The organism is Streptomyces sp. T12 (genome assembly GCF_028736035.1).
Classification (GTDB): Bacteria; Actinomycetota; Actinomycetes; order Streptomycetales; family Streptomycetaceae; genus Streptomyces.
In genome coordinates, this window is record NZ_CP117867.1 from 1 (window position 1) to 57506 (window position 57506).

The 57506-nt window shown below is 69.7% G+C and carries 57 protein-coding genes and 1 tRNA gene (1 of these 58 running past the window's edge); 50 read left to right on the top strand and 8 right to left on the bottom strand.

What is annotated here, in order from left to right; genetic code table 11:
• Positions 1–628: 628 nt before the first annotated feature.
• The gene (locus PBV52_RS50825; protein ID WP_274250036.1) at positions 629–6469 is read left to right on the top strand and encodes a DUF3560 domain-containing protein; all 5841 of its coding nucleotides are present in this window, start codon (positions 629–631) and stop codon (positions 6467–6469) included.
• Between the two features lie 726 nt (positions 6470–7195).
• Here PBV52_RS50825 and PBV52_RS50830 read toward each other — a convergent pair.
• Positions 7196–7351 (bottom strand): hypothetical protein, encoded by a 156-nt coding sequence (locus tag PBV52_RS50830; RefSeq protein WP_274250037.1) that lies wholly within the window; start codon positions 7349–7351, stop codon positions 7196–7198.
• 267 nt (positions 7352–7618) lie between these two features.
• Between PBV52_RS50830 and PBV52_RS50835 the strand changes: the two genes are divergently transcribed.
• The 3 genes from PBV52_RS50835 to PBV52_RS50845 all read left to right on the top strand — a co-directional run bounded on the left by PBV52_RS50835 (position 7619) and on the right by PBV52_RS50845 (position 9350).
• A complete protein-coding gene (locus PBV52_RS50835; protein WP_274250038.1) occupies positions 7619–8254 on the top strand; it encodes a hypothetical protein in 636 nt (211 codons plus the stop codon).
• A gap of 150 nt (positions 8255–8404) precedes the next feature.
• On the top strand, positions 8405–8680 hold the full coding sequence (locus PBV52_RS50840; protein WP_274250039.1) for a hypothetical protein: 276 nt from the start codon (positions 8405–8407) through the stop codon (positions 8678–8680).
• Positions 8681–8987: 307 nt separating this feature from the next.
• Entirely contained in the window at positions 8988–9350 is a 363-nt protein-coding gene (locus tag PBV52_RS50845; RefSeq protein WP_274250040.1) for a hypothetical protein, read from the top strand.
• A gap of 166 nt (positions 9351–9516) precedes the next feature.
• On the opposite strand, the gene PBV52_RS50850 is transcribed toward PBV52_RS50845, so the two are convergent.
• The 3 genes from PBV52_RS50850 to PBV52_RS50860 form a co-directional block, all read right to left on the bottom strand.
• A complete protein-coding gene (locus PBV52_RS50850) occupies positions 9517–10176 on the bottom strand; it encodes a hypothetical protein (RefSeq protein WP_274250041.1) in 660 nt (219 codons plus the stop codon).
• Positions 10177–10187: 11 nt separating this feature from the next.
• A complete protein-coding gene (locus tag PBV52_RS50855; RefSeq protein ID WP_274250042.1) occupies positions 10188–10901 on the bottom strand; it encodes a hypothetical protein in 714 nt (237 codons plus the stop codon).
• Between the two features lie 814 nt (positions 10902–11715).
• Positions 11716–11907: a hypothetical protein gene (locus tag PBV52_RS50860; protein WP_274250043.1), complete on the bottom strand. Its 192-nt coding sequence runs from the start codon at positions 11905–11907 to the stop codon at positions 11716–11718.
• 320 nt (positions 11908–12227) lie between these two features.
• Between PBV52_RS50860 and PBV52_RS50865 the strand changes: the two genes are divergently transcribed.
• The 42 genes from PBV52_RS50865 (at position 12228) to PBV52_RS51070 (ending at position 50652) form a co-directional block, all read left to right on the top strand.
• A complete protein-coding gene (locus PBV52_RS50865; RefSeq protein ID WP_274250044.1) occupies positions 12228–12401 on the top strand; it encodes a hypothetical protein in 174 nt (57 codons plus the stop codon).
• Positions 12401–12553, top strand: a complete 153-nt coding sequence (locus PBV52_RS50870; protein WP_274250045.1) for a hypothetical protein — start codon at positions 12401–12403, stop codon at positions 12551–12553. The genes PBV52_RS50865 and PBV52_RS50870 overlap by 1 nt, the downstream gene beginning before the upstream one ends.
• Positions 12553–12735: a hypothetical protein gene (locus PBV52_RS50875; RefSeq protein WP_274250046.1), complete on the top strand. Its 183-nt coding sequence runs from the start codon at positions 12553–12555 to the stop codon at positions 12733–12735. The genes PBV52_RS50870 and PBV52_RS50875 overlap by 1 nt, the downstream gene beginning before the upstream one ends.
• A gap of 144 nt (positions 12736–12879) precedes the next feature.
• Complete coding sequence (locus PBV52_RS50880; protein WP_274250047.1) at positions 12880–13365, top strand: hypothetical protein; 486 nt, start codon at positions 12880–12882, stop codon at positions 13363–13365.
• Positions 13366–13412: 47 nt separating this feature from the next.
• Positions 13413–13489, top strand: a tRNA-Thr gene (locus PBV52_RS50885).
• Between the two features lie 36 nt (positions 13490–13525).
• The gene (locus PBV52_RS50890; protein WP_274250048.1) at positions 13526–13999 is read left to right on the top strand and encodes a GntR family transcriptional regulator; all 474 of its coding nucleotides are present in this window, start codon (positions 13526–13528) and stop codon (positions 13997–13999) included.
• 25 nt (positions 14000–14024) lie between these two features.
• Positions 14025–15185, top strand: coding sequence for a DUF2637 domain-containing protein (locus PBV52_RS50895; RefSeq protein WP_274250049.1), 1161 nt, complete (start codon positions 14025–14027; stop codon positions 15183–15185).
• Positions 15186–15278: 93 nt separating this feature from the next.
• Entirely contained in the window at positions 15279–15596 is a 318-nt protein-coding gene (locus PBV52_RS50900) for a hypothetical protein (RefSeq protein WP_274250050.1), read from the top strand.
• Positions 15593–16366, top strand: coding sequence for a hypothetical protein (locus PBV52_RS50905; RefSeq protein WP_274250051.1), 774 nt, complete (start codon positions 15593–15595; stop codon positions 16364–16366). The genes PBV52_RS50900 and PBV52_RS50905 overlap by 4 nt, the downstream gene beginning before the upstream one ends.
• Before the next feature lie 12 nt (positions 16367–16378).
• Entirely contained in the window at positions 16379–16891 is a 513-nt protein-coding gene (locus PBV52_RS50910; protein ID WP_274250052.1) for a hypothetical protein, read from the top strand.
• Positions 16891–17877 carry a hypothetical protein gene (locus PBV52_RS50915; RefSeq protein WP_274250053.1) on the top strand — a complete coding sequence of 329 codons (987 nt, stop codon included), beginning with the start codon at positions 16891–16893 and terminating at the stop codon, positions 17875–17877. The genes PBV52_RS50910 and PBV52_RS50915 overlap by 1 nt, the downstream gene beginning before the upstream one ends.
• 278 nt (positions 17878–18155) lie before the next feature.
• Positions 18156–18398: a hypothetical protein gene (locus PBV52_RS50920; RefSeq protein ID WP_274250054.1), complete on the top strand. Its 243-nt coding sequence runs from the start codon at positions 18156–18158 to the stop codon at positions 18396–18398.
• 16 nt (positions 18399–18414) lie between these two features.
• Positions 18415–18657 (top strand): hypothetical protein, encoded by a 243-nt coding sequence (locus tag PBV52_RS50925; protein ID WP_274250055.1) that lies wholly within the window; start codon positions 18415–18417, stop codon positions 18655–18657.
• Positions 18658–18719: 62 nt separating this feature from the next.
• Positions 18720–20003: a ParA family protein gene (locus PBV52_RS50930; protein WP_274250056.1), complete on the top strand. Its 1284-nt coding sequence runs from the start codon at positions 18720–18722 to the stop codon at positions 20001–20003.
• Positions 20000–21214 carry a ParB/RepB/Spo0J family partition protein gene (locus PBV52_RS50935; RefSeq protein WP_274250057.1) on the top strand — a complete coding sequence of 405 codons (1215 nt, stop codon included), beginning with the start codon at positions 20000–20002 and terminating at the stop codon, positions 21212–21214. Before PBV52_RS50930 ends, PBV52_RS50935 begins: the two co-directional genes overlap by 4 nt.
• A gap of 535 nt (positions 21215–21749) precedes the next feature.
• Positions 21750–24005, top strand: a complete 2256-nt coding sequence (locus PBV52_RS50940; RefSeq protein WP_274250058.1) for a type IV secretory system conjugative DNA transfer family protein — start codon at positions 21750–21752, stop codon at positions 24003–24005.
• Between the two features lie 131 nt (positions 24006–24136).
• Positions 24137–25807 (top strand): DUF2637 domain-containing protein, encoded by a 1671-nt coding sequence (locus tag PBV52_RS50945; RefSeq protein ID WP_274250059.1) that lies wholly within the window; start codon positions 24137–24139, stop codon positions 25805–25807.
• Positions 25808–26760: 953 nt separating this feature from the next.
• Positions 26761–27897: a conjugal transfer protein gene (locus PBV52_RS50950; RefSeq protein ID WP_274250060.1), complete on the top strand. Its 1137-nt coding sequence runs from the start codon at positions 26761–26763 to the stop codon at positions 27895–27897.
• The gene (locus PBV52_RS50955; RefSeq protein WP_274250061.1) at positions 27894–28226 is read left to right on the top strand and encodes a hypothetical protein; all 333 of its coding nucleotides are present in this window, start codon (positions 27894–27896) and stop codon (positions 28224–28226) included. Before PBV52_RS50950 ends, PBV52_RS50955 begins: the two co-directional genes overlap by 4 nt.
• A complete protein-coding gene (locus PBV52_RS50960) occupies positions 28223–28828 on the top strand; it encodes a hypothetical protein (protein ID WP_274250062.1) in 606 nt (201 codons plus the stop codon). The genes PBV52_RS50955 and PBV52_RS50960 overlap by 4 nt, the downstream gene beginning before the upstream one ends.
• Positions 28825–31500 carry an ATP-binding protein gene (locus tag PBV52_RS50965; RefSeq protein ID WP_274250063.1) on the top strand — a complete coding sequence of 892 codons (2676 nt, stop codon included), beginning with the start codon at positions 28825–28827 and terminating at the stop codon, positions 31498–31500. The genes PBV52_RS50960 and PBV52_RS50965 overlap by 4 nt, the downstream gene beginning before the upstream one ends.
• A gap of 2 nt (positions 31501–31502) precedes the next feature.
• Positions 31503–31817 carry a hypothetical protein gene (locus PBV52_RS50970; protein ID WP_274250064.1) on the top strand — a complete coding sequence of 105 codons (315 nt, stop codon included), beginning with the start codon at positions 31503–31505 and terminating at the stop codon, positions 31815–31817.
• Between the two features lie 336 nt (positions 31818–32153).
• On the top strand, positions 32154–32645 hold the full coding sequence (locus tag PBV52_RS50975; RefSeq protein WP_274250065.1) for a hypothetical protein: 492 nt from the start codon (positions 32154–32156) through the stop codon (positions 32643–32645).
• Positions 32642–34981 (top strand): hypothetical protein, encoded by a 2340-nt coding sequence (locus PBV52_RS50980; protein ID WP_274250067.1) that lies wholly within the window; start codon positions 32642–32644, stop codon positions 34979–34981. Before PBV52_RS50975 ends, PBV52_RS50980 begins: the two co-directional genes overlap by 4 nt.
• Entirely contained in the window at positions 34978–36087 is a 1110-nt protein-coding gene (locus PBV52_RS50985) for a bifunctional lytic transglycosylase/C40 family peptidase (protein ID WP_274250068.1), read from the top strand. Before PBV52_RS50980 ends, PBV52_RS50985 begins: the two co-directional genes overlap by 4 nt.
• A complete protein-coding gene (locus PBV52_RS50990) occupies positions 36084–36722 on the top strand; it encodes a hypothetical protein (protein ID WP_274250069.1) in 639 nt (212 codons plus the stop codon). Before PBV52_RS50985 ends, PBV52_RS50990 begins: the two co-directional genes overlap by 4 nt.
• Entirely contained in the window at positions 36719–37009 is a 291-nt protein-coding gene (locus PBV52_RS50995) for a hypothetical protein (RefSeq protein WP_274250071.1), read from the top strand. The genes PBV52_RS50990 and PBV52_RS50995 overlap by 4 nt, the downstream gene beginning before the upstream one ends.
• A gap of 452 nt (positions 37010–37461) precedes the next feature.
• Entirely contained in the window at positions 37462–38076 is a 615-nt protein-coding gene (locus PBV52_RS51000; RefSeq protein WP_274250072.1) for a hypothetical protein, read from the top strand.
• Between the two features lie 98 nt (positions 38077–38174).
• Complete coding sequence (locus tag PBV52_RS51005) at positions 38175–38966, top strand: ATP/GTP-binding protein (protein WP_274250073.1); 792 nt, start codon at positions 38175–38177, stop codon at positions 38964–38966.
• 38 nt (positions 38967–39004) lie between these two features.
• Entirely contained in the window at positions 39005–39718 is a 714-nt protein-coding gene (locus tag PBV52_RS51010) for an SAF domain-containing protein (RefSeq protein WP_274250074.1), read from the top strand.
• Positions 39718–40578 (top strand): hypothetical protein, encoded by an 861-nt coding sequence (locus tag PBV52_RS51015; protein ID WP_274250076.1) that lies wholly within the window; start codon positions 39718–39720, stop codon positions 40576–40578. The genes PBV52_RS51010 and PBV52_RS51015 overlap by 1 nt, the downstream gene beginning before the upstream one ends.
• Positions 40568–42049, top strand: a complete 1482-nt coding sequence (locus tag PBV52_RS51020) for a CpaF family protein (RefSeq protein WP_274250078.1) — start codon at positions 40568–40570, stop codon at positions 42047–42049. Before PBV52_RS51015 ends, PBV52_RS51020 begins: the two co-directional genes overlap by 11 nt.
• Positions 42046–42963: a type II secretion system F family protein gene (locus PBV52_RS51025; protein WP_274250080.1), complete on the top strand. Its 918-nt coding sequence runs from the start codon at positions 42046–42048 to the stop codon at positions 42961–42963. The genes PBV52_RS51020 and PBV52_RS51025 overlap by 4 nt, the downstream gene beginning before the upstream one ends.
• Entirely contained in the window at positions 42960–43838 is an 879-nt protein-coding gene (locus tag PBV52_RS51030; protein ID WP_274250082.1) for a type II secretion system F family protein, read from the top strand. Before PBV52_RS51025 ends, PBV52_RS51030 begins: the two co-directional genes overlap by 4 nt.
• A gap of 46 nt (positions 43839–43884) precedes the next feature.
• The gene (locus tag PBV52_RS51035) at positions 43885–44121 is read left to right on the top strand and encodes a hypothetical protein (RefSeq protein WP_274250084.1); all 237 of its coding nucleotides are present in this window, start codon (positions 43885–43887) and stop codon (positions 44119–44121) included.
• Between the two features lie 19 nt (positions 44122–44140).
• A complete protein-coding gene (locus PBV52_RS51040; protein WP_274250085.1) occupies positions 44141–44542 on the top strand; it encodes a TadE family protein in 402 nt (133 codons plus the stop codon).
• Positions 44539–44985 carry a TadE/TadG family type IV pilus assembly protein gene (locus PBV52_RS51045; protein ID WP_274250086.1) on the top strand — a complete coding sequence of 149 codons (447 nt, stop codon included), beginning with the start codon at positions 44539–44541 and terminating at the stop codon, positions 44983–44985. Before PBV52_RS51040 ends, PBV52_RS51045 begins: the two co-directional genes overlap by 4 nt.
• Complete coding sequence (locus PBV52_RS51050; protein WP_274250087.1) at positions 44982–45425, top strand: pilus assembly protein TadG-related protein; 444 nt, start codon at positions 44982–44984, stop codon at positions 45423–45425. Before PBV52_RS51045 ends, PBV52_RS51050 begins: the two co-directional genes overlap by 4 nt.
• 4 nt (positions 45426–45429) lie before the next feature.
• On the top strand, positions 45430–48813 hold the full coding sequence (locus PBV52_RS51055) for a LysM peptidoglycan-binding domain-containing protein (protein ID WP_274250089.1): 3384 nt from the start codon (positions 45430–45432) through the stop codon (positions 48811–48813).
• A 19-nt stretch (positions 48814–48832) separates the two neighbouring features.
• Entirely contained in the window at positions 48833–49138 is a 306-nt protein-coding gene (locus tag PBV52_RS51060) for a hypothetical protein (RefSeq protein WP_274250090.1), read from the top strand.
• Positions 49139–49266: 128 nt separating this feature from the next.
• Positions 49267–49593: a hypothetical protein gene (locus tag PBV52_RS51065; RefSeq protein WP_274250091.1), complete on the top strand. Its 327-nt coding sequence runs from the start codon at positions 49267–49269 to the stop codon at positions 49591–49593.
• A gap of 330 nt (positions 49594–49923) precedes the next feature.
• On the top strand, positions 49924–50652 hold the full coding sequence (locus PBV52_RS51070; protein WP_274250093.1) for an A24 family peptidase: 729 nt from the start codon (positions 49924–49926) through the stop codon (positions 50650–50652).
• Positions 50653–50672: 20 nt separating this feature from the next.
• On the opposite strand, the gene PBV52_RS51075 is transcribed toward PBV52_RS51070, so the two are convergent.
• The 4 genes from PBV52_RS51075 to PBV52_RS51090 form a co-directional block, all read right to left on the bottom strand.
• Entirely contained in the window at positions 50673–51245 is a 573-nt protein-coding gene (locus PBV52_RS51075) for a hypothetical protein (RefSeq protein WP_274250095.1), read from the bottom strand.
• A 172-nt stretch (positions 51246–51417) separates the two neighbouring features.
• Positions 51418–52722 carry a hypothetical protein gene (locus tag PBV52_RS51080; RefSeq protein ID WP_274250096.1) on the bottom strand — a complete coding sequence of 435 codons (1305 nt, stop codon included), beginning with the start codon at positions 52720–52722 and terminating at the stop codon, positions 51418–51420.
• A gap of 351 nt (positions 52723–53073) precedes the next feature.
• Entirely contained in the window at positions 53074–53319 is a 246-nt protein-coding gene (locus PBV52_RS51085) for a DUF397 domain-containing protein (RefSeq protein WP_274250097.1), read from the bottom strand.
• Positions 53316–54182 carry a helix-turn-helix transcriptional regulator gene (locus tag PBV52_RS51090; protein ID WP_274250100.1) on the bottom strand — a complete coding sequence of 289 codons (867 nt, stop codon included), beginning with the start codon at positions 54180–54182 and terminating at the stop codon, positions 53316–53318. Before PBV52_RS51090 ends, PBV52_RS51085 begins: the two co-directional genes overlap by 4 nt.
• Before the next feature lie 538 nt (positions 54183–54720).
• Here PBV52_RS51090 and PBV52_RS51095 point away from each other — a divergent pair.
• The 4 genes in view from PBV52_RS51095 to PBV52_RS51110 are tightly spaced (at most 56 nt apart) and all read left to right on the top strand, a layout consistent with a single transcriptional unit that may run on beyond the window.
• Positions 54721–55557 (top strand): ATP-binding protein, encoded by an 837-nt coding sequence (locus PBV52_RS51095; protein WP_274250102.1) that lies wholly within the window; start codon positions 54721–54723, stop codon positions 55555–55557.
• The gene (locus tag PBV52_RS51100) at positions 55554–56423 is read left to right on the top strand and encodes a DUF6415 family natural product biosynthesis protein (RefSeq protein WP_274250104.1); all 870 of its coding nucleotides are present in this window, start codon (positions 55554–55556) and stop codon (positions 56421–56423) included. Before PBV52_RS51095 ends, PBV52_RS51100 begins: the two co-directional genes overlap by 4 nt.
• Positions 56420–56848, top strand: coding sequence for a DUF6415 family natural product biosynthesis protein (locus tag PBV52_RS51105; protein ID WP_274250106.1), 429 nt, complete (start codon positions 56420–56422; stop codon positions 56846–56848). Before PBV52_RS51100 ends, PBV52_RS51105 begins: the two co-directional genes overlap by 4 nt.
• A gap of 56 nt (positions 56849–56904) precedes the next feature.
• Positions 56905–57506, top strand: the 5' portion of a protein-coding gene (locus tag PBV52_RS51110; protein WP_274250108.1) for a hypothetical protein. It continues 85 nt past the right edge of the window; only the first 602 of its 687 coding nucleotides appear in the window; its start codon is at positions 56905–56907; the stop codon falls past the right edge of the window.

A 57506-nucleotide genomic window follows, 5' to 3' on the forward strand; every position in this document is an offset into this window, starting at 1 on the left:
CCGCGAAGACGACGCGCCGGCGCTACGCCGCCGGTTCGGAGCGCGGAGCGCTCCGAACGATCGTTCGCTCCGCGAACGATGTGCGAGCCCTCCGGGCTCGCCGTCCGCGCGCGGCAGGCCTACCGGTGGTGACTGTATAGGGGAAAGCGTGGAAAACGGTGCGCCCTCTCGTGCGCAGCTGCGTTGACCTGCGGAAATACTTTGGCGTCGAGATTGTGGAAAACGGTGCGCCCCCCTCTTGACCTGCGTAGATGCTGGCACAGGAAAGCGTGGACTGCGGTGCGCAGTAACTCTCTGTGATGGGTTTCGCGTGGAGATTGTGGACTATGGTGCGCCCTTTTTCCACAGGTTAAATCGAACGGATGTTGGGGCGCACGGTACTCCACGAAACCGAGACATGGCGATATCCGGCCGTTACCTGATGAAGCGTCAGAAACCTTTGGTCGCACGAGGTCTGAGGGTTCCTCAATCCACCCCTGCAGTCACGTCCCGAGGGGTGTCTCGGTATGAGTCTTCTGACGGTGCGTCAGAAAGTCAAACCCCCGCTGCGGTTGTCGCGGACTTGCGTGACCCCGAAAAAATTTAGTAGTCTTCTGGTGTTGAGACACTCCCAGGAAGGACCCCCCTCATGACCGACCGTCAGATGATCACCACTCCCGCCCTCAACGCGATGTCCGGGCACGGTCTGACGGATGCCCATGTGATCGTGATGTCTGACGCTGAGCTGTACCCGGAGCGTCAGGGGCAGAGCGTCACGGGGCGTGCGGTCGCCTACAGCGTGTTCTGTCCGGCCACGGAACGGTTCTCCCTGATCACCCTTGACGGCCGTTGGATCATCCCGGGGCGGGAGGGTTACAAGACTCGGGGGCCGGTTAAGTCGTTCGCGCGGAAGAACATCACGGACGTGCGCCCGGACGGCATGGTCATTCTGGAGCCGGTACGCCACAACGGCCGGTACGCGGTGTCTCGGTTCGGGGGCCGGAAGTCGGGCATCTGCCGGGGGACGGTGTCTATCAGCCGGTACGGCTACTCGTGCGGGTGTGGCGCTGAACTGTCGTTCAACGACATTCACCTTCCGGGGTGGACGATCGTGACGGACGGCCGTAGGGGTACGCACACTCAGTCGTACGCGATTCGCTCCGAGCATGCCGTTGAGTGGTCGAGTGATGTGGCCATGAGCTACGACGCGCCGGTTGCGGTCGGTGCGCCCGAGTCGGCCCCCGTGGAGGCTCCGGAGGAGACTGCCGCGCCCGTGGAGGAGTCGGCCCCGGTAGAGGCTCCGGCGCCCGTGGAGCCGGTTACGGGGGACGGTACGGCTCTGCCGTTCGGGACGTACCGGCTGAACGTTCCGGGCGCCCGTACGGTCCGTGAGGCTCGCCCCCTGGTCATCGGGGGCCGTACGGTCACGGCCGTTGTCGAGTCGTCCGGCTGGACCCTGTTTGCTGGGGGCGAGATTCTCGCGGAGGGCGGCACGTGGGAAATCGAGGGCGACGCGTGCGAGTGGTTCGCCGCGCGCGCCATGGACGCTACGGCGGACACCGTGACCCCGGGGATCGTGTGGAAGCGCGACGGGAACGGCGCGTACGGCAGCAAGCGGCACGTCGTCACGGTGGACGGCCGTTGGTCGTTCCGTGTGGACGTCACGGGGTCGAAGGATGTGGAGTCGTACAGCGCTCCCCTGCTGCTCCAAGAGGGGCGAGACAAGGGCGTCAAGGTCCCGACGATTCAGGTTGCGGACTACTCGACGTACACGCGTGAGGCGTGCGAGCGGGACATTCAGGCGTGGCTGAACACGGAGGTTCGGGCGCGCGAGTCTCGCCACGCTGAGCTGTACGCGGCCGGTAAGACTCCCCGTCCGGCGGAGTACCGGGGGGTGTGTGTGGAGTGCCGTATCAAGGCTCCGCACAAGACCCGTTGTGACTGCGCGGGTTGGAAGTCGTGGGCGAGCGCGGAGCGGGACCGTGCCGACATGGCGCGGCTGTTCAAGGCATGCCGCAAGGCCAGTGACGCGCGCGTGGCGGGTGTGGAGGCTCCGGCCGGCTACCTGGGCTGGTCGGCTCCGACCCGTACGAGTGAGTGGGCACCGGTCGACTACGCCCCGGGAACCATGCTGGCTTGGGAGATTGAGGGCGTGGCCTACACGGGTCAGGTGTGGGCGACCGATTGCAGCTCTGGCGCGTGGTCGGGAGACTCGTACGCTGATTCTGCGGATGTGGTGATCATCGCGACGGTGGACGGCCGTAGGGCGACGCGAGCGGAAGCTGTCGCGGTTCCGTTCTTCCATGGGTCGCGTAGGGGCACCCCGTACGCGCTCGTGTCCGTCCCGTACGGGGTGGCGGACAACGGGGCAGTTCAGCGCTACCGGGCGGACGTGACCGTGATCGCTGCTGAGTGCGCGGCTGACGGGCTATTTGATGTGGCGGACGTCCAGGACGTCACGGAGGACGTGAACGACGCTCACGCGGACGTACAGGGCGACGCTCCGGCGCGTGAACTCACCCCCGAAGAGGAGCGGTTCGGATACGTCAAGGGCAGTGACACCCCGGCGGATGGTCACGGGTACCGGCCGGAGTGCGCGCGTGGCGAGCACGTGTGGACGCGCCCCGGTTGGGAGAACGGCTACGAGGGGCGCGCGGCTGTGCTAGCTCCGCACGTCCGGCCGAAGGATGCACGTAAGGCTATGGAGCTGTTCCCGGCCATGGCGCGCATGATCGGGGGCGAACAGGCGACCGACGCGGACGGGAACGCGTTCGTGTCCATGGTCGGCGTGCGCTGCGCGTTCGCGCGGACCGGTGAGCAGATGTACGACTTCCGCTCTGACGTGATGGCGCGTGTCGGCGACCCGTACCGGATCACGTTCCCGGACGGCCAGGAGCACAAGGGGTCTTGGTCGGAGATCGAGCGGGTTCTGTTCGAGTGGGTGGTCATCAACCGGCCGGACATGGTGTGTGCGCACGCTGAGGCGCACGCCGATGGTGAGAACACGAAGCGCTGCATCGCTGAGGACATGGCAGCCGAGAAGGCCGAGCAGGAGCGCGCGGCGGCTGCCGCTCACGCAGAGGTGGAGTTCCAGGCGGAGCGGTTGGAACTGGCCTGGGGCTTCTGGTCGAACGATGTGCACGGCATGTCCCGTGAGGACGAGGACAAGGTGTACGACGTGTACGAGGCCGGTTACCGCGCGGTCCGTACGGCCCGTGACGCGCGCGCCCGTAACTCCGAGTGGAGTGTTCAGGGTGAGGAGGACACGGCGAAGCGTGCGGCTGACTGGCTGTACGAGAACGCGCGCCGGATCGGCGGGGAGATCCCGGAGCCTGCCCCCGTCCAGGCTCCGGCGCCGGTTGCTCCGGCCGTGCGCGCCCTTCCGGACGTCGACAGCACCCCGGACGCGATCGAGGCATGGGAGGGCGAGGGCGGCGCCGTTCCGGGCGTGGCCATCCCCTCCCCGGCCCCCGAGGGTGAGCCGTCCGACGGTGACGCCACGGCGGACGCTGCGGAGTCTGAGGCGTACGCGGCGGAGACCGCTCCGGAGCCGGCGGCTTCCACAGGATTTGACGCGAACACTTCAAGCGAGGATCGCACTCCCGGCGGGGAAGGGGGGTTTTCCCGGGAACTTGACGCGTACGCGTCAGAAAAGGGGGTGGAGACGTGTGAGGCGTGCGGGCGTGAGCGGCACCCGGACACGGCGCTGTATGTGGGGGCGTGCCGCCCGCAGTTCTGGACGTATTGCAGCCGCGCCAACACGGGTCAGGGAGCGATCATCCCGACTGGTGTGCAGGAGGAGGAGGCCGCCGCGGCTGACCCCGGCGCCGTCGAGGCGGCGGCCGATGGTGAGGGCCAGGACGTGAGCGAAGAGAGCGCCGACATCGTCATCCGGCACACCCCCGCCGACGGTACGACCGTTGAGGGCACCAGCAAGGGCGACAAGGCCGGGGCGATCCTGCGCCGTAAGGAGTACGGGCGCCGGGGCGGTATGGCGTTCCGCTGGGGCTACGACATTCAGGCGTGGTACCTGCGTAACTCGCGTGACGGGGATGCGGACATGTGGACCGTGCGCAAGCTGCGCGGCTACCTGGAAGAGGCCGGGTACACGGTGGCCGTGGTCATCGACAACGACGCCGAGCGCGCTTACGCCGATGCGGTGCAGGAGCAGTACGACCGGGCCGAGGACCGGGCCGAGCGCTACAGCGGATACGCGGCGAACGCGTCGGCTCGTAGCGAGGGGGCGTGGAAGGCGTCGCACGCCATCGCCGATCACATGACGGGTGAGCCGATCAAGGTGGGGCACCACTCCGAGCGGCGCCACCGTCGGGACATCGAGCGCATGGATAACCACATGCGGCGCTCGATCCAGGAGGAGAAGAAGGCCGCCTATCACGCGTCGCGGGCGATCTCTGCGGAGCACTTCGAGGAGTTCAAGAAGAACCCCGCGCGCACCCTGCGCCGCCTGGACGGCCCGGAGGGTCTGCGTAAGCAGCTCCGCGACGTCGACAAGTGGGCGGCGGGCAACTCGGCCTGTGGCTACACGCGGTCGACCACTGCGGAGGGGCTGGAGACGCTGGCCCGTGAGCGGCGCCGCATCGTGGAAAAGATCGCGTATTGGGAAGAGGTCATTGCCGAGGCTGAGCGGCAGGGCTTCAAGGTGTGGGGTAAGGCCGATTTTGAGCGCGGTGACTTCGTTCACACGGGCGGCACGTGGCGTGAGGTGCTGCGGGTGAACGCCAAGAGCGTGACCGTGCCGCACATCCTCACCCGTACCGGGGTGCCGGTGGTGCGTTCGGAGGACCGCACCTGCACGGCCGGAACCGTGTACTACGGCCGTCCGTCGCCGTGCAAGGGCGGCAAGCGGTGCACCTGCGACACTTCGACGATCACCTATGACACGGTGCAGGGTTGGGCGAGTGCCGCTGACATTGCGCGGATGGAGGCGGCGGAGGCGGAGCCCGAGGCTGAGCGCACGGTGTGTCCGCACTGCAAGCGCGTCGCGAACGGTGAGAAGCGGTTCAGCATGGCGCGCGGCATGTGCACCGTGTGCGGGTACGCCCGTCCGCAGAACTTCAAGCCCAAGCCGGTACCGGTCGTGGTCGAGGGCCAGGCCGAGGAGGAGCCCGCGCCCACGGAGGTTGCCGGCACGGTGGAAATCTCCGGTGAGGGCTCGCCGGCCGAGGGTGGCCAGGGTTTCGAGGCGGCCGACGATCCGGCACCGACTGACGAGCTGCCGGAGCCTGCCCCTGAGCGGCCGGCGCGTCCGGCCGCCCCGGCCCCGGTGGCCGTGCCGGAGCTGGAGCCCGCCGGCGATCCGGCGCAGGTCGCCGATGACATGCCCGACCCCGCCCCTGGGCGCGGCCCGCGTGCGTTCGGGGACATGGTGGCTGTGTTCATGGCGTCGCAGGGTGGCAGCCCGGCCCGTCAGCGGGTGCTGTGGTGGATGCCCCGGCGGGATGCTCAGGCGGTGTGCTCCGATGCGCGTACGTCGGGCGCGCGGTTCATGTTGTGCTGGACGGCTGAGCCGGGCGAGCACGGTACGGACTGGGATTTCGTCACGGACGACGGCCGGTTCGGTGAGGTGCTGCGGGATGCGTACGCGCGGCCGGTGACGGCTGAGGGGTACGCGGAGCGGCGGCCGGGCACGTGCCACCCCGAGCGGTGGTGTGGTCATGCGTGGCCGTGCGGGCGCGACGTCGAGGCGTGGCGGGTCAAGCAGCCCAAGAGCAAGCGGGAGTTGCAGCGCGAGCGGCAAGCTGAGGCGCGAGCGCGTAAGGCTGAGTCGGCGTGCGCGGGCAGGGTCGCCGGCGTCACGGTGGACGAGGTCAAGGCGACGGTTTCGGCGGTTGCTCGCTGCGCTGACGTCGTGTCCGACCCGTCCGGCGTCGAGGTGTTCGACGGGGAGAGCGGGGCACCGGTCGAGGTGACACAGTGCCAGGCGCTCCCCGCTTCCCCGGTGCGCAAGGCCATCGAGGCGGGCGTGCGCAAGCCGATCGTCACGCCGTACGCTCCCGCCCCACGCGACACGCCGGTGGAGTCGCCCGAGGTGCGCCAGGTGCGGGCGCTGGTGGCGCGGCTGCGTGAGGCCGATGATGTCGAGGTTCTCCAGGAGCAGGCCGCGCGCAATTGGTTCGAGGCCTCTGTAGAGCCGGTGGCCGTCGTCGAAGGCCAGGAGGAGCACCAGGACCAGGACACGCCCGTACTCTCCTGGGATGAAATCGCCGAGGAGCTGCGGGAGCTGCGGGCAGAACTGCAGGGCGACGGCCAGGAGTCGGAGGACGGGCCGTCGCTGACCTGGGACGAGGTCAGGCGCGGACTGGTGGCGCTGAGGCGGGAGGTCTCTCCGGCGCGGCCGGTGCCCCCGCCGGTGCGGCCGGTCCGGATTCCCCGACGGCTACAGCGAGAAGCCCTGACGATCGCGGCGAGTGCGGCGCTGGTCACCGTGGCAGCCGGGCAGGTGGCCGAGATGATGCCGTACAGGTGGTGAAGTCCGGGGCCGGAGCCGGGTGACGTGCGGTCTCCCTCCGGCGTCGGCGCCGCGCACGCCACATCCACCCACGGGTGCGGCGCCCCCGACCGGGACTCTTGTCGCGTAGAGACCACACGGGGGGGCGGGGATGTTCTCGCCGGTCACCAGCACGCGACAGGGGACGCTACAGCTGTCCAGTCCCGGGCGGCCATGCTCGCCCTACTCCGGCCCGCCGCGGGCTGGTTGGGACGACTGACAGCATCTTTCCCCAGAACTTGACAGGCACGCGCCAAACTGGGCCGGGGGGGGTGGGGGGGACGCCAAACGCGGGGCGCGGCGCGGTGTGGCACGGTGTCGACGTAGCCCCGCTGATCCCCGTGAACTCCCGATCAGCGCCCTGTGATCTCGTCGCCCTCGCCGGTCCCGGCCTCGAACGGTCCGAGCAAACCCCGCGCCGCACCGGGAGGAGGTCCTCCTCCACCTCGTCGGGCTCGCCGCCCTGGTCGACCGCGATCACAGGCAACTTCCCCCACTTCCTCGCCGGTGTTGAGGGTTTTCCGCAGGACTTGACACGTACAAGTCAAAAGCGGGCGGGCATGGTTAACGGCTGGGAGGGCGAGGCGGCTCCTGCCTGGAGGTTTCCTGTACGGCAAGCGAGCCGCAGAGCTCCCGGAGCCGGTGAACGGGCCGCCAGCGCGGCCGGTCGCGGATGGCCTCCCCCGCCGAGCGGTGCGCGTCAGTCGCTCAACGCCACTCTCCAGTCGGGGTGTTGGCGCGGCTGTACGGTGCGGCGCTCCGCTCGGCCTGGTCCTGCTGGTGCTCGGCGTCCTGGTTGCGCCGCGGCGGCGCGGTACGGCTCGCCGTGCGTGTCCTGTGCCGGAAGTTGAGCGCGGTGACCACGGCGGCGAGAGGCCCGACGGGGGATGGGTAGGTCCCGGTTGCGCACTCTGCTGGCGGGGCGCGGTCGTGGGGCGAGTGGCGGCGCCGCGCCAGCGAGATCTGCACCCGCGGAACTCGGGGTAGTGGGACCCCTCTTGATACCGCGAAAATTTTTAGTAGTCTTCTCTTTCGGGAGACCGTCCGCCGCCCGCGCGGCACGCCGGGGCACCCCATCCTGGGGCGCCCGGCCCCGCACCCCGTTCCCGAACCCACCAGAGGAACCCGAATATGGACAACTACCGCACCGTCATGGACATGGACCGCGACGAATGGGCCGCTGAGGCCGAGCACTACGTTCGTACCCAGTGCCACACCCAGGACCGTGTGAGCAACGACCCCGCCGACTGGCTGACCCGCGCCGAACTGGAGGAAGCTGGCGCGATCGCCGGCCAGCTGGTCAAGGCGTCCCGGCGAGCCCTGAACGCCGCCGCCCGCGGCTACGGCGGGCGGACGCTGCCCACCTGGCTGCGGCACGCCCGGTTCAACGTGTCCGGCGCCGTACGGGAGTTGACCGAGGCCGAGCGTGAGCGCGACATGAACGGGCAGGCGTACGCGTGGCACCGGCTCCAGCGGTACGCCGAGGAGCACGCCGGCGACGTCACCGCGGCTGGCCGCGCGCGACTCGCCGAGCTGGTCGCGAAGATGCGCGATGCCCGCGACGCAGCCGCCGAGGACGCTCTTCGGGTGGATGTCGCACGCGAGGTTGCCCGCCGCAACTCGGATGAGGGGTGGGCGCAGGAGCTGAAGCGGCGGGAGCGTGTCCGCCGCGGCCCGACCATCACGACCATCACGGTGCACGCGGACGGATCGTCGACGGTGAGCGAGCCGCGCCCGTTCCGTATGCCCGGCTACGGCGTCCGCTGAGCCGTACTCGCTGCCCGTGCGGCACGCCGCATTGAGGGGCACCCCTCTTGCGAGACGCCGAAAATCTTTAGCTGTCTCTGAGCCAGGAACCGCGCGGCACTCGCCCGCATCCTCGACTGACATCTCAACTCACCGAAAGGACATCCCGACATGGCCACCACTTTTGAGGGCGGGCGCGTGCAGCTCGACACGTTGGCCGACGTCGCCGGCTACATCGTCGGCACCGCTGCCGGGGCGATAGCGACGCTCGGCATCGAGGGACACGATGTCGAGACGGTGCTGTCGAGGCTGACCGAGCCGAGGTTCGCGGACACCGTGACCGGCCTGTACGCGCGGGCGGTCGACGAAGGCAAGGACAAGGTCGCCACGATCGGCGCGATTGGGGGCGCCCTGGTCCGCTCCTACCGCAGGCACTACGGCATCTGACCCGAGCACGTGTGGTCTCGGGGATTCGCCCTCCCCGAGACCACACCCGGCTGCTCGGCGTCCAACTTCCGCCTTGCGGGCCGGCGCCTAGCTGCGCCGGCCCCGGCGCGCCTGCGTGTCCAGAACCGACCACCAGACGCCATGACTTGACAAGAACACCTCAGTCGGCGAGTGCAGACAGGCACTCTGCGCGCGGCCCCTTGGGGAGCACTGAGTTCCCAACCATCCGAAGGCTTTTAGTAGCCTCCCAGTGCTCCGCCGGGCTGACCGGCGCAGCCCCGACCGGACAGAGGAGCACGAAGCCGCTATGGGCAGCCACCGCAAACAGGACCTGTGGGTGTTGGACACCGTCTGGGAGACCGCGAAGGCCCGCGCCAAGGACGTCGACCACATGCCCCTGGGCACCGTCCTGGACCACCTCCTGCGCGAGTACGCCGCCGGCCGGATCCCCCTGGACCTTCCCCAGGACGCCGACCGGGGCCCCGGCCGCAGCGCCAAGGGCGCCGGCGTCGACCCCGACAACTGGAAGGCCGCCACCGAGCGAGCCGAGGCCGACGGCCTGTCCGGCTCGCGCGTAGCCGAGCTCCTCCTCACCGCCTACGCTGCCGGCCACCTCGAGCTGGCCGTGTCCGTACGGGTCAAGAAGCGCCCCCGCCGTATGGCTTCCTGACAGACCAGGCCGGCCCAGCTCGGCGCCGCTGCACCTCTGCCTCACCCAGCCAACTCCGTTGATACTGGGTTCAGTTGACATGGACAAGGAGTGGGGCCGCACCGTTGGTGCGGCCCCACTCCTGCTTCCGAACGACCCACCGATGGCATCGCCGCCGGGTTCGGCATCAGCGGCGGCTCCGTGACACGAGGGTTCGTCGTTTGATGTGGGCGCGGGGCGCGCCGTCCACGTGCGTGTACGGCGCGCGTGAGGCGAGCTTGGTATCGATGCAGGGCTGCCCGGCCGGTGCATGGCAGACCGGGCAGGCGACGGTGAAGGCGCGGCACTCCCGTTGGTTGCGCTCGAGGATGGCCTGCTCCGGCGTGCGGATGGGCTGCTGGTCGGAGCAGAACCGCGCGTGCAGCTCGGCGGCCTCCTCCACCGCGGTGCGCTTGCGCTTGCGGCAGCTCCAGGAGCAGTTGCGGCAGCGCGCGACGTAGAAGGCGCGGCCGGGACAGCGCGGGTCGCGCTCGGGGAGCTGGCGGTGCCGGCCCTTGCCGGTGCGCGGGCAGCGGGATCCGTCCTCGTGCTCCGCGGTCAGCCGCCACTGGGACTGCTTCAGGCTCACGAGCGTGCCGGGAACGGCGCGGGTGTCGGAGTAGTGCAGGCCGCCGCCATGATGATGGTGATCGTCGTGCGGGTCGTCGTGGGAGCCGGCGGCGACCCACCGGGCCATGTGCACCCCTATCGTGCCGGGACACAGTTGACCCGGAGGCGCCCCGCACGCCGGACATGTCACCGATGTGGCCGCCGCGTCCGGCAGCAGCTCGATCTCGTTGTCCTGCATCTCCCCTGCCCTCACCGCGTGGTTGCTGGTGCTGCCAACGCGTACGCCGCCGACACCGTGCCGTTCACGCCGCCCGTGAACGCTTGGTCCTCACGGCACTCCCGGCACAGACCATCTGGCGTCCGCCCCCCCATCCGTACCCGGCACCTGTCGCACCGAGGCTTGTCGAACCCGGAATCCGGCCCCGCGAACTGCGAGCGCACGTACGGCGTGCCCTTCTTGGGTAGACGTACGCGAGCGTACCGGTACGGCAATTTGAGTGCTTTGTTTCCGCCGTGCGGACGCTCCCGCAGCTTCTGCATGAGCAGCTCCTCCGGCCACCCGCTGCGGATCAGCGACGCCATCAGGTTCACGATCCAGCCGGCTTCCTTGTGGGCCGGGTCGAACCACTCCGTCTGGTCGCGCAGACGCTCCATGAGCCCGTCCTTGAACCCGTCCCCGCTGTAGGGCATGCGGTACACGCCCAGGCGGGCTTGCTCCGGGGCGAGGATGAAGCGGTCCGGACGCCGGACGATCAGCGGCTTGTTGTTGCGGTCACGGCCGGTGACCTCGCCCTGGGCGTCGAACGCGATTAGGCCGGCGGCGGCGAGGCTGTGCCCGATCTTCTCCACCGTGTGGCCTGTACGCAGATGCATGCGCACCGTCCACTCACTCAGCTCGAGACGCTCGGCGAGGGTGCGCATACTGATCTGACCGGCCCAGTCACCGCGGGCAATTTTCGCCAATTCGCATAGGATGCACCTGCACGTCCGGCAGGACTCCGGCAGAGCGACCGAGGACGCCCACTGCAGCGGTGTCGGCGGCTCTTCTTCAGGAGTCTGCGGGAGCGGAGGATCCAGCGGTACGCCCGTGGGGATGCCATCCTTCACGAGGCCGTACAGCGCCAGGTGAGCGGTGTGGATCTGTACGGCGCGGCGGCCGAGACCCGAACGGTCCATCACGGCCGCGGTCGTCGGGACGACGGCGGGATTCTCGGCGGCCAGCTCGATGCGCGCGGAGAGTGTGATCCGACACGTTTTGCAGTCGTTCGGTGGGCAATCACGGTGCTGCTGTGCCACGGGTGGCCTCTTTCTGGCTACTGCCTGGTGGAGGGAGAACAGCACCCCCGCTACACTCGGCAGCAGACCTACGCGCTGGTCACGCTCCAGCCCCGAAGTCCGGCCCAGGACGGCAATCCTGGGAGCTCCGGCTCGGGGCTTTTGCGTGTCTGGAGTTTCTGGAGATCCTACGCCTGGTCAGCGGTGTGATGTCCACAGCGTGCGAGGGCGAGCCGTCGTCCCGACGAACTCTCATCTCCACTGTTCGACCGGGCACTTACCGCCTCGCTTGCCACCAACCGACCATCGGTGTCACAGAGCCATAACTCCCGCGTGGTGCGACCGCGGTGAGTGGGCAGTGGACTCGTGGTGAGTGGGGCTGGCGGCTCCCAATTCCCGCAGAGGCTGGGGCTGTCGTGCGTCATGACGCCGCTCGCGGATGAGCGCGGTCGGGCTGCGGTTTCCGGGCGTACCGCGCTGCTGGGTTGACGCGCCGTCACTTCTACTCGGTCTTCGAGGGGTCGATCAGCGTGGTCGGCTGCCCGATGGCGTCGACGGCCTGGCGGTACCAATCGACGGGGACCAGGACCGCGACCTCGGTGCGGTACCGGCGCAGGACGATCGCGCCCCGGACGCGGGCGCGGATCTCGGTCAGCAGGTTCCCCCAGTTCTTCCGCACTTCTTCGGTCGTCATGACTTCTTCCATGCCGGTGAGCGTACGGGGCGTCACAGGATCTAGAGAACACCACAAGTCGCAAGATCTCAAGAGACTTGAAAGTCAACGACTTTTGTGTGAGTCTCGATCTGCCGCAGAAAACACGGCGGCCCCGGGCTTCGGTGACTGCAACACCGTGCCCAGGGCCTAGACCACCCATCCCTGTTTCCCAAAGCAGACAAGGGAGTTATGGCCGTGAGCCAGACTGTACCGCCGCAGGTCCCGCCCGTGGACCGCAGGTCCTCCGAACAGGCCGCCGAGCGCCTGTCCCGCACCTGGTCCCCCGCCGGGGGTGCCCGGTGAGCCAGCAGGACCTGGAGGCCTACCGCCATCACCAGCAGAACCGCCTGGCCCTTGCCGGGGCGGCGCGCGACCAGCTCGCGCTCGGCCGCAGCCACGCCACCGACACCCTGCCGAAGTCCACCAACCCCGACACCCCGTCGGGCACGACCTCCGCAGGGGGCGAGCGCTGATGGTCGGCAAGAACAAGACCGAGTCCGGCTGGACCGCCGACCAGCGCGCCGGGCAGCAGCGCCTGAACGACCAACTCAACGCCAATCGGAGCGCGCCCCGCGAGGGACGCGAGCCGGCCGGCAAGGAGAAGCGTTCGGGCTGGGGATCGTGATGGCCCCCCGCCACGTCGACCTGGACCGCGCCGTCGCCCGTGCGGTCGAGCGTGTCGACAACGCCGTCCTCAACAACGCCCACCACGCCGCAGGTGCCTACGGAACCGCGCTCCTCGCGCTCATCGAAGCCCGCCGCGACCGCCAGGCCGAGACCGGCAAGAGCGAACACGCCGGAGCCTGACCGGTCCGCGCGTAGTCGCCCCGGTTCCGGCACTGACACCGCACCCGCATAACGCGGAAGCGCACCGGCACCGGGGTGGCCACGGCCGACCGGCCACCCCGCCACGACGGCGGGAACGTCCAGCACAGGACAGGAACCATGATCGTGAACAAGCGAATGGCTGCCGCCGTCGCGGCAGCCACCACCGCAGCCCTCGTCACCCTGGGCACCGCGACCAGCGCCGCCGCCGACAACAGCCACCTCCCCGGCGCCAACCAGCCCAGCGATACCTACGAGACGCGCGTTTGGAACCCCGACACCCAGCGCTACGAGACCGGCACCGTCACCGAGTACCCCGACGTGGAGATAAGGGAGGAGAAGCCGGAGCCGACCCGGCCGGCCTCCGCCCCGGCCCCGTCGACCAGCGGCGGCACCCACCGCGTCACCCCCGCAATCGGCGTGGCGTTCCGGACTGAGGACGGCGTCAAGACCAGCTCGGGCATCAGCCCCCGCGACCGGGTCACCTTCCACGGCACCGTCACCGTCGGCGGCACGGTGTACTACCGCGCCACCCAGACCACGACCGGACTCGGCGGCTGGGGCGCACTGCGCACCGGTCTCCTCCCCGCCGTCTACGTCGTCCGCGCCTGACCACCCCTGAGCACCACGCCCCCAGCCTCCCCGGCTGGGGGCTCCCCGCCCTCGTAGCCCAACAGCAGAGGCACCCGCCCAGTGCGCGGCCGCAGTCCGGGTGCGAATCCCGGCGAGGGCACCACGACCAGCAGCCCAACACCCAGGAGGACAAGCAGCAATGGGCGGTACTGCCCCCGGTACTGACCTCGGTACTAACGGTACTTTCGACTACTTCGAGGCCCGAGCCCTCCAGATCGCCGACGACATCACCCGGCGCATCGCCCACGCCATGCCCGGCGCTCCCTTCCCGTCGTACGACGACCTCAACGACATCTACGGCACGTCCCGCCGCACCCTGGCCCGCGCCTGCGCCATCCTCCGCGACCGCGGCCTCATCCGCCGGGTGGAGTCCTGGCGGGGGAGCGGCCACGAGATCACCGACCGCAGGCAGACCGGCGGGGGAGCTGCCGAAGGCTTCTGGGACCGGATCAAGACCGCACGCGCCGGCAACGGCCCCCTCTGGCCCACTCCCGGCGAAGCAGACACCTGCCCCGTCTGCGGCGGAGGCCGACGCGGCGAACCCCACCCCGTATGGGGCTGGGCCTGTTCTTCCTGCGTCCGCACCGGAGCCGTCATCACCCACCACTCCTGACCCCGTCACCAGCAAGGAACCCCGCATGGCCATCCCCGTGGACGTCGACACCATCGACAAGACGCTGTCCGAGTACGAGACCGAGATCAAACGCATGACCGAGGCCGGGCTGCTCGTCGACTCCAGCCCCGCCGCCGAGCAGCCACCCGAGCAGACCCCAGACACGCCCGAGCCCCCCAGCAAGCCCCGCCGATGGCCCCTCTGGCTCCTCCTCGCAATCTCCGTCCTCGGGGCGGTCATCGTCGGCGTCATCGGCTTCGCCGGTTCCTACAGCGCCGTGCAGCGTCTCGCCCTCGACCACGGCATCAGCCCGTCCATCGCCCGATGGGTCCCGATCGGCGTGGACGCCGGGATCGCCTCGTTCCTCTGCCTTGATCTCGCGCTCGCCATGATGCGCCTGCCCGTCCCCGTGCTCCGCCCGGCCGCGCACCTGCTGACCGCAGCCACGGTGTGGTTCAACGCCGCCGGCGCATGGGCGCAAGGCGACTGGACCGGCACCGGCCTGCATGCCGTGCTGCCCGTCCTGTTCGTGATCGCTGTCGAGTCCGGCCGCAACGCCGTCGCTCAGCTCGCGGGCATCGAGGACGGAACGCGCATGGACGGCGTCCGGCTGTCCCGCTGGCTCCTGGCGCCCCTCCCGACCTTCCTCCTGTGGCGCCGCATGCGCCTGTGGGAGATCACCTCCTACACCGACGCCCTCAAGCTCGAACGCCTCCGCCGCGCCTGCGCCCGGTACATCAAGCAGCGCTACGGAAAGGTCCGCAAGGCGCCGGTAGAGGTCTGCTCCTACTGGGAGGACGTCAGCGACGGAAGCGTCCGCGACCTTGACCGTGACGGGATGCTATCCGCCCTCGCCGCCATCTGTGTCGAGGCCGACGAAAACGCCCGAGCGATGGCACGCAACAGCCGCAAGTCTTCCCGGAAACGACGCGTCGACATGGCCACAACCCTTGCCGGTAAAGGGAAGTGGGCCACTCGGGGGGAGAAGGCGGAGGACGACGAGCGGCCGCTCAAGCCGGCGGATCTGGCAAAGGTCCGCAGGGTTGCGAAGGCCCTCGGCGGAGCCGACAAGCTCTCCGTCCGCATCGTGAAGCACGCCATCGGTGGCGGACAGAACCGCTACCTCATCCGCCTTCGCAACGCGGTTCAGGAAGAGGCCAGGGCCGCCGCCCAGACCACTGACTAACCAGCAACCACGCGGCGCCCGGCCCGAGTTGTCGAGGCCCGGCCGGGCGCCGCCTCTCCCGAGCCTCTACGAGCATCAGGAGCACCGCGCATCATGCCGGAACTGGAATCGACAATGCGTTCCCAGCAGGCGGGAACCTCACCTGCGATCGACGCTCGCGCACACGCGAGCACCACCGAGTTCGCCGACCTCGGGACCGCTGCCCTGGCAGCGGTGGGCGTGGAAGCCCCGACCGAGGAGCACAACGTGGACATACACGCGCCCGGCGCGGACGAGAACCGCGCCCGCGCCCTCATGCTCGCGGCCATGCGCCGCCCCGGCGCCTGGACCCGCCTGGTAGACGCGGTAGACGCGCAGGTCAGCGCTCTACCCGCTCTGCCCCTCCTCGCGGGGGAGGGGAGCGACAGGTGACCGGCAAAACCGACTGGTGGCGCGTCAAGGCGCCGCAGCCCGACCCGGACGAGACACAGCCGGAGCACGAGCGGCCGGACATGACCCCCGACCCGCGCGACCCCGCCGCCCGCTGGTGGAACAAGGTCTACGACGCCGACAGCGGCGACACGTTCGACGCCGACCCCAAGGCCGCCGCTCCGGCGCAGCACGCGCCCGGCCTCGGCCGATGGGCGTGGACTCCGGGCGGCTGGCAGCAGACAGGCCCGACACCCCCGCCGCCTCCCGCGAGCCCTTCACAGGCCCACGAGGTGACCAAGGAGTACGGGCCGCCGCCGGAACATGCATACCTGCGGCAGGACTTCGAGCCGCAGCCTGCGGAGGACGCCCCAGGCCTGGTCGGCCGGGCCCGCGCCATCAGCCGGAAGAAGAGCACCCGCCGGTTGATCTACTTCGGCAGTGCCGCCGCCGCGGGCTGGCACTACGGCATGCCTCAGTGGATGCACCACCACATCGTCACCATCGGCTCTCAGGACAGCATCGGCGGCGGAATCCTCATCGGCTGCGTATTCGTCGGTGTCGCCTTCATCCCGGCCGCCGTCACCCGCCACATAGGCGCCCGGATTGACGGCCTGATCACCTCCGGACTCGGCCGCGACGGCACAGACGGCCACGAGCCCCGCCCGATCCACCTGTTCAACCCTCTGTGCGGCTGGTTCGGCAGCGTCCCCCTCGCCTCCGCCGGGCTCGCCCTCGCCCTCTACACCCCCGCCAGCCCCATCACCCTCTAAGGATCCCTTCCCGTGATCACTGACCTGATGACCCTTGCAGCGGACGCGCCCATCATCGACGCTGGGCGCGTGCTGGGCACCGTCGGCGCAGGCGGCTGCGCATTCGCCGGAACCGTCTACCTCTGGACCGGCACCCGCCCCCCGAAGTCGAAGAAGGCCGGCGTTGGTGACGGCGCAGGCGGCGGCGCAAAGACCAAGCAGCGCCGCCGGATCGACTCCGACGAAGCCCTGTGGGCCGGAGTCGCCACCGGCACCTTCTACAGCGCAGCCGGGTCGATCTGGTCCGCCTCCGACCAGATCAGCATGAGCCTCGCCCAGTCGCTCACTTCCGGCGATCTCGGCGCCTTCGGCCTCGGCGGCGTCTCCCTCGCCGTCGTCGCCCTCGTCCGCAACCGCGAGCTGGCCCCCGGATGGGCCGCCATCACCGGCATTTTTGCCTCCGCCGTGTGGGGCGCCTCCGGCGGCATCTGGGGCATCCCCAAGTGGCTCATCCTGACCGGCGCGAACGCGATCGGACTGACCTGATGACCGTCGACCTCATCAAGCACCGCCCCGAGGACGAGGACCAGGACGCCGAGCACGACGCCGAGCACGACGAGGAAACCCCCGCCACCGGCGGGGGCGCCCTCGCCCAGATCCGTGAACTCGTCGGCCCCGAAGCCTGGCAAGACCTCGCGGCCCAACTCGGCGCCCTGGCCCGCAACATCGCCACAAAGACAGCCGGAGAACCCGGTCGGATCGTCCGCGCCGCATGGCGGGGAACCCTCACCGTCTGCCGCCGCCTCAAGGACGGGACCGGCGTCATCGTCGTCCGCCTGTGGGCATGGGGCGAAGAGCAGGGTTGGAACCCGCTCCAGCGCCTCGGCGCCGCAGGCGTCGCGGTGTACGTCTTCTCCTACGCGGTCAAGCTGCACCCGGAGTACGCGCCACCGGCCGCCGCCGTCGTATGGGGCGCCGCAGCGCTCATCTACGCGGCCGAGAAGGAGAAGGAAAAGGGGAGGGGGAGGAAGCAAGAGGAGAGGGGAGAGGAGACCACCACCCAAAACGATCATGAAAAATCCAAGGCAGGGGAGAGGGCCCAGGAAGCCGAGGGCGCTGCCCACGCCTCCGAAGGCGTACCCGAGGACACAGAAGACCGCGAGGACACCCGTCGGCGTAAGGCTGAGATGCTTTGGGGCCACGTAGAGGCCGCCGTCGTGGAAGGCGTCAGGGACAAGGGCAAGAACGGAGCCCAGACCGCCGACATTCTCACCCGCGTACAGAAGGACTGCAGCCTCCCCGGCTGGGACGAACCGCGCTTCCGCGCGCTCCTCAAGAGCATCAAGGTCCCCGTCCGCGATCAGATGCACTTCGGCCGCGACCCCGACACCGGCAAGAAGCTGAACAAGCCCGGTGTCCACGTCGATGACCTCACCGAAGCGCTCGGCCACACCCCCGCCGGGCTGGTCCCCGACATCACCCCCACCGGACCCGCACCCACCGAGCCCGCCCCGAGCCCGGCCACCACCTGACCCACCCTCACGCGCGGGCCACCCTCGCCACCCGACCCCCCGGCCCGCGCGTGAGGGGCCGCCACCGGCCCGCCGGGGGAGAGACCCGCCGGCACCCCTCCCCCACCCCCGAGAGGGGCCCCGGTCCCCTACCCGCCTACCTCTACCTACCTCCTACCTGACCGACAAAAGAGGATTGATCATTATAAGAAGCCCACCACCCCGACCGGCACGATAGGGGGCTAGCTGTGCGCTGCAACTATCGCCAGTTGTCAGCGACTTGGGGCACCATGACGACTATGCCCCGCTACCGCTACCAGTGCCCCGTGTGCCAAGTCAGCTCCCTGCAGCCCACCTACAGAAAGAGCGAAGCCGAGCACGAACGCGACGGTCACCGCCGCACACAACACGGCGGACTCGCTCCACAGGGAGACGGCATCCGGGTCATCACGACCCCGCACCGCTGGCGTATCCCCGTCTACGGGGCCGCCGTCCTCCTCGCGCTGATCGTCATCAACGGACTCGGCCGCCTCCTCACCTGACCCGGACGGGGTGCCAGTGGGGGGCGGCGAACATCAACCCGACCCCCGGAAGGACACCCCGACCGCGCAACTCAGCGACACCCACCGATGGGCCGTCCAGGACGCCATGGGCGGCCTCGCCTTCACCATCAGCGACATCGAGCACCACCACATGGCCGACGGCGCGTTCTGGCAGCCCGACGACGAGGAGGACCACCACGAGGACCCCGGCGCCCGCGGATTATCACGTCGGGATAATCCGATCCGCCCGAGAGGGTGAAACCGCGTCAGGAACGGCGAACCGGCTGTTGTCGGAGAGATGGAAGTCAGTAAGGTGACGCCATGTCCTCTCCATACCCCCAAGGAGACCGGGAAAAGGTAGCGTCCAAGCTGCCCTCGGCGCTCCAGCAAGAACTCAAGATCCGCTGCGCCGAACTCGGCCTGGACATCCAGGACGCCGTCACCACGGCCATTACCAACTGGCGCGCGAGCACTAGCACGAGCCTCGACGTCGACACCACAGGCGCCAAGTCCTTCAGTACCTGGCTCCCACCGGGCCTGTACGACCAGTTCAAGGACACCTGCACCGACCGTGGCGTCTCCTACACCCAGGGCCTGGCGCAGAGCATTCGCCTCTGGCTGGACGACAACCCCTCCCCACGGCAGGGCGGTCGGGGTGCCGAACCCCGGCGCATCATCACCGTGAACCAGAAGGGCGGCGTCGGGAAGACCGCCGTCTCCTTGGGCCTCGCCGAGGCGTACGCCGAGGACGAGGAAGCCGGAATGGCAGCCCTGCGGCGCTACATCGAGTCACTGACCTACAACGAGTGCAAGCGGATCGGCAGGACTAAGAAGGAGCTTCTCGACGCAACCGCCGAGTGGACCCTTGGCGGCAAGCGGGTTCTCCTCGTCGACTACGACCCGCAAGGACACCTCAGCGACCAACTCGGCATCCTGCAGATCCCGCCGAAGCATGACAGCCTCGTCACCCACATGATCGGCGAGGGCGAGGGAGACCTGCGCGACCTGGTCGTGACGATCGAGGACCCCCGCTTCCAAGGACGCCTGGACGTCCTGCCGGCCGCATTCGACGGTTTCCTCCTCGACTCGAGGATCGCCCTGACTGCGGCCAACTCCCGCGGCTTCCAGAAGGAAGCCGCCCTCGAGCGCGCCCTGCGCCCGCTGGAGGAGTACTACGACGTCATCGTCATCGACTGCCCTCCCAGCCTCGGCCTCGCTACGGACGCCGCGCTCTACTACGGGCGCCGCCGGCGAAACGAGAAGCGAGGCAGGTCCGGAGTCATCATCCCGGTCCTCGCCGAAGACTCCTCCGCTACCGCCTACATGATGCTGGTGCAGCAGATCGAGGACCTCTGCAAGGACCTCGGTCTGGAAGTCGACTACCTCGGCCTGGTCGTGAACCTCTACGACTCCCGCCGCGGCTTCGTCGCCACCTCCTCCCTGGATAACTGGAACAGCCTGGAGGACCAGCGCGTCCTGGCCGTCATCGACGACCTGAAGGAACAACGCGAAGCCGTCCGTATGAAGCAGGCACTGCTGTCGTACGCGCCGGCCAGCAAGCAGGCGAACGCCATGCGGATGATCGCCATGGGGGCTGCAGGATGAGCAAGGCAGACAAGCTCGGCCCGGGCTCAGCCTTCGGCGCTGCCGCTACCGCGCGCAGCTCCCGCCGCGACGCCATCGAGAGCACGATCGGGGCGCAGGCAGCCGCGACCGCAGCCATCACCGACCTGCCGGTGACCCTCATCAGTGACAACCCCGACAACCCGCGCAACCATCTGCGCAACCTTGAAGAGACGGTCCAGACCGTCCGGGAAGTCGGCGTCCTCATCCCCATCGTCGTCGCGACCGTGGACGCCTACCTGCACGACCGTCCCGACCGGGACAACGACATCGACGACGGCGCCCAGTACATCGTCGTCGACGGCCACCGCCGGCTCGAGTCAGCGCGCCGCGTCGGCATGGCCACGATCCCCGTACGCGTCGACAACGCACGCGTCGCCACCGACGAAGCCCTTCTCGAAGCCGCCTTCATTGCGAACTACCACCGCGACGACATGACGGACCTCGAGGAAGCCCACGCCCTCCAGTCCCTGGTCGACTACTACGGCAGTCAGACCAGAGCTTCCAAACGGCTCGGCATCCCGCAGAACACCATCTCCAGCAAGCTCTCCCTGCTGAAGCTGTCACCAGAACTCCAGAAGGACCTGGTGAACGGGGAGCGGACGGTCGAGCACGTCCGGAATCTGGGCAAGCTGTCGCCTGAGGAGCAGAAGGAGAAGGCGGATGAGCGGCGTGCTGCCGCTGACCGTCGAAAGCCCCTGCAACAGACGGCTGGACCTCCGCAGTCGACAGATGAGGAAGCTCAGACCAAAGACCAGGTCGAGGACACGGACCAACTATCACGCCGTGATAATTCCGAGCAGGAGCCCAGTCCGCCGGCGGCCGAGGAGACCCAGCCTGGAGAGCAGGCGGGGCAGACAGGCGAGGTATCACGCCGTGATAGTCCGGAGCCGACGCCAAGCCGGACGTCACATCAGCAAGAGACCAGCCCATCGGGAGACGAGAAGCGCATCCCGGAGCCGCGCCCGCAGGATGACGGGCAATCTGCTGCTGCCACGGAGACGACGCAGCCCCTGCGGCTGCCGTATGACCAACCCCCGCTCGTTGCCATGCACCTCGCACAGAAGATGGATGAGGATGGCTTCTTCGAACTCCTCCGACTCCTGAACATCAAGGCACGAGAACTCGACCGGACCAGGTTCGAGGGGTTGCTGGCCACCTTCACCGAAGCGCCGTCCATGCAGGTGGACTGAGACGCCATCAGCTGGACGCCGGCCCTGCTTCCCGCCGTCCCGGTGAGGAAGCGGGGCCTCTTCAGCTTCAGCGCCCACCGTGCAGCCCACGGCATCCTCCCGGCGGCTCACTCTCAGAGCGGGATCGGGGTGCGCTCAGGGGCGTGGTGCCTCGCCCACAAGACACCAGGTTCCGGTGGGCTCTGTGAGGTTCCTACCTGTGCTGACCTGCAGTGGTAAGTAGCACGGCGGCTGCTCGCCTGCTGTGACCGCGGTGCTTACCACGGCGATTGAGATCTGCCTGTGGCCGTGGAGGGGCCCTGACGGTGAGCGTGGCGGTGAGGACGCCCCAGCATCATCCGCACGGGCCCGCGCTGTCGCTCTCTGTCCACAGGAACTCGACTTCAACGTGGGACCCGCAGCCGCTGAACGCGGCTGGTCGACTGGGATTCGCTCCGGCCGCAGGGTGTCACGTCATGCCCGACACCCACCCGCTGGATGCGCGAGTCCTCTCCACATGAAAGGGGAACTGGTGCGGAGCACGACGGACCATGCGATGGTCCACACAATCGCCTCCCCCCTCACCACCACTGCCGGGGACGGCTCGGACATCGACGGGCTCACCGCCTGGCTGATCTCTGTCCGGCCCGACAGCCTTGCCGAACTCCAGCTCTGGGGCGTCTGCACAGTCGTAGTGATCGCCACGGTGTACGGGATCGGAACGCGCCGTGTGGCAGCGCAGGGCAAGAAGGAACGCCCCGGACTCGACGGAGCTGTCGACACCCTCGGCGAAGGCCTCGCGGTCACGATCGGGGGACTGTTCGGCGGCGCCTGGCGGTTCGTCGCCGGCCAGCCCCTATGGGGCGAGCCCAAGACCGACTCCAGCTTCTTCAAGTCGGGGGTGCGAATCGACCGCGCCTCCGCTGGCGACCTCTCTAGCCCCGACACGGCCACGGACAGCAAGACGCCGATGCCCCGCCGCTCCCGGACCGCCCTTCTCACGCCTCCTCGTGCACTGACGCGGATCGGTGAGACCTGGCACCAGTGGCCCGGAGTGGCCCGCTCTGCGGTCAGGTTGGCCACTGCGGCGGCGGCCGTCGGCTTGTGGCGGGCACCTGAGTGGACGGCCGTGGTCGTCGCCATCACCGTGCCCGTCGCGGCCGCGGCCGCCACGGTGGCGGTGCCGCGCGGCAGCCGTACCCGCAGCGACGCGGAGACTTACGGGCCTGGTCTGTGGGCGGCACTGATCCAGGTGCTGCGCCTGTCCGACGAGGATCAGGAGCGCGGCGAGGCATACTGGATGCTCTTGCCGGACGATCTGTCTGACGACGACGCGCGCATCGTGATCCGCCTGCCGTTGCAGTGGCTTGGCAGCGACAAGGAGCGCGCCATGCTCGCGCACATCCTCCACTCCCGGCTGCCCGGTGAGTGGGTCGCCTCGTACGCTCAGCGCGGCCGCAACCCGTACGTGGAGTTCACCCCGAAGCCGGCGCCCAAGCCCCGCCCGCAGCTGGCCTCTTCGGTGCCGTGGCGGTCAACCGGCGACCCCTACAAGGTGTTCGTCGGCCAGGCCGTCGAGGGCGACCGCATCGTGGACGTGGTGGTGGCCACCGAGTCGGAGACACCCCACTGGGGCGTGGCCGGCGATACCGGCTCCGGCAAGTCCACGATGCTCTACATCCCCGTGGTGCACGGCCGGCAGAACGGCTGGGTCGTCGACATCCTCGACAACAAGGAAAACTCCATGATCGAGGCGGAGGGGTACTCCGGGATCCGGATCCACAAGACGACCCGCGCGTGCATGGGTGCCTTCGCCGAGTTCATGACGTCGATGATCGCGGCGGAGAAGTCCCTCGGACTGGACGGCGACCCGCAGCTGCGCGCCCAGCTCGTCCCGCGCCTGCTGGTCATCGACGAACTACCCACCCTGATCCGGTTCGCCTACACGTGGTGGAAGTACGGCATCAAGCAAAAGGGCACGCCGCCGTTCATCGACTGGTTCACCATCATCTTGATGATGGGCCGCTCCTCCAACCACCGCGTCGTGGTCGGTGCCCAGCAGTTCGACAACGCGCTGTTCGGCGGCACCATCGGCCGCAAGCAGATCGGCACGAAGATCGTCATCGGTAAGCAGGACATGGTGAGCTGGGGCGTGGCCTTCGGGCAGAACGCGCCGCGCTTCGGCTACGACACCACCGTCAAGGGCCGTGGCGCGTACGCGGACAACCAGACGGACCCGGACGGCGACTACGCCTGGGTGCGCGAGTTCCAGGCCGCGTACATCACGCCGCATGTCCAGGAGCTCCTCGTCGGCGCCCCTGAGGCGCCGACGTGGTTCGACGCCGGACAGATGGCACCGTGGATCACCCCCGAGGCACTCGCCCAGGCCCAAGAGGAGGCGGCGGCCGCCGCCTTCCTGCCCGGCGGCAAGTTCGCCCCCTTGTCACGGCCGGTTGTCCCGGTGCGCAGGAACAGGAGGGCTGGAGGGGGTTCTCCCAGGCCAGGCGCCGGGACAGTGCTCGTCGGGACCAGTGGCGGGACAGGGGCCGGGACAGTCGATCCGGACGCAGCGCTCGCGGTCGAGCAGGCCGAGGACGCGGCCCTTCCCGACACCTTCTCCATCGCCGACGCGTGCAAGGAAGGGATTCTGCCCTGGGGGTATGAGACCGCCCGCAAGTACCTGCTGCAGCGGTCCAAGGACCGTGGCGTCACGGTGCCCGAGGGGGTCACGGACGGCAGGGTCACCTACTACACCCGGGCCGAGCTGGACACCTGGCTCGCGGCCTGGAACACGGCCAAGGCCACCGCATAGAGCGACGGCCCCGGCACGACCCGGGGCCACTCCATCCACGACGCGGCATCGATCGTGTATCCGACGTCCCACCATCGATGCGCACATGACAGTGTGAAACCTGTTCATCACAGATACGGGAGGGCAGCAGCGTGGCTGCGGCGAAGGAGTCCAAGGCAGCGACACCCACCAGGGCTCAGCGCGCCCTGATCGGGGTGGTCGTGTTCGGCGCGGTGACCATCGCGGGCATCGGGTTCGCCGGCTCGTACGCGGCCGTCCGCGAACTCGCCGTCAAGAAGGGCTTCGGGAACTTCAGTTATGTCTTCCCGATCGGCATCGACGCGGGCATCTGCGTCCTGCTCGCCCTCGATCTGCTGCTGACCTGGATCCGGATCCCGTTCCCGCTGCTGCGTCAGACGGCGTGGCTGCTGACGGCGGCGACGATCGCCTTCAACGGCGCGTCGGCCTGGCCGGACCCGCTGGGCGTGGGCATGCACGCGGTGATCCCGATCCTGTTCGTGGTGGCGGTGGAGGCGGCCCGGCACGCGATCGGCCGCATGGCGGACATCACCGCCGACAAGCACATGGAGGGCGTCCGGCTGACCCGCTGGCTCCTCTCGCCCATCCCCACCTTCCTCCTGTGGCGGCGAATGAAGCTGTGGGAGCTGCGCTCCTACGACCAGGTCATCAAGCTGGAGCAGGAACGTCTCGTCTACCAGGCGAGGCTCAGGTCCCGCTTCGGCCGTGCCTGGCGTAAGAAGGCGCCAGTGGAGTCCCTGATGCCGCTGCGGTTGGCCCGCTACGGCGTGCCCCTGCAGGAGACAGCTTCGGCCGGACTAGCCGCCTCGGGCCTTGAGCCGTTGCCACTGCTGCACGCAGAGACCCACGCCACCGTGGAACGCCCCGAGCTGGCCGAACTCACCCCTGCGGCCGCCGAGGTGGAGAAGCCGAGCGTGGACACTGCCAGTCCCCGGGAGATGGAGCCGGACGCTGGGCAGCCGGCTTCCGAGGACCTGGCCGCGCAGGCCGAGCAGCTCGCCGCCCTCGACCTCCGCCTCGCGTACGACTACTTCGTCACCTACTACGGCGAGCGCCCAGATGCCCGAACGTTCGCCGAGTTCCTTGCTACCGCGTACCAGATCGCCGACCCCGCTACCGGGGGGCCGGTCGCGGAGGCGCTCCTGCTGCCGATCCTGGCGCAGCTTGATCAGGCCGAGCCGTCCGGACAGCGGGGGAGTGCGCTACCCGCTCCAGCCCTCGCTGCCGACGTCCAAAACCAGTGGGCTGGTCACGACCACGCAATCGAGACGTTCCAGCGAGCCCCGGTCGCCCCGCCGTCACCGCAGAACGACGCCGCATTGGAATCCCCCCAGGACTGGAATGCTGCGCCGAGCACTGCACAGCGCCAGGAACTGGAAGATTCCAACCCCGCATTCCAAGGCAGCCCGGCCGAGGTGGCCGGCACGCCCGCCGACCGCACTGGCGGCAGCAACCGGCTCCACGTCCAGATGCGCATCCCCGCTCAGCCCGACGGCCTCGCCCCCGACGCCACCTCCGGCCCCGAGCGGGTGGATGAGGAGGACGCTCTCACCGACGAGGCGACGGAGCGCGATGGGGAAAACCGAGACGAGACGCCCGAGGGCCTCAAGGGCATCGACTTGGTGCAGTGGCACTACCAGCGCCTGCCCGACGAGATGCGGAAGCTGTCGGCAAACAAGCTCGCCCCCCAGCTCGCCGAGCTGATGCCCGGCTACACCGTCGGCTCCGTCCGCAAGTACATCGGCGATCTCCGCCGGGCGGCGAAGGAGTCCGCGAGGGCGTGAGTTCCAACCGATCCGACCGGCCGCGCTGGGACGTTGGAATGTCCGTCCGCCGCCGGTTGGAACGGCTCCTCAACCGGCCCCTGCCGAGTCCGGGTGAAGGGCCGAACTCTGCTCTGGGTACCCCTCTCCCCGGCCGCTGCTCCGCCGCCGGAGACTCCCGCCCCCGTGGCTAGCCGCTGGCCGAGTAACTCGTTGGAAAACGCGGTGACCTGCAATTTTCCAACTTTCCAACGGGAGGGCGACAGGCGGGCACCCGGTGTCAGCACCGGCTCGCGGCGCTCAGACCGGGCAGGCCAAGGGCCGCGCAACCGAGCGACGCAGGTCCGATGGAATGCCGGTGCGGTGCCTCGATCAGCACAACCGCGGGGAGTTGGAACGAACAGCCCGTGCCGGGGTGGAATGCAGCCGGACCGCGAGGGACGCCACGTTGGAATGCTCCGCCGCCGATTCCAAACTCCCGCCCCACCGGCCACCGTCGTGGGCTATCGCCGGGAACGGCCAGCAACATGTGACCGATCCCGCGAGGGCCCGATCGGCGCCGTGTCGGAAGCGTGGATTCTCGTGCGCACCCTGCGGCGTAGCCGCCGATCCCGCTCTGCCTCAGGTTGGCACCGCCACCCTGAACCGCTCACCGGGCGACCAGTTCGGCGCGCAGCGGACCGCACCGAATACCGTGCCGGGCGGGTGGCGGTAAGCGCACACGATCCGCCGCTCACCGCCCATCAAACCGGCTCTGACCTGCGGTGGTGAGTACGGGACGGGGTCGCTTACCACGGCCGAGCCCACTTACCACGCCACTTACCACCAGGCTCGCGCTCACTTACCACGCCTGGCCAGGGCGGGAGTTATGGGCTTGTGACAGCTCAGGGCCGCTGGTGGCAAGCGGGGCGGTAAGCAACCGGACGAACAGTGACGGCACAGACCAACTCCCTCTGCACATCGAGGAGCCGTCCATGCTCACCTCCCGCCTGCGCCGAGACCGGCGCCGTCCCACGAGCGGCGAACCCGTCGCCCCGAGCCCGCTGCCGCGGACGCGGTCGCTGCCCGTCCGTCGCAGCGCCCTGGTCCGCACTGCGGTGTGGATCGCCTTGGCCGCCGGCCCGCTGGGACTGATGGCCAGCTGCGCCCGCCCCGACCCGGGCGTGCCCAGCCAGAACACTCCCAAGGCCGCGGCCGCCGACAAGACGCAGGCCTCGCCGGACCCGGCCGGCTACGCCGAGCTGGTGCTCGACCTGTGGCTGCGCAGCGGCAGTGGCGAGGGCAACGCGGCCGCCACGGAGCTGCACACGATGGCGCCCGCGCTGCAGCCACCCGCGTGGGGCGAGCATGCGCCGGACGTCGAGCGCCTGGCCGCGGTGCGCAGCCTGCGCCAGTCCGACACCGGCTGGTCGGTGACCCTGGCCGTCCTCTTCAAGGCACCCGCCGCGGCGGCGGACCAGGACGACGCGCCCCCGGCCGACAGCAGCCTGCGGTACTTCGCGCTGCCGCTCGTCCTGAAGGACACCGGCAGCAGGCCCGGCGTCGCCCAGTCCTTCGCCGTCACTGCGGCCCCCATGGAGGTGGCTGGCCCTGCCGTGCTGGACGAGGTGGCCGACCCGTACGGCACGACCGTGCCGGACACCTCGCTCCTGGCCACCACGGTGGGCGAGTTCCTGACCTCCTACCTGAAGGTCGAGGAGGGCGCCGAGCGCTACCTGGCCCCGGGCGTGACGCTGCCCGCACTTGTCTCGGCCTCCTTCACCGACGTGCAGGTCGACGAGATCCGTGCCGTCGAGCGCACGGACGGCGCGGTCGGCGCGGACGGCACGAGCGTCCGCGTCCGGGTGCAGATCACCGCGACGGACGGGGGAGGCGGGCAGTGGCCGCTGTCGTACGCCCTGAAGCTGACGGCCCGCGACGGTCGCTGGGAGGTCACTGCGCTGCAGTCCGGGCTGGAGAGCACTGACACGAAGGAGAAGGAGGGCGGTAGCAGCACCGTCACGGTGACGCCGTCCACGACCGACACCACCGCGGACGCCCCCTCCAGCTCCACCGGTGTGCTCACCGTCCGTCCGGCCGTCCGCGTCGCGGGCTGGGAGGTGGCCGCGTGAAGAGCGTGATCCTGGCGGGCGAGTTCGAGGACATCGGCGACCACCTGCTCAATGTGGGCAACGGGTGGGCGGAGGGCTCGCTCAAGTTCGGCCTGCTGGCCATCGTCGTCGTTACGATCATCAAGAAGTTCTCGATGAAGGCGGGCATCGGCGCGCTCATCGGGCTCGTCATCGCCAACGGCATCTACAACGGCCGCACCGACATCTCCGACGCCGTCACCGACGAGGTGACCAACATCAAGGGTGCACCGGCCGTGCACGCGCCCCTGGTCCCCGGGCCCGGCACCACGAAGCCGACGGCACCAGCGGCGGGCGGTGAACGCGCGTGAGCACACCAGTTATCGCGGCGCGGGTCGGCCGCAGCTACACCCGCGCCCGCCGTCACCCCTGGGTCCTGGGCAAGGTCGGCGACTGGACGCTGCCGCTGGGCCCCTACACCCCCGCCCAGCTCGTCATCGCCGCCGGCGGTATCTACGTACTGATCAAGACGTTCGCGTGGTGGTCCTTCATGGGGCCGGTGCCGGTGATCGCTCTCGGTGTCGCCGTGTGGGCGGTGCGCGCCAGCCGGATCGGCGGCCGCTCCCCGCTGTGGATCGCCTACGGCTGGGCGCTGTACGCGCTGCAGCCTTCGGCCGGCCGCATAAGCGGCCGCAGCGTCCGCGAGCGCCGCCCCCGCGTCCTTACCGGCAGCATCCTCATCGAGGAGACCACCGCACCCGACGCCCAGGGAGACGGACTCCCCACCGGCCGCCGTACCGCGACCGCCGTCCGCCGCCCGCGCCGCGCACCGGCCGCCCCCACTGTGCGGAAGACGACCGCGTGCCGCCGCGGCCGCCGCCGTCCAACCACCGGCCGGCCCGTGCCGGCTGCCCGCCCAGTGCCCACGCCTGTGCAGCAGCTGCTGCGCCGCCAGCAGGGGGTGGGACGGTGAAGGTCGCGATCCGGCACGTGGTCGACAACATCGTGTGGTCCACCTCCGGCACCGTGTGGGCGATCTGGCACGTCACGCCGCAGGGCTCGCGTTACATGGACGACCACACCCGTGACGAGCTCCTGGACCAGGTCACCTCCCTGGTCCGCTCACTGCCCGGCGAGGCCCGCCTGTTCGGGCTGTGCGCGCGCGTGGACCCGGGAGAGGTCGTGGCGCGCACCGTCACCGGCATCGACTACCGGCGCCACCCGTACTGGGCCGAGGTCGCCGAGGCGCAGCTGCATCTGCTGGCGGGGGAGGACCTTAACTCGCCCGTGGAGATGTACCGGCGCACCCTGTGGCTGGCCGTCCCGCTCGAGGCGGGAGGGGCGCGGGCGGAGCTGTCCGCGGCCTTCGCCTCGGCCTGGGCCGAGATCGCAGCCACTCTCGGCCTGCCCCCTGCCCCGGTCCCCGCCCACGAAGTCGAGGAGTACCAGCAGCGCGCCCGCCAGCTGCTGGCCGAGCTGGGCGGCGGGCTCGCCCTGCGCCCGGCCCGCCCCGCGGAGATCGTGTGGATGCATCAGCACGCCGTCGCGCGCGGCCTGGACGAGCCGCTGCTCACCGAGGCCGAGCACTCCGGGCTGCGGGGCAGCCGCCTGGTCAGCGGCGTCCTGCGCGCTCCCACGCACGCGGACCTCGGTCACGTACGGCTGCTGGAAGGCGGCTTCGACGAGGACGACACCACCGACCGTACGGCGGCCAAGCCGGCGCCCCGAACGCGCGGCCGCCGCAAGAAGAAGACGGCGAGTCTGGTGGGACGTCGCTGGCTGCAGGTGGAATCTGAGGCCGGCTGCTCCTACCAGGCACACCTCGTGCTCGCGGAGATGCCCAGAAAGTTCAACGCCGTCAGCGGTGCCTTCCTGGCCCGGCTGGACCAGATGCCGTTCGGCGTCGACTGGGTCGTCGACATGCGACTCATTCCCACCGAGAAGGTCGTCGAGGAGGTCCGCAAGAAGAAGCGGGACCTGGTCGACCAGGCCGAGCAGTACTCTGCCCAGCGCGCCACCGGGCTGCCGGAACAGATCCACGACGCCGCCGAAGACCTCGGGGATCTGGACGCGCGGGCCGCCCGCACCAGCGTCGAGGTCGAGGTCCAGGCGGTGACCGCCATGACGGTGTGGGCGGACACGGCCGACGCATGCGACCGCCGGGCCCGTGCGCTCCAAACGCGGCTGCGCGGCGACAACTACCGGCTGCTGCGCCCCGTCGGCGGCCAGGAGGAACTCTTCACGCTCACGCTGCCCGCCACCCAGGCCCCGGCGGCCACCCGCCTGCAGTACACCCAGCACGAACTGGGGGAGGACTGGGCGATGCACGGCGCCTTCAGCGGGCACGGGTTCGGTGACCCCACCGGCGCCATGATCGGGTTCAGCCAGGACGTCGGCACCGTCAGCCCCATCCTGCTGGACATTGCCAACGCCCCCCGCGCCAACGCCTCCGCATCCTTCGGGATCGCCGGCGATCTGGGCGGCGGCAAGAGCGTCCTGCTCAAACTGATCGCATCCAGCGTCGTCGACCGCGGCGGCCGCGTCATCGCCATCGACCGCACCAAGCGCCGCGAATGGGCCGCCTTCGCCCAGAGCGCCGCCCCGGGCCGCAGCCAAGTCGTCGACGCTGCGCGGGCCGAGCTGTCAATTGACCCCTTGAGGGTCTTCGACGATCCAGCCGTCGGCGCCCGCTACGCGCTCAGCTATCTCACCGTCCAGCTCGGCCTCGGACCGCTGACCGAGTACGGCGCCCTGCTGAAGAAAGCCGTCACTACCGCGAGCGAGTCCTCGTTCCCGTGCATGGCCCAAGTGATCATCGCCCTGGAGGAGATGGCCGCAGGCGAAGGGCCACGGGCCCAGCGCGCCGCCTCCCTGGTCGAATGGCTCGCGGTCGCCGCCGACGAACCGCTCGCCGCCGCAGTCTTCGACCCCGACTTGCCCCCGCTCGACATGAGCTCCGCCTCCGGAGCATCCAGCGACTTCGTCGTCATCACCACCGCCGGCCTGACCCTGCCGCCCCGGGAGGCGGTGACCGACCCCGAGCTGATGCGCAATCAGCCGCTGGAGGCACTGATCGGCCGCGCCGTGCTCTACCTCATCGCGGCGATCGCCCGCGAGACAGCCTTCACCGACGCCCGGTTCACCCTGCTGCCCCTGGACGAGGCGTACTGGCTCACCTCCTCCGCCGAGGGCCAGGCCCTGGTGGACGAAATCGTCTACGACGGCCGCAAACACGGCGCCGGGGTGGGCCTGGGCTGCCACGACGTCCGCGAACTGGGCAACTCCACCGCCCGAGGACTGCTCGCCTACCGCTTCTTGAGCCGTACCGCCGATCCGGTGCTGGCGGCGCGCGGCCTGGAATGGCTCGGCCTGCCCGGAGACGACGAGGCCCTCCTGCGCATGGTCACCAAAGACCTGTCCCCGTTCGGCAAGACCGAGCGGGCCGGCGAAATCCTCGGCCGCGACCCGCGGATGCAGATCGGAAGGTTCAAGGTCCTCGTCCCGAACGTCGACCGCCTGCTGCAGGACATCTTCACCACCCCCGAAGACACCCCACCCACCGACACCCCAGCCCTCCGTGACGAGCTGCTCCTTCCCCACGCAACCCCCGCAGCCATAGACCACCTGTCTGCGATCCGGAGCTGACCATGACCTGGGCCATCTCCCATGGCACCCGCGAGGGAGGCCAGTTCTCCTGCGCCTACAGCTCGATGGCGACCCTCGCCCAGCACCTGGCACACGTGCTGTCCGCCGCCGAATGGCGCTCGATCCGGCGACTGTTCTGCCGTCCCCCGGGCGCCCCGATCAGGGTGCACCCCGTCGATGCCAGCCGCATCGCTGACCTCCTCTTCAAGGCCTCCAACCACAAGCTCATGCCCGACGTCTGGGCGGTCATGGCCTACGACCTGGCCATGACCGCCGGACGCGCAGCGGGCTCTCGCGAACCGTGGACGTGGACCTGAGTGAGCCACCCCTTCGCGGGGCCTCACGTGCCCCGCGAAGGGGGGCGCACGAAATTCCACACCTTCGACACGGAGCCGTGGGCGCGGCTGCCTGCCGCCAGGCCGCCGCTCCCTGACTGACCCCGCTGAAATTCCCGGGCGTGCCGTGTATCTGAGGCCGCTCACCACGCCACTCACCACCGGCTCGGCGCTCACTTACCACGCTGGCCGGTACTGGAGTTATGGGCTTGTGACGGCTCAGGGCCACCGGTGGCAAGCGAGGCGGTAAGCGCCCGGGCGAAGAGTGACGGCACAGCCTCATCCCCCCTCCTTCTTTCGTACGCCGAGGAGCCATCCATGCCCGTCCCCGTCCTGCGCCGCTGCCCCGGCCATGCCGCCGCCCCGGCGCCCCACCACCCCAACCGCCACGGCCACCACCCCCTGGCGCCGCTTTCGTCCACCGCTTCCGGCCCCTCCTCGGAGTACGCGATGAGCGACACCTTTGCCCCCCGTCGCGCGCGCCACCTCGTCACCGCGCTGGCGCTGCTGCTGACCGCAGCCGGGATAGTGGCCGTCCTCGTGATGGCCCACGGGGTCCCCGAGGTCTGGTGGCCACAGACCGGCCACGCCTTCACCCCCACGGCCACGCCGGCTGCCGCGGTGGGCGACACGGCAGCGGCCAGCGACCCGTGCGACCTGATCGTCGGCCCCGCCTACGACTACTGCCGACGCGGCACCAACTCCCCGGCCCCATCCGGCGGCGGCATCACCCGAACCGGCGCGCTGCTCCTGCTCCCCGCGCTGCTCGGCATCGGCGTCCTGCTGTACCGCCGCCGGAGCCGGTCGTGACCCCCGCCGCCCGCCACCGCTGGCAGACAGCTGGAGCCGTGACGGCTCTGACCGTGCTGCTGATGGCCCTCAGCAGCACGCCGTCCTTCGCCGCCGACGGCGACTCCGGGGGCCTGCTCGACCCGCTGAACGTGGACACGACCGAAGGCGTGCCGGTCGACCACTACGAGCTGACCGGCAGCGACGACGGCATTATCGGCACGGTCCTGTCCTTCTCGATGTCCGGCATCTTCGCGCTGAGCCGTACCGTCGTCGGCTTCATCTGCTGGCTGATCGACTGGGCCTACAAGTTCCCGGTCCTGGACAAGCTCGCAGGGCCCGCCCAGGACGTGTCCGACGCCTACCAGAAGCACATCATCGGCCCGCTCGGCCTGGCCCCCCTCTTCCTCGCCTGGGCGTTCGTCTTCGGCCTGATCCTGATCATGCGGGGCAGGGTGGCCCGCGGCGTCGGCGAGATCATGCTCACCCTCCTCATCGGTGCGCTCGCCGCGACCAGCATCGTGCGGCCCGACATGCTGCTCGGCTACGACGGACCGATTCAGCAGACCCAGCGCGCCGCGCTGGAGGCGGCCACCATCACCGCCAACGTCGGCGCAGACGACGGCAAGAAGAACGACCCGTGCGACCTGATCACCGGGCCCGCCCAGAACGCCTGCCGCGAAGCCGACCAGGACACGTCCGCCGAGGACGCCAAGAAGGAAGCGGAGGAACGCAAGAAGGACTGCGACCTGGTCGCCGGCCCGGCCCGCGACACCTGCCTGACCGGTGAGCGCCGCCTGAACGCCGCCGACGTCTCCAAGCCGATCACCCGCACCCTGACCGACACCTTGGTGGTGCAGCCGTACATGCTCCTTGAGTACGGCCAGAACATCGACAAGGACAGCCCGCTCTACAAGGTCCACAAGCAGCTCATCGACCCGAAGAAGCCCAAGGAAGACCCCTGCGGGGCCATCATCGGCCCGGCGTATGAGTACTGCGCCCGCGACAACGGGGTCGGCAAAGCACATGACGCCTTCGAAAAGCTGGGGGACGAGGGCAAGCTCGCCGCGTCCACCATGAAGACAGCCACGTGGGAGCGGGTCATCGGGGCCGGACTCGTCCTGATTGCCGTCCTCATCGTCGCCATCGTCATCCTGGCCATGGTCCTGGCCCTCTTCGCCGCCCAGTTCGGCTGCGCGATCGCCGCCGTGTGCGGGGTCGTTGTCTTTGCCTGGTCCATGCTGCCGGGCCCCAACCGGGCCGTGCTGTGGCGGTGGGGCGGTCACTACGCCTCCTCCGTCGTCGTGCTCTTCGGTATCGCCGTGTTCATCCCGGCCTTCGGCGTCGCCGCCCGCTTCCTGCTCGCCAACAACCAGACGCCGCTGATGGAACGGCTGCTCACACTGAACGGACTGGCCGTCACCGCCCTGGTCGCGCACCGCATCATGCTCCGCAAGGGCCACAGCCTCGGACACCGCATCGCCGAGCGCATGCGCTACGCCCGCATCGGCGGCAGCCACACCATGGACCCCAACGCCGCCGCCACCGCCGCCGCGATCTCCTCCGTCAACTACGGCGGCCCGGGCGGCGTCGGCGGCTCCGCCGCGCACGTGTCCTTCATGAACCGCCACGCCGGCCTCGCCTCCGGCCTGCGTGCCCTGGGCGACTCCACCGGCATGCCCGGTCACCCCGGCAACTACCTTGCCGAGGGTGCTGCCGAAGCCCGCCGCGCCCTCGCCCCGGTCGCGCTGGGCATGCGCGCCACACACGCCGCGCTGATCGGGCCGAAGCGCCCCCGCCAGAAGATCACACCGGTGGGCCCGGACGGCCGGCCGCTGCCGACCCTCATCGACGGACGCACCGGCCGCGTCATCGACAACAGCGACGAGGGCGTCATCCCCTATGGCGCGCGCTTCGAATCCGCACTGCGCCGCACCCGCGGCGGCCGGATGCTGGTCCGCACCGGCAAGGTGGCCTTCTACTCCACCGTCGGCCTGCCCGCCACGTGGACCCGTATGCGCCGTGCCAAGAGCGAGCTGACCACCGAACTGAACCAGGAGCTCGGCCGCCAGCGAGCCCACTACGGCAACCAGTCCGCGCACTGGCGATCCGACACCCGCGCCGGCGTACGCGACGCCACCACCCCCGCCCGCCGCAGCTACCGGGCGGTCGCGGATCCCATCCAGCGGGCCAACCGCCTGCGCACCTGGCAGCAGAACTGGCTCGACGAAACCGGCCGACCCCGCTACTACGGCGGCCCCGCCACCGACGACGGTCACGTCCCGGACGACGTCTGGATGCGCCGCTTCCCCTGGGAACCCGACCCGGCAGACGGCGGCACGGGGGATAGCCGGTGAAGAAGCTCGGCTGCGCCACCGTGATCCTTGCCCTGCTCTGCACCCCCGTTCTGCTTGTCGTGTTCGCCGCTGCCAGGGAGAAGGACACCCCCGCGATGGAGACCGTCGGCAAGGTCTCCGGCATCCCGCAACGGATGCTGATGGCCTACCAGTCGGCGGCCGGGCAACTGCCGGGCGAGGTCCCCAAGTGCAAGGGCATGACGTGGGCGATCCTCGCCGGCATCGCCAAGATCGAGTCCAACCACGCAGGGGGACGTACGGTCAAGGACAACGGCGACATCACCCCGCACATCCTCGGCCCCGTCCTCGACGGATCCGGAGTCGGCGGCAACCGAACGGCCTTCCGCGACACCGACGGCGGTAAGTGGGACGACACGAGCACCAGCGAACGCGCCGTCGGACCCTTCCAATTCCTCCCCTCCACCTGGGAAGGAACCGGGCGCGACGGCAACAGCGACGGCACCAAGAACCCCCACAACGCGGACGACGCCGCGCTCGGCGCTGCGGTCTACCTGTGCGGGAAGGGACGCAACCTCACCGACCGCTCCCAGCTCAAGGCCGCGATCCTGCAGTACAACCACTCCCAGGCGTACGTCACCGATGTCCTGTCCTGGATCGACCGCTACAGCCAACTCGGCGACGGAACCATCCAAATCGGAGCCAACGCCACCGGTAACGCACGCGCCGTCATCAACGCCGCCCTCAGCGAAGTCGGCGAGAAATACAGCTGGGGCGGCGGCGGAGCCAACGGCCCCACCACGGGCATCTGCTGCTCCCCCGGGGGAAGCGACGGCACCAACATCAAGGGATACGACTGCTCCGGCCTGACCACCTACGCCTACGCACAAGTCGGGATCTCGCTGCCGCGCACCGCTGCCCAACAGGCTGGCGTCGGCAAACGCATCCCCGCCAGCCGCGGCGTCGGCGCTCTCGAACCGGGCGACCTGGTCTTCTTCGCGGGCAACACGTCCAGCGACAGCACCATTTACCACGTCGGCATCTACCTGGGAGACGGGCAGATGGTCAACGCCCCACGGCCTGGGACCAAGGTCCGCACCGAAGCCGTCTGGGACAACAATTACGCGGGAGGTGCCCGCCTGCTATGAGCACCAACACCCCTACGCCTCGCAGGTCTTCCGCTCTCGTGCCCTTGCTGGCAGGCGCACTCTGTGTCCTGCTCGGCATCGCCCTGCTCCGCCCCGGCACCGCCGACCACAGCGGCCGGGATGCCCACGTTGACCAGGCCGAGGCACAGCCCACCTCACCCAGAACACCCGCAGCAGCAGTGGACACCACGCCTCGCCCCGCGCACCCGTCCGCTCCCCCCGCTTCCCCTACGGCAGTGGCCAGCACCGCACCGGCTCCTGACGTGGTCCCGGTGCCCGGCGACGGCCCCGCTGGCGACTACGCCGTACAGCAACTCCTGGAGCGCTCCTCACCCGCCGACCTGCCACGGGCCAAGGAGAAGGAGCTCGTCGCCCTCGCCTCCCGCATCTGGCTTGCCGAAGTCACCGGCGCAGGCCGGGAGAAGTGGCCGAGCTACTTCGGCGGCGAGCTGCTGCGGGCCCCGTACCGCGACGTACGCATCCAGGCAGGCATCGCCCGCACCGTCAACGGCGAGCCCGACCGCGTCCGGGTCCACCTGGTCTGGGCCGGCACCGACCCCGCCGGCCAGGCCGAAGACGGACGCCCAGCCCAGATCCTGCTCACCCGCCACCACACCACCTGGGAGCCCCGATGATCTGTGACGCCGTGACCTGTGACCGGCGGGCCTGCAACGCCCTGATGCTCGAACCCGTCGATGACCCGTACGAACTCAACTGCCCCGAGTTCGCTGACTATGTCTCCGCGTCCGGCTGGACGTACAGCGCGGAGGGCCACACCTGCCCGGCCTGCGTCGCTGGCAAGGGTCCGGTCCGCGAACGGGGCGAGTGCGACCAGTGCGGAGGGCGGACCCGCGTCCGTCACGGCCGCAATCAGTGCATGTACTGCCACAAGGTCCAGCCGGATTCCGGCGACGACTGGTGACACAGAGATTGAGTGATGGAGGTAGCGTGCACGTCCTGCTCGTCCGAGACCACGCCGTGGGATCTCAGGGGAATCCGGTTCCGCGCCAGCACTCCAACTCCCATGGCCGCTCGGTCCGTTGGCACCGAGGACCAATCGGCGATGGCGTCGCGGACCTCCGCGCTCGGGTCAATGACCGGAACACGGCGCGAGCTGTGACTCTTTGAGTCCCTGATGACGGGAAGCGGCTGCTGATTTATCGAGCTGCGTATCCCGCCGTGCGGGAATGTGACGGTTTCGTGCCCGCACTGTGGGGCTGAGCAGGAAGAACGGACTGTGGTATTGACGATTCTTTGCGTAACGTATGTGACTACGGCACGCGCCCGAGACCTCAGTGAGCGTGGCAGTCGCATCACCTTGCGCACCACACCCCAGGTCGAACGGCGATGAAAGGGAAGAAACGGGGAGGCGTAATGGCAGGAGCGATACGACCGAAGCGCAACACGCTTCGCACCCGAAATCAGCAAAATCGACTTATCGGCCTGGTGGCTGCCTCGTGTGCGGTGCTCTCCTTGACTGCTTGCGGCGGTGAGAAGGATGACGAAGCGAAGGGCCCCACGCCGCAGAACAGTTCCTCGGCGTCGAGAAGCCAGACGCCCGCCACGGATCCCAAGGAAGCGGCATCTCGGACGCTCCTGGCCGATTACCGGAGCTATTGGGACGAGAAGGAGAAGGCGTACGCAAAGGCGAGTCCGGACGGCACCAAGCTGGACAAGTACGCCGTCGGCACGGCCCTGGCTTCCGCCAAGCAGGACCTGAAGGCGATGAAGAGCGCGGGCCAGATCGCCCAGGGCAAGGTCACGCTCTCTCCGAAGGTCCGGGCGATGGACCTGGACCGCAAAGTCGCTTCGGCCACCGTGCGGGACTGCGTTGACGTCTCCAGCTGGAAGCTCGTCGATGCCGACACCCGCAAGGAGATCGAGCTCCCGAAGGAGCGACTCACCCGGTACGTCAGCATCGTCAAAGCCGAGAAATGGGGGGACCGATGGGTCGTGCTGAGCGCCACGCCGGAGAACAGCAAATGCTGACGCGGGCCGTCCTGCTCGGCGCTGCCACAGCCACCGCCCTCGCGTGCATGACTGCCGGTGCACAGGCCGCCGATGGGCCGGGGAATGGGAACGTCGATGTGGGCAGCTGCACAGCGGTGGACTTCTGCGTCGGCGTTGGGGTGGACGGCTCCAACGGCTCTCAGGCGCCGGCCTCGACGGGCGGCGGCGAGGACTCGGGTGGTAAGCCCGGCAAGCCGGATCCGGACGCACCGGTCTGTACCGTGCAGAAGCTGGCCCCTCCGCCGCCTGCCGGTAGCGCACTCTGGGAGGGGCACGATCCCGACGACGGGGCTGTCTACACCCGCACTTGTTGGACCACTGAGGAGTTCATCGGCCTCAATGTGAACAACACCGTCACGACGTTCTGGGCTGCAGCCCCACCGCCCGCTGTCGATCCTGCCGTACTGGCTCAGCAGGCCGTGGACAAGATGACTCTGAAAGGCCCGGACATCGCCAGCCCTCGCGCGGCCGGAAAGTACGTGATCGGCGTCCCCATGTGGATGTGGGTCAACCAAGCAGCGACCACATACGGGCCGAACATCGCCTCGGCCTCGGCTGGCGGAATCACGGTCACGGCCACCGCGAAGGTCACCAAGATCGTGTGGAACATGGGCGACGGCTCCACGGTCACCTGCAACGGTCCGGGCACGCTCTACACCGAGTCCAAGGGCATGGCCGAGTCACCGACTTGCGGCCACACCTTCTCCAAGACTTCTGCGGACGCAGGCGGCAAGTTCAAGTTGACCGCCACGTCGACTTGGTCGATCGACTGGGAGGTTGCCGGTGGTGGCGGGGGTGGACAGCTGACCGAGGTCCGCCAGTCCCAGGTTCAGGTGGCAGTCGGTGAGCTGCAGGCCGTAGGCAGCTGAGCAGCTGACGTGACGTCTGTTTCAGAAAGGCAAGCATCGTGAGCAACACGGCGGCTCCGGCCACCACCACAGCAGGCCAAGTGCCCCCGCAACCGACGCACAGCCAGGTGCCGAGCGCAGCGGTGGGGTTCCGGGCGCGCCGACGACGTCCGGGCATGTACGCCCTGGCCGTCGCGCTGATCGCAGCGGGCGGCGGTGGCGGTCTGCTCGCCTTCCAGGCGACCGGCGAGCGTTCACCGGTCCTGGCCGTTGCCCACGAAGTCCAGGCCGGGGACGTGATCAAGGACTCCGATCTGATCGAGGCCTCGGTGTCGCTGGATCCGGTACTCAAGCCGATCCCCGCCTCGCAGCGTGATCAGGTGGTCGGCAAGCGCGCTGCGGTGGCCCTGGTGCCCGGTGCCATGCTCTCCAAGGGGCAGGTCACGACCCGCACGCTGGTCAAGCCGGGGGAGCGGCTGGTGGGCATCGGGCTGAAGCAGACGCAGATGCCGGCGACTCGGCTCTCGCCCGGTGACAAGGTCCTGGTGGTCTCCACGCCCTCGGACGGATCGCAGGCCACCACCGGTGAAGGCGGCGAGGACTCCACCCCGAAGTCGATTGAGGCCCGGGTCGTTCGGGTGGGGGAGAAGCAGCAGAACACCAGCGAACAGGTGGTCGACGTGGCAGTCCCCGCCCAGTACGGTCCTGCGCTCGCGGCGCAGGCCGCCACCGGTGACGTGGCGCTCGTTGTGGATGCCCCCGGAGGCTCCTGATGGCGGTGATCACGCTGGTCGGGTTGCCGGGCGCGCCGGGCGTCACGAGCACGGCGCTGGCACTGCTGCGCACCTGGCCGCTCGATCCCGGTCGGAGCATGGTGCTGGCGGAGTGCGACCCCGACGGCGGGGCGGTGTTGTCCGGTGCGCTGGAGGGCAGGGTCGAGGCCGATCGGGGCCTTCGGAACCTGACTGAGTCGTCCCGCACGCAGGAGCTGGTAGACGCGTTCTGGCTCCAGCTGATCGCCCTGGAGAACGACGAGCGCCGCAGCGAACGCAACAGGTTGCTTCTGCCCGGTCTGACCGCGATGTCTCAGGCGGCGAGCCTGGGCCCGGTGTGGGGCCAGCTCGCCGACCTGTTCACCGGCATCGACAAGGCCGCCGGCCACGATGTCCTGGTCGACCTCGGCCGCAGTGGCGCGTTCGGCTCGTCAGGAGTGCTGGCGCTGCGCGCGGACGTGGTGCTGATGGTGATGCGCGGCACGGTGCGCAGTGTGCACGCCGCTCGCTCCCGCATCAGACAGCTGCGGGCGCTCCTGGACGGGGAGAGCGGCCGGGGATCCGGCTCGCTGGGGATCATCCTGATCAAGGAGGGCCCCTACGGGCCGCGCGAGATCGAGACCGAACTCGACGGTCTCGGCATTGGCACCCCCGTCGTGGCGACCCTTCCGTACCGGCCTGAGGAGGCCGCCGTGCTGTCGGACGGCGCTTCGGAGGGCCGCGGTTTCATGACCAGCAAGCTCATGACCGCCGCGCAGGGTGCGACGACGCCCATCCGGCAGCGTGTGGCCACGCGCCGTGCTCGGCTGGCGTCCCCGCTGCAGCAGCGCCTGATGAGGGGAGGGCCCGGTGCGCGCTGAGAACGTCTACCACGCGCCCGTCCCCCAGCCGCCCGCGGCCGTGCCAGCACCGGGCTCGCCGTACGATCCGCGCCGCGCCCCGGGGCAGGCCGCTGCCCCCGCGATGGTCAACGACCGCACCGTGCCCCGTGTGCACATCGACGCGCGGGCGGCCGGAGAGATCAAGCGGCGGGTGAACAACCAGCTGCTCGCCGAGGCCAAGACCAACTCGAGTCTGGTCGGACCGGCACGTGAACAGCGGGCCCGCGCGCTGATCAATGAGCAGGTCGCCGTGTGGGGCGATGCTGCCCGCGTGTCGCGCGCGGTCACTGCGGCAGATGAGCAGGAACTGGCCGCGCTGGTCTTCGACATGCTCTTCAGGGCCGGTCGGCTGCAGCGCTACCTGGACGACGACCGGGTCGAAGACATCTGGATCAACGGCCCTAACGAGGTGTTCCTCAAGTTCAGCGATGACGCCGCGCCGGCCGCGGTCTCTCCAGTAGCCGAATCTGAGGAGGAGCTCCAGGAGTTGGTGCGCGACCTGATCCGCAACAGCGGGCAGTCCGGTCGCACGTTCTCCACGGCCAGCCCCGATGTAGCGCTGCGGCTGCCGGACGGCTCGCGTCTGCAGGCCCTGCACCCGGAGATCACCGGCGACCGCACGTTCGTGACGATCCGTCGCCACCGTCTGCAGGACGCCTCCCTGGACGACCTGGTGCAGCGGGGCACCATGGACGCCACCGTCGCGGCTCTGCTGGGCGCGTGCGTCCGCGCCCGCCGCAACATCATGGTCGTGGGCGAGCAGTCCTCGGGCAAAACGACTCTGCTGCGCGCGCTGATGAAGGAGATCCCGCAGCACGAGCGGTTCGGCACCATCGAGACCGAGTTCGAACTGTGGGCCCACAAGAACGGTTACCACACCCAGGTGGTGCCGATGGAGGGCCGCGAGTCCAACGGCGAACGCGTCGACGGCCGCGCGGTCGGCGAGATCACCCTGATGGATTTGATGTACCGGGCCAAGCGCATGTCGCTGAAGCGGGTCGTGGTCGGTGAGGTCCGCGGCCCGGAGGTCACCGCGATGATGCAGGCCCTCACCAGTGACCGGCCAGGCAGCATGTGCACGATGCACGCCTCCGAGCCGCATGTGGTCTTCGACCGCATCGCCGAGCTGTACCTGCTGGCCCGCGGCAATTTCTCCGAGCAGCTCGCCTACCGGCAGATCGCCAACGGCCTGCACTTCGTCGTCTTCATGTCGGTCGACGAGTCCGGGCCCGTCCCGCGCCGTCTGGTCAGCCACGTGTGGGAGATCACCGGCATCGGTGAGAACGGCCGCCCCGCCTACAACGAGATCTTCCGCCCTGCCTCCGAGTGGGATCTGCGGGCGGCCCCTGCGGCGCCGCTGTCGCCGCGCTCCCGGCGCCGTCTGGAGCTGGCCGGCTTCTCCAGCCATGTGCTGGACCAGGCCGCCGCCTTCCAGGGGGTGGGGGCATGACAACCGCCCTGTGGTGGATGATGTGCGGCGCCCTGCTGGCCGGTGGTCTGGTCGCGGCCGTGGCGGCCACGATCGGCACCACGGAGCCCGCAGGGCAGGGACGCTTCGCCCGCTGGCGGGCGCAGTGGTCGGGCGGACCGGACGGCAAGGAACGCGTTGCCCGCCGGCGGATGTTCGCTGTGGCCGCGGTCGTCGTGACGGCCGTGGTGTGGCTGCTCAGCGGAGTGTTCGTGGCCGCGGTCCTGCTCGGGGCAGCGGTGGTGGGAGTGCCGTGGCTGCTGTCCCCGACCGCGTCGGTCAAGGGACGGATCAACAAGCTGGAGGCCCTGGCCGACTGGACCCAGCGGCTGTCGGAGATCCTGCGCCTCGGCTTCGCCTTGGAACAGGCGCTGATCACCAGCCGGAAGAATCCGCCCCCGGCGATCGAGGACGAGGTCAGCGAACTCGCCGACAAGCTGAAGGCCGGCTGGTTGCCGGTGGACGCGCTGAAGGACTTCGCCGACCGGCTCGACGACGTCACCGCGGACAAGGTGTGTGCCGGGCTGATGCTGTGCGCGGTCGACCCGGGGCCGGGTCTGGCTCAAGTCCTCGAGGACGTCTCCGCCTCTATCCGCGAGGAAGTCGCCGAGCGTCGGAAGATCGAATCGGGCAGGGCCAAGTCTCGCAGCGCCGTACGCACGATGACGATCATCAGCCTGTGCCTGGTCCTGGGCGGGTTCCTCGTGCCCTACACCGACCCCTACGGCACCCTTCTCGGCCAGATGGTCCTGGCCCTGCTGGCCGCCGCGTTCGCCGCGGTGCTGTGGTGGACCCGCCGCCTGGCCAGCCACCACCCGGTGCCCCGCTTCCTGATCATTGATCCGCGCAGCCGGGTCAAGCAAGTTGAGCCTGCCGCCGAGGAGTTGGCCGCATGAGCATGACCGCCCTCGTTGTCTGCGGTGGCCTCGCCGGTGCCGGCGTGGCACTGCTCGTACGCGAGCTGGTGCCCTCCGCGCCCAAGCTCGGTCCCACCCTGCGCCGCCTCGACCCGCCCGCCACTCGCCCCGGGGATCGGGCCCGCCGCTCCCACCCCTCCACCGCCTGGGCAGCCCGCTGGGCGGAGCGGATGCCAGGCGGCCTGCCGCGCACCGACCTGGACTTGCTGAACCAGACGCCCGAGCAGTTCCTCGTCAACAAGGTCGCCCTCGCCCTGCTCGGCCTGCTCGCCCCGGTCGTCCTGGTGGTGGGCTGGACGCTGATGGGCCTGTCCGTACCGCTGCTCATCCCGGCCGGCGTCGGCGTGCTCCTGGCCGCACTGCTGTGGTTCGTGCCCGACTGGGGTGTCGCCAGCGAAGCCGCCAAGGCCCGCACCGAGTTCGCCTACGCGGCGGCTGCCTGGCTGGACCTGGTCGCCACCCGCATGGCCTCCAACGTCGCGGCCGACCAGGCCCTGGAAGACGCCGCCCGCATCGGCCGCGGCTGGGCCTTCGTCCGGATCCAAGAAGCCCTGCTGCGCGCCCGCACGGAGAAGTCCTCCCCCTGGCAGGCCCTGGACGACCTCGGCACCCAGCTCAACCTGACCGTGCTCAACGACGTCGCCGACATCATGCGTTTGTCCTCCGACGACGGCGCGAGCGTCTACGACACGCTCCGCAACCGCGCCAAGGGCCTGACCAACGAGCTCCTGACGGCGGAAGCCGCCCGGGCCAACGCCGACAGCGAGAAGCTGCACGTCCCGGCAGCTCTCCTCGCCGTGATCGTCATGATCGCCGTCGCGTTCCCGGCCGTGCTGAACGTCTTCACCATCTGACCACCACGCATCCCGTGCGCACCGAGAACAGAAGGAAAAACCCCTCGTGAAGAACACGCTGCTGAAGGCACAGACCACCGTGGCCCTGCAGGCCGCCGCGCTGCGGACCCGACTCACCGACGCGCATGAGGAGATCAAGACCCGCGGCGACCGCGGCGACAGCCCCGTCTCCACCGTCATCATCATCGTCGCCGCCATCGTGGGCGCCCTGCTCATCGCCGGCGGCCTGGCCGCCCTGTACGCCAAGGCCAACGGCAAGCTCGGCGACATCGACCTCGGCTGACGGCCCGACCATGAACAGAGTGCTGCCGCGCCACGAACGCGACCGGGGGTCCTCCCCGATCCAGGTGGCCATCATCTTCCCCGTCGTGATCCTTCTGACGCTGTCCGCGGTACAGGGCTTTTTGTGGGCCTACGCCCGCAACGTCGCTTACACCGCGGCCCGCGAAGGCGTGTCAGCCGGGCGGATGTACGAGGCCGGGCCGGAGGACGGGGCGGCCAAAGCGCAGGCCGCGGCGCAGGATTTGGGAGGCAACATCCTCACCGGCCCCCAGGTGTCCACCGCAGGCAGCACCCAGGAACGCATCCGCATCCGCGTCGAAGGACAGGCCATCTCCCTCGTGCCCGGCGTGGGCGGATTCACCGTCAGCGCCACCGTGTCCGGGCCCATCGAGCGGTGGACCACAGCGCAGGGGAACGGATGATGCTCAAGCACCTCAACCCCCGTGAGCGAGACCGCGGCGACGTCGCGATCGAAGCGGTCATCGTGGTGCCCCTGCTCCTGGCCCTCGCCCTGGTCTTCATCGCCGGCGCCCGGCTGTCCGTCGCCGGGCAGAAGACCGACGCCGCCGCCCAGGCCGCTGCCCGTGCCGCCTCGCTGGAGCGCACCCCGGGCGCCGGGCAGGCCGCCGCACAGGAAGCGGCCGCGGACTCCCTCAACTCGCAGCAGCAGAGCTGCTCCACCACCAGCGTGCGGGCGAACACCAGCGGGCTCGCCGCGCCAGTCGGACAGGTCTCGCAGGTCACCGTGACCGTCTCGTGCACCGTCCCTCTAGGCGACCTGTTCGTCCTCGGCGGCGGCCCCGGAGTCCGTACCGTCACCAGTTCCTTCACCTCGATCGTTGACGCCTACCGGGAGCGCGGATGACCAGCACACAGCGCGCCCCACGGCGGAATTGGCACGACGACCGCGGCGGCGTCTCCGTCTTCGTTGCCATCATCGCCGTCCCGCTGCTGTTTCTGGGCGGCCTGTTCGCCGTCGACGCCTTCGGCGTCACCCGCGCCCACGAACGCGCCGACGGGGTTGCCACCGAGGCCGCCCGAGCCGCCGCCCAGGCCATCGATCCCTCCCAGGCCATCACCGGCAACGCGATCGTCGCCGCCCCCCAAGACGCCGCCGCGGCCGCCCGCGCCTACCTGAACGCGGCCGGTGTCAACGGCACCGTGACCGTCAGCGGCGACGGCCACCGGATCACCGTGCAGGTCACCGACACCTACACCGGCAAGTTCGCCCCCAACACGTGGACCGTTAACGCCACCAGCTCCGCCTCACTGCTACACGGGATCACCCAACCCGAGAAGGACTAACCGGATGTCCAAGACCCGATCCCGCTCCACCGCGCCCACGCGGCGAGGTTCGCTGCGACTCCTGCGCGCCCTGGCATCCGCAATCGTCCTGTGCGCCTTGGTGGTCGGCCTGCCCTGGCTGCTGTGGGAGGCCACCACGGCGATCTGGGACTCGGGCAGCGACGCCTTCACCCACCTGCTCACGCGCCAGGACACCGGCAGCGCGTTCATGCTGGCCCTCTGCATCGTCGGATGGATCAGCTGGGCCAGCTTCGTACTGTCCCTGCTGCTGGAGATCCCCGCGCAGCTCCGCGGCCGCAGTGCCCCGCGCCTGCCCGGGCTGGGCGTCAGTCAGCGCGCCGCCGCCACCCTCGTCGGCGGCATCCTGATGCTCTTCACCACCAGCACCGCGCTCGCCTCGGCCGCCACCCCCGCCCAGGCCGTCCCCACAGTTTCTGCCAGCCACGCACCCGGCCACGCCGCCCATACCGCAACGCCGCCGACCGACCAGAGCGCCGACCCCGCTGCCACACGGGCGTCGACGGCCGATCCGGCGCAGCAGACCTACACCGTGCGCGACACCCGCCCCGCGGAGAGCCTGTGGAGCATCGCCGAGGACCTCTACGGCGACGGCGCCCTCTACACGAAGATCGCCGACGCGAACGAAGGCCGCCGCATGGCCGACGGCAACACCTTCCACGCCAACGCGCCGATCCAGCCCGGTTGGGTCCTTCACGTGCCCGACATGCCGACCGCCGGCCCGAGCACCCAGACCGACCACACCCAGCCCGCCGACGCCGGCGCGACGTCGTACACCGTGCGCTCCGGTGACACGATGTGGGGCATCGCCGAGGACGAACTGGGCGACGGCAGTAAGTACACGGAGATCTTCGACGAGAACCGGGGAGCCTCACAGCCCGGCGGCACTGCCCTGACCGACCCGGACGAGATCCGCCCCGGGCTCAAGCTGGACATCCCGCACGCGACCGCCCCGTCCGACCAGCCGGACGGCCGCACGGACAGCGGCGAGACGCCGTCCCACAGCGACGAGCGCGCCGACACCGACCACGACCAGGCCGACGACACCGCGCCGGACGAGGGGGACACCGGGGCCGCGCCGCGCGAGTCCGCCCACCCCGACGACCAAGCGGCCACCCCCGCGACTCCGACGCCGCACGCCACCGAGCACGACCAGGGCGAGCAGGCCCCACCCGCGGCGTCCCCGACGCCTGAGGCAAAGAAGCCGTCGGCCACGCCGTCCGCGTCCGCCTCGGCGCAGCCGTCAACTCCCGCCCCATCCACATCGACCACGCCGGACACCGCCACGCCAGCCCCGGAAGCCACCGGCGAATCAGACGAGGCGCCGGTCGGCGTAGGCGAGGCGGCCGGCATCGGCCTGCTGCTCGCCGGCTCCCTGATCGCCACCGTAGGGGTCAAGCGGCTGCTGCAGCGCCGCCGTCGGCGCCCGGGCGAGACGATCGCCATGCCGGAAGAGCCGGGCCGTCTGGAACAGGTCCTGGAGGCGGGCGCCGAGCCGGAGGCCGTCGACCTCCTGGACGCCGCGCTGCGCACCCTGGCCCATCACGCCGCCGAGCAAGGCCGCCCGCTGCCCGCTATCCGCGGCGCCCGGGCCACCTCCCGCGCCGTCGACCTCCTCATCGACCACGACCCCGCACCGGAGACTCAGCCCCCGATCCCGTTCACACAGGCCTCCGACGGGCGCTGGACGCTGGACGCGGCGCACCCCCTGCTCGACGCCGACCAGGCCCGCGACACCCCGGCCCCCTACCCGGGCCTGGTCACCCTTGGCACCCACCCCGACGACGGCAGCCACCTGCTCCTCAACCTCGCCACCGTGCGCGTGCTGCTCCTCGACGGTGACGCCACCGCCGTCCGCGACACCGCCCGCGTCATCGCCCTGGACGCGGCCACCAGCACGTGGAGCGACCACGCCGAAATCCTCACCGTCGGTCTGGACACCGAACTGCCCGCACGACTGCCCAAGGGACGCCTGCGCACGGTGCCGCACCTTCGCGCCGCCCAAAGCGACCTGGGCGACCTGCTCCTCACCCACCACCAGCACGCCCCCGCAGAAGGCGACGAGCAGCCGGACCCGCTGCCGTGGATGCTGATCTGCGCCGCAGAGACCACCACACCGGACGAGGCCCGTCACCTCGCCGACGCGCTCACCGCGGCCCGGCACCTGCCGGTCGCCCTGGTGCTGCCCGCCGAGGGCGCCAGCGACGCCTTCCCCGACGCCGTACGCCTGACCGTCGGCTCCGACACACCCCAGCACCTCGACGTCCTGGACAGCGACCTGATCGTGCAGTACATGACCGACGAGGAGTACCGCGAGTTCCTCGAGGTCCTGCAGACCGCCGACGAGCCGGCCCGCTCCGCCGAGGGCCCCTGGCAACTCGTCCCGCCCGTCAGCCTCGACAAACCGGCCGAGCCAAGCAGCCCGCCCGCCCCGCCGTACCTCGCATCGCCCACCGCCGTACCGGACGCACCCTTCACCGCGCTGTCTGGCGCCGCGCCCCCCGCCTCCGTGCGCATCCTGGCACCGGTGCCTCCGCCAGACCACTCCGCCGACGACCCCGACGCCCCCGCCCCGACCACAGCAGACGCCCGTGAGCTCTCCGAACCTGCGGAACTCGAGGAGGAGCCGGCCGACGCCATCGACCTGCACGCCCCCGAAGTCCAGGTCCTCGGCCCCGTCAGCGTCACCGGCATCGAGGCCTCCGGCCACGGCCTGAGAATCTCCCTGCTCGCCGCGCTGCTGTACTTCAAGCCCGGCTGCAGCACGGACACTGCACGCGAGGCCATGGACCCGCGCAACCCCTGGAGCAAGACCACGCTGCAGACCCGCATCTCTGAACTGCGCAACCGCCTGGGCAACGACGCGGACGGCAACCTCTACCTGCCCCGCGACCGCACCGGTACCTACCGCCTGTCACCCAAGGTCCGCTGCGACTGGACCCGCTTCACCCAGCTCGCCGAGCGCGGCCTGCATAAGGGCCCCACCACCGGCATCGCCGACCTGGAGGCCGCCCTCGCACTCGTCCGCGGACGACCCTTCGCCGGCACCGACCCCACCTGGGCCGCCACCCGCATCCAGGAAATGCTCGTCCGCATCGTCGACGTCGCACACACCCTGGCCACCTGGCACCGCACCGCCCCCCGCCCCGACATCGAGGCGGCACGCCGCGCCGTACGCATCGGCATCGACGTCGACGACAGTGCTGAAATCCTCTACCAGGACTGGATGCTCCTCGAAGACGCGGCAGGCAACCGAGACGGTGTACGCACCGCATACGACACCATCCGCGACCTCAACCGCCGTCTCGACGTCGAAATGGAAGCCGAGACTGATCGCGTCTTCGACGCGATCATGAGCCGGAGCGCGTAACCGGAAGGGCCGCAGCGCAATGAACCGCGCCTACGACGAGACGTACGACGCACTGCTCGCCCTGGCTGCACGCCTCGACGCCCAACGGCGGATGCCGGACGGCTCGGTTGATGCCCACGCCACCGCGGCCATGCACGCGGCCCGGTTCGCCGCGTCCATCCTGCGGCCGCGCGTACCGGAGGCGGCCCCGCTGCCGTTCGCCCACAGCACCGAGCGCCTCCTTGAGCTGACCCGGGTCTGGCGCGAGGCGGCACTCGAGGATGGTGAGTTTGCCCCGACCACACCGGTTTTGACGCTCATCGAAGGCGAGAAAGGTCGCACATGATCATTGACCCCTTGCCGGCCAGGGGCACTTACCCAGGCAGGAGAGCGGGGCTCTCCTGCCGAGCGACTACGCCACAGGCGGCAGACACGGCATAGTCGGAGTACCACACGATTGAGGAGCACCGCGCGATGACCTCCGCCGCAGCGCATCCGGCCCCGCCGACGCGGAACCCGTACCGCATCGAGGCTGACGAGGGTCCCCAGACCATTGGCGAGCTCAAGGCCGCTCTCGGCGCAGTCGACCCGGCCGAGCTCGCCGCGTTCACCGCCCGCCTCGACGCGGTCCGCACCACCGACACGGCTGCCCTCGAAGCCGTGCGCGCCCTGGTCACCGAGTACCGGCATGTGTGGGTACTGCGCACCCATCCCGACATTCAGCGCGCCATCGAAGCCTCCACTGACCCTCACGCGCGCACCTACAGCGCCGACGACGTCCTCGACGGCGGGCACGCGTGAGCGACGAACCACCCCTGCACCGCGTGACGTTCACAAAGGCTGGTAGCCCGGCCGGGGCGGGCACGACCGCCGGTCAGTCTTCCCCAGCAACCGGCCCGGCCTCGTTGGTCAGGTAGGTGTCCTGCAGCTGCGCCGCCCCGACGCCGTACCCGTGTGGCTTCCCGCACAGAGCGGATCCTGTAGCTGGCCGGCAACTGATGGGAGGCCGCGCTCGGCCTCGGCAACTTCCACCCTGGCCGAGCAAACACGCCCGGCAGGGGAGGGGACCCGTGACGGCCCCGCCGGGCCCAAGAGAGGGGGGAGGAGGACGCGGGTACTAGGGTCCACTCGGTGGAACAGCTGCTGATCATCGTGGCCGCTGCCCTGTGGGGCGGCGGCACAGGCCTGCTCATCCCCAGAGCGGCGTACCGGTTCTCCGTCGCTCCGGACGATCCGTGGCAGGCAGCGTGTCCCGCCGGGCACCCGATCACCGGCCTCGGACAGGGATGGATCGGACGAGCCCGGTGCGCCGACGGAACCCCGTACGGCCCCAACACCCCGCTCCTCGCCGCGATCACCGCCCTTATCTGCGCCACCCTCGCCGGTGCCACCGGTATCCGGCCCGAACTCGGCGTCTGGTTGCTGCTCGCACCCATCGGAGTCCTGCTCGCGACCGTCGACCTTGCAGCACACCGACTGCCGGACGTCCTGACCCTGCCGCTCGCCACAGCCGCGCTCACCCTGCTCGCCGTGACCACGCTGCTGCCCGGCGCAGAGGGGCGCTGGACGACCGCGCTGCTCGGCTCCCTCGTACTCGCAGTCGGCTACTTTGCTCTCTTCCTGATCAGTCCCAAAGGCATCGGCTTCGGCGATGTGAAGCTCGCCATCGGGCTGGGCGCCGTCCTGGGCTGGTATGGCTGGGCCATCGTCCTCGTCGGCACCTTCGCCGGGTTCCTGCTCGGTGCGCTGTACGGTGTCGGTCTCATCCTCGCTCGCCGCGCCAGCCGTACGACCAGCATTCCCTTCGCCCCGTTCCTGCTTGGCGGAGCCCTCATCGGGATACTCCTAGGCACCCAATGAATGAACACGAGGCAGGAGCCTTAGCAGCCATGCTGGTCCAGGATCTGCCGTGACTGACTGTCCAGCCCCTTCATGGGCTTAGTGGCGAACTGGTACGCAGGGCCCACGTGCAGCTCGGGCACCTCCTTGACCAGAGAGAAGAGGGTCAGCGCGTTCTGGTCGGAATCGAGCTCGACACCGGCTTCACGCGGTGCGTAGGGAGTGCCGGCGAGACAGGAGGCGAACTGGGTGTCGTAGCGGTCCCAGGGATGCGGATACATTGCGTCCGAGAGCTTGGGCGCTGCCCAGATGACCGCGCAGGCGACGGCGCTGGCGGCCACGAGCTGCCAGGCGTACAGCCCATGGCGCGTCATGAACCGGCGGGCAAGGAAGAAGACCGCGTACCCGGGTACCAGTATCCCGGCGACGATCACGACGGACGCGATGGTCCGATCGTCGTGCCACAGCCGGGAGCTGATCGCAAAGCTCGCGGCAGCCACGAAGCCTGCCAAGCCGGCGCACCCAGCGACCCCCGCGGCGGGCGGCGAGTAGTCGACTTCGCCGTACACGTTGCGTGGTGTGTCCAGACGCCGCGTGAGGACTGAAAGCGCCACGGTTTCCCCCGGATCGGATGATGTGACCTGCCGGTGAGACCGTACCCGCCCGCGAGGTGCACGCACGTCGTGAGCAGCCGAACCATACCGACGCCGCAGCGGCCTCGGCGCCGGCTGGCCTGGCAAGGCCGATGGCTGTCGACAGCGGATGTCGATTACCACGGAACTCCGTCTACGTGCCTTCGAGGGCTGGCGGCTGGCCCAACAGCCAGGCGTGCGCGGCTTCAACGGAGTTCGTCGAGTGGGCGAACCGCGCGCCGGGCTGGAAGTACGCGTCGGCCAGGGCCTGCCAGCCACCTGCTTTTCGTTCAGCCGCCTGGAAGGCGCTGGCCAGGTTGTTCGCGACCTCGATGTAGGCAGGGGAGTCGGGGGAGACCCATGCGTCGACGACAGTTCGCACTATCTCGATCAGGGGCTCGTGCAGGCGTTTCGGCTTGTCGGCCAGGTCGACGCCCAGGCCCCAGGTCAGGCTGCGCATGGCGACGGTCTCCCAGGTGTCCTCGCCGCCGGCGTACAGCCGCCCGCTTCGCATGACGCCGGAGCGTTCGTACTCCAGCTCGGCGTGGTGCCGGGCTAGGCGGTACAGGGCAACGAGGAGGGACGCCACGGCTTTTGGGCCGGCGTCGAGGAAGGCGGACCGCAGTTGGTCGAGGTCCTCCGCAGGGGCGGGCACGACGGCCCGCAGGGGGCCTCGCTCTGCCTCCAGCTCGTCGAGCGGCGTCGGCTCGTCTCCGCGCTGCGCGGACGCCGTGCTGAGGTAGAGCGCCCGTCCGACGGCGTACCAGCCGCAGTCACGGGCATCGACGACCCGGAACGGATAGGGGGCGTCGTCGGGCATCTCGTCGGCCTCGCCGCCGTCCTGCGCCACCGCGCCGCGCAGGCTCGCATGCGCCTTCGCCGTCTGGGCGGTGGGCTGGGCCTCCCCGGTCAGGATCTGGCTGGCGGTCTCCATCGTCAGGGCCTGGACGGTGACGTGCCGGTCGGTGATCGGCGGGTACCGGGTCGCGAGCGCGGCCAGGATCGCGGTCGCCGCGTGCCGCAGGAAATCGTGCAGGGTCTGCGTCGTCCAGCGGCGCCGGGCCGTCACCTGCGCGAGCAGCATGCCAGGTCGGTGCCCGGCCAGCGGAGCCATCCCCGATTCCTGAGTCGGCCGAGGCCCCCAGACCTCGGCGCGTCCCCGGTACCAGCCCGCGTTCGGGTCGACCAGGTAGTCCACAGAGTCCGCGATCACCTGGGCGGCCTCCAGGCCCTCCGGCCCGGGCGGCAACATGGTGACCACCAGCAGTGGGGCGGTGAAGAGTTCGGTGCCCTCACTCAGTCCCAGCGGATCGTCCGCCATCGGCACCTCGGCCGGCGGCGGGCTACCGGCGGCGGGTTCGCCGCGCGAATCCACCACGACGGCGGCCTCGTCGTACGACAGACCCAAAGCCGCCATCTCCGCGCGGATCTTCAGCTTCCTCTTACGGTCTCGCGTCATGCCCAGTCCCAGACTGCGCCACGTCCCACGCACGCGTCGCACCGGTGACAGCAGACGAGCACACCACACGCGATTCCGAGAACCTTGCCCGGATCACCGGGGCGCGGGCGTGGGCCGCGTGCCCCCTGCGGGCTCCGGCGTACGTGCACGCCGCGCCGCCACCCTACCGGCTACAGCCTGACACCGATGACGGCGTGACGAGCGCAGCGGCCGCATCCCCTCGAAGCCGCCCGCGTGGCCAACCGGGCGTGCCAGTCGCAGCTGACGAGCTCGCGGCGGCCTACGTGCCGGAAGTAAAGAGCCCGTCCTCCGATCGTCGGAGGACGGGCCGAGGGGGCATAGACGCCTACATCATGCAGTGGCATCGGGAAGGTTGAACTCGCCTTTGCCGGCGCCGTCGAGGAAGCACTCCCATACGTGGCGGGTCAGGACGAAGGGCGGGTTGCTCAGATCCTCGTTGTCGCGGAGGGCAACGCGGCCGTCGGGCAAGAAGGCCACCTCAAGGCACCCTCCTTGGCCGCTGGACGCAGAGGCCTTGAACCAGTCCAGGTCTGGCAGGAAGTCGGGCTGTGCGGGATGCCCGGTGCTGCTGGTCATTGCTTCTCCTCTGCGGCGTGGTGGAGCAGCGCCGCGGTCTCTTCGGGATCAAGGGCCTTGGCCTGGAGCAAGCCGAACGAAGTCGTGAAACGTCGCACATCGGGCTTCTTCTCCAAATAGAGATTCCCGACAGGGCTGTCGACATAGACAACCGGGTCGGACTCCTCGAACTCGAGGAGGGAGAACGCCCCGGCAAGGCCCGAATGCGCCCCCTTGGCGATGGGGACGATCTGCAGCGTCACGTTGGGCATGGCGGCTACCTCGATCAGGTGGCCGATCTGCTCACGCATGACGTCCGGTCCGCCAACAGGCCGGCGGATCACTTGCTCATCGAGGATCGCCCACAGTTCCAGCGGGTCCCGGTCCCCGGGCAAGAGAAGCTCTTGCCGCTTTGTCCGTACCGACACCAGGTCCTCGATGTCGTGCGGCCGATTGCCCGGGTGAGCTGACATCACCGCGCGGGCGTAGTCGGGAGTCTGTAGGAGCCCGTGGACCAGCACGGGCTCCCAGGCACGTTCGACGCGTGCGTCGGTTTCCAGCCCCAACAGCACTTCGAGGCCGCTCGGCAGAATCTCCCGGTAGGCGTCCCACCATCCCGGCTGTTCCGAGTCGGTGAGCATGCTGAGCAGCGCGAGTACCTGGCGCTCTTCTGAGACGCCGTACAGCTCACAGAGCTTGGCGATCTCATCGGGCTTCGGCTTGACCCGTCCGCTGCCGGTCTCCATACGGCTGATCCGGGTTTCGGAGCACTGCAGATGCGCCGCTGCGTCGGCGACCAGGAGCCCGCGGGCCTTGCGCAGGCGCCGGAGCTCGGCGCCGAGCTGGCGCTTGTTGACCGTGGGTGTCCTCGGCTGAGTAGCCATGCGTCGCCGCCCCCTTCCCCTCCGTCGCTTGCCCTGCGCTTGCGCACTTGCCTGCCCATAGTTTGCCGCACGGTCCCTGTGAGCTGCACACATAGCAGGTCATCCCTCTCCGAGTATTCCGCACGCACGTTCGTAACTTGCTAGGAATTTGCTGCGCACTTGCGCAGACAGTGCGCATGGCGTCACTCTAGAGGCAGTTGGACACGTCAGGTAGCGGCCCAATCGCTGCGTGTCGATCAGTGGCCGTCGGGTGATCGGAAGCGCTCATGACACCGTTCGTGCAGGCCACAGGCTCGGAACCGACGGTGTCCACGCTGCTGTCGGCGTCCGTCGATGTCCGTGCCGAGGTGCTTGATCCCCTGCGGATGAGTCCCGAGCAGACCCTCCGTCTGACCGGGTCCGCCTGTGCCCGGTGTGGCGGGACTGACGACTTGCGCCCAGGCGGCCTGGCCTACACGGCCAGCGGTCCGGATGGTCGCGGCCGCCTGGCGTGGCATGTCCAGGTCTGTCGGCACCACGCCGCTACGGGAGGCACGTGGTGAGCTCCGGGGCTGCAGTTCCGATCGAGACCGTCGGCACCATCGCCGACGCCCCGAGCGTCGTGCTCTACACGTGCACCTTCACGTCGCAGGTCGCGGCTCATGCGCTGGCGGCCCTCCGCGACTTCGCCGTGTACCAGGGCTGGACGGTCGTACATGAGGTGTATGACCTCGCGCCGCTCGACTCACCGCGGCGTCGCCGCACTGGCTGGCGGACCGTGGAGCATGCCCTTTCCCGCGGTGATGCCTCCGGCCTGCTCGCGCCCGCCGAACAGGAGATCGCCTGGTACCCCGGTGACCGCATGGCGCTGCGGACATGGCTGCTCAGCGTGCCCGCATTCGCCGCGTACCCACAGGCCGGGCCGCGCAGCCTGGCTCTCACGTCCTCCGAGGGTGGCGCTGAAACGGCATCGTCTGTCATCGGCGCCCCTGTCGACCGCCAGTGGTCCCGTTCGTATCTGCTCGCTCCCAGGAGCCTGAGGCGCATCAGGTCAGAGGCCTTCACCCACCTGACGATCCTGGGATGGCCCGGCGACATCGTCGCGGCAGTCGAAGTGCTGGCCCGGCTCGCGTGCAACGCCATCGACCATGGCAAATCGAGCGAGCCTGCCGGGCAGATGGACGTGCTCCTGGCCGTGACCGAGGCCGACGAACTGCGCATAGACGTCCGGGACCCATCCCCCGACTTCCCCGACAGCCAGGCCGCCATCGGCGGCGAGAAAGGGGGCGGCCTGCGGGAGGTACGCCTGCTCGGCGCCGAGGTGACTTGGAGCCTTGCCGCAGACGGCCACAGCAAGACCGTCCGCGCCCTCCTGACGCCAGGGGAGGCTCAGTGATCATCGCGGTCGAGTACCAGGCCAATGTCCACGAGCTCTTGCCCGTGGATACCGACCTGACCGGGGCTGTCATTGAACGCGTCCTTGACCCTCGCGAGCCGCGGATGGATCGAGAGGAGTCCGCACTCCTCGCGCTGCTCTTGCGTGGTCACCTCGCCGTGCTCGTACCCGAGTTGAAGGACGCGCTGGAAGCCGCCTCCCGGAAGAACGAAGACCTGCACGCCCAAGCTCAGCGCAGCCTCGACGAGGCCGCGTACCTCCTTGCCGCACGGCCCATCTACACCGCGCGCGGCACGGTAGCCGTGGTTCCCCTCGCTCGCTGTTGCCGCGACCTCCACCGTCACTACGCGGCGAGCTCCCCCCTGCCCCCAGAGGACGTGATGACGACGACAGCCGTACAGACGCCTCGCCCGGCCCTCCGCCGCGGCGGGGACGTGATGAACGAACGCATCAAGATCGCCCCCCGACGCGGCACGAGACCGCCCCGGGCCGAGGATGCGTGCCGAGTGGGTGCCATGCGTCGGGTCACTGCCGCTCGCCTGCGGTACTGCGGGCTTGAAGCGCTCGCCGAGGACGTGATGACCATCGTGTCTGAACTGCTCACCAACGCGGTACTGCACAGCGGCACCACGGAGATCAGCCTGAACCTCGAGGTCCGGGACGGCTTCCTGCGCATCGTCGTCATCGACGGCATGCCGGGCCACGCCAACGCCTCGCGCAAGCCTGTCGAAGACAACGCCGAAGCAGGGCGTGGGCTCGCGCTCGTCGAGGCCCTGGCCAAAGAGCACGGCGGCGCCTGGGGCACCAGCGACGACGGCACAGAGACCTGGTGCAGCCTCGCCGTGCCAGATGGAGACCGGCCGTGACCGCCCCGGCAGAGGTCCCGGCCTGGACACACCCCGTACGGGCTGCTGTGCTTCCCTTCGACGCCGACCGGCTCCGCTGGGTGCTGAACAAGGTCCAGACGTGGAAGCCGTACATCGACGGCTCGTTGCTCGACGACCTCGCGGCCGTGCTCGACGACTACACGCCAAGCGAGGACGAGATCGGCGAGAGCGCGATGCGACTGCGCGGGCACCTGATGCGGCTCGTGAACCTTGCCGTGACCGCCAATGTCGTTGATCAGGACAAGCAGGTCGGCGAACTCGTAGAGAAGGCACGCGCCGTCCGGTCGCAGGACCTGCCGGCAGACCCCCTGAAGGCCGTCGGGTACGTCCGTCAGATGGGCTGGACCCTCGACGCACTGCTCGAACGCCTGGTGGCGAACCAGTGCCTGAAGGAGGAGTCGTGATCGTCCCTCCACTGCCGTACAGCCCGTACGCACCAACCAGAAAGAGGGACCGTTCAGTGCGTTCCGCGACCGGGCTGGGCCCGGCCCCCTTCATCACCGCGAGGGAGGGGGAGGACGCAGCGCCGGCGGACGACCTGGTCATCCTCAATCCCGAACGCTGGCCCACGATCCACTACTGGGACGAGGATCCCAGGGACCGGCCCTTGCAGCGGGCAGGGCTGAGCGTGCTGTGGGCGCGGTGCTGGCTCAACCCCTTGGACGACCGGGGCATGCCGATGGGTGCACCCGTGTGGAAGGACATGCACCCCTACCGGCAGATGGGGACGATGCTTGGCCTGCGGTGTCAGGTCTGCGCGGGGCCGGCGAAGACTCCTCTTGGGTACGTCTTCCTCGCCGGGCCGAAGGACCAGGACCCCGCGCAGCCGACGTTCGACACGAACCAGCCTCCGGTGTGCCCGAAGCACGCCCGCTCGGCTGCCGCTCTCTGCCCGCACATGGAGAAGAACCCCATGGTCTTCCTCGTGCAGGCGGGCGACGCCCCCTTGTACGGCGTGCACGGCACCGTCTACGGCCTCAACGCGAGCAGCGAGGTGGTCGTCGTTGCGACGCCGGACCACGCCCTGCCCTTCGGACACCCCAACATAGCCACCACGGTCGC

Bases quoted from the DNA above. Each gene is read 5' to 3' on its own strand.
- PBV52_RS50825 (WP_274250036.1), top strand. From the start codon at position 629: ATGACCGACCGTCAGATGATCACCACTCCCGCCCTCAACGCGATGTCC.
- PBV52_RS50835 (WP_274250038.1), top strand. From the start codon at position 7,619: ATGGACAACTACCGCACCGTCATGGACATGGACCGCGACGAATGGGCC.
- PBV52_RS50840 (WP_274250039.1), top strand. From the start codon at position 8,405: ATGGCCACCACTTTTGAGGGCGGGCGCGTGCAGCTCGACACGTTGGCC.
- PBV52_RS50845 (WP_274250040.1), top strand. From the start codon at position 8,988: ATGGGCAGCCACCGCAAACAGGACCTGTGGGTGTTGGACACCGTCTGG.
- PBV52_RS50850 (WP_274250041.1), bottom strand. From the start codon at position 10,176: ATGCAGGACAACGAGATCGAGCTGCTGCCGGACGCGGCGGCCACATCG.
- PBV52_RS50860 (WP_274250043.1), bottom strand. From the start codon at position 11,907: ATGACGACCGAAGAAGTGCGGAAGAACTGGGGGAACCTGCTGACCGAG.
- PBV52_RS50870 (WP_274250045.1), top strand. From the start codon at position 12,401: ATGGTCGGCAAGAACAAGACCGAGTCCGGCTGGACCGCCGACCAGCGC.
- PBV52_RS50875 (WP_274250046.1), top strand. From the start codon at position 12,553: ATGGCCCCCCGCCACGTCGACCTGGACCGCGCCGTCGCCCGTGCGGTC.
- PBV52_RS50890 (WP_274250048.1), top strand. From the start codon at position 13,526: ATGGGCGGTACTGCCCCCGGTACTGACCTCGGTACTAACGGTACTTTC.
- PBV52_RS50895 (WP_274250049.1), top strand. From the start codon at position 14,025: ATGGCCATCCCCGTGGACGTCGACACCATCGACAAGACGCTGTCCGAG.
- PBV52_RS50900 (WP_274250050.1), top strand. From the start codon at position 15,279: ATGCCGGAACTGGAATCGACAATGCGTTCCCAGCAGGCGGGAACCTCA.
- PBV52_RS50915 (WP_274250053.1), top strand. From the start codon at position 16,891: ATGACCGTCGACCTCATCAAGCACCGCCCCGAGGACGAGGACCAGGAC.
- PBV52_RS50920 (WP_274250054.1), top strand. From the start codon at position 18,156: ATGCCCCGCTACCGCTACCAGTGCCCCGTGTGCCAAGTCAGCTCCCTG.
- PBV52_RS50930 (WP_274250056.1), top strand. From the start codon at position 18,720: ATGTCCTCTCCATACCCCCAAGGAGACCGGGAAAAGGTAGCGTCCAAG.
- PBV52_RS50935 (WP_274250057.1), top strand. From the start codon at position 20,000: ATGAGCAAGGCAGACAAGCTCGGCCCGGGCTCAGCCTTCGGCGCTGCC.
- PBV52_RS50940 (WP_274250058.1), top strand. From the start codon at position 21,750: ATGGTCCACACAATCGCCTCCCCCCTCACCACCACTGCCGGGGACGGC.
- PBV52_RS50950 (WP_274250060.1), top strand. From the start codon at position 26,761: ATGCTCACCTCCCGCCTGCGCCGAGACCGGCGCCGTCCCACGAGCGGC.
- PBV52_RS50970 (WP_274250064.1), top strand. From the start codon at position 31,503: ATGACCTGGGCCATCTCCCATGGCACCCGCGAGGGAGGCCAGTTCTCC.
- PBV52_RS50975 (WP_274250065.1), top strand. From the start codon at position 32,154: ATGCCCGTCCCCGTCCTGCGCCGCTGCCCCGGCCATGCCGCCGCCCCG.
- PBV52_RS50990 (WP_274250069.1), top strand. From the start codon at position 36,084: ATGAGCACCAACACCCCTACGCCTCGCAGGTCTTCCGCTCTCGTGCCC.
- PBV52_RS50995 (WP_274250071.1), top strand. From the start codon at position 36,719: ATGATCTGTGACGCCGTGACCTGTGACCGGCGGGCCTGCAACGCCCTG.
- PBV52_RS51000 (WP_274250072.1), top strand. From the start codon at position 37,462: ATGGCAGGAGCGATACGACCGAAGCGCAACACGCTTCGCACCCGAAAT.
- PBV52_RS51015 (WP_274250076.1), top strand. From the start codon at position 39,718: ATGGCGGTGATCACGCTGGTCGGGTTGCCGGGCGCGCCGGGCGTCACG.
- PBV52_RS51025 (WP_274250080.1), top strand. From the start codon at position 42,046: ATGACAACCGCCCTGTGGTGGATGATGTGCGGCGCCCTGCTGGCCGGT.
- PBV52_RS51030 (WP_274250082.1), top strand. From the start codon at position 42,960: ATGAGCATGACCGCCCTCGTTGTCTGCGGTGGCCTCGCCGGTGCCGGC.
- PBV52_RS51045 (WP_274250086.1), top strand. From the start codon at position 44,539: ATGATGCTCAAGCACCTCAACCCCCGTGAGCGAGACCGCGGCGACGTC.
- PBV52_RS51050 (WP_274250087.1), top strand. From the start codon at position 44,982: ATGACCAGCACACAGCGCGCCCCACGGCGGAATTGGCACGACGACCGC.
- PBV52_RS51055 (WP_274250089.1), top strand. From the start codon at position 45,430: ATGTCCAAGACCCGATCCCGCTCCACCGCGCCCACGCGGCGAGGTTCG.
- PBV52_RS51060 (WP_274250090.1), top strand. From the start codon at position 48,833: ATGAACCGCGCCTACGACGAGACGTACGACGCACTGCTCGCCCTGGCT.
- PBV52_RS51065 (WP_274250091.1), top strand. From the start codon at position 49,267: ATGACCTCCGCCGCAGCGCATCCGGCCCCGCCGACGCGGAACCCGTAC.
- PBV52_RS51080 (WP_274250096.1), bottom strand. From the start codon at position 52,722: ATGACGCGAGACCGTAAGAGGAAGCTGAAGATCCGCGCGGAGATGGCG.
- PBV52_RS51085 (WP_274250097.1), bottom strand. From the start codon at position 53,319: ATGACCAGCAGCACCGGGCATCCCGCACAGCCCGACTTCCTGCCAGAC.
- PBV52_RS51090 (WP_274250100.1), bottom strand. From the start codon at position 54,182: ATGGCTACTCAGCCGAGGACACCCACGGTCAACAAGCGCCAGCTCGGC.